The sequence below is a fragment of the Roseovarius aestuarii genome, from assembly GCF_019966515.1.
Classification (GTDB): domain Bacteria; phylum Pseudomonadota; class Alphaproteobacteria; order Rhodobacterales; family Rhodobacteraceae; genus Roseovarius; species Roseovarius aestuarii.
The window spans coordinates 1-57671 of record NZ_JAIMIB010000018.1; the positions used below are offsets into that span (position 1 = coordinate 1).

General features: G+C 57.3%; 52 protein-coding genes and 1 pseudogene (1 of these 53 running past the window's edge). 15 read left to right on the forward strand and 38 right to left on the reverse strand.

All coding sequences use genetic code 11. The features are described 5' to 3' along the window. Positions 1 to 254: 254 nt before the first annotated feature. The 7 genes from LC334_RS18155 to acs form a co-directional block, all read right to left on the reverse strand. Positions 255 to 1667: a 3'-5' exonuclease gene (locus LC334_RS18155; RefSeq protein ID WP_085801811.1), complete on the reverse strand. Its 1413-nt coding sequence runs from the start codon at positions 1665 to 1667 to the stop codon at positions 255 to 257. Position 1668: 1 nt separating this feature from the next. Continuing rightward, on the reverse strand, positions 1669 to 2187 hold the full coding sequence (locus LC334_RS18160) for a hypothetical protein (RefSeq protein ID WP_085801812.1): 519 nt from the start codon (positions 2185 to 2187) through the stop codon (positions 1669 to 1671). Between the two features lie 4 nt (positions 2188 to 2191). After that, positions 2192 to 4012, reverse strand: a complete 1821-nt coding sequence (locus LC334_RS18165; protein ID WP_085801813.1) for a DUF294 nucleotidyltransferase-like domain-containing protein — start codon at positions 4010 to 4012, stop codon at positions 2192 to 2194. Positions 4013 to 4110: 98 nt separating this feature from the next. After that, on the reverse strand, positions 4111 to 5898 hold the full coding sequence (locus LC334_RS18170) for a sodium:solute symporter family protein (RefSeq protein WP_085801814.1): 1788 nt from the start codon (positions 5896 to 5898) through the stop codon (positions 4111 to 4113). Positions 5899 to 5901: 3 nt separating this feature from the next. Beyond that, the gene (locus LC334_RS18175; RefSeq protein WP_085801815.1) at positions 5902 to 6162 is read right to left on the reverse strand and encodes a DUF4212 domain-containing protein; all 261 of its coding nucleotides are present in this window, start codon (positions 6160 to 6162) and stop codon (positions 5902 to 5904) included. 63 nt (positions 6163 to 6225) lie between these two features. Further along, the gene (locus LC334_RS18180; RefSeq protein ID WP_085801816.1) at positions 6226 to 6912 is read right to left on the reverse strand and encodes an adenylate kinase; all 687 of its coding nucleotides are present in this window, start codon (positions 6910 to 6912) and stop codon (positions 6226 to 6228) included. Continuing rightward, positions 6912 to 8858 carry an acetate--CoA ligase gene (acs, locus tag LC334_RS18185; RefSeq protein WP_085801896.1) on the reverse strand — a complete coding sequence of 649 codons (1947 nt, stop codon included), beginning with the start codon at positions 8856 to 8858 and terminating at the stop codon, positions 6912 to 6914. The genes LC334_RS18180 and acs overlap by 1 nt, the downstream gene beginning before the upstream one ends. 1020 nt (positions 8859 to 9878) lie before the next feature. On the opposite strand from acs, the gene LC334_RS18190 reads away from it, so the two are divergent. After that, on the forward strand, positions 9879 to 11027 hold the full coding sequence (locus tag LC334_RS18190) for a hypothetical protein (RefSeq protein ID WP_085801817.1): 1149 nt from the start codon (positions 9879 to 9881) through the stop codon (positions 11025 to 11027). Positions 11028 to 11287: 260 nt separating this feature from the next. Here the strand turns inward: LC334_RS18190 and LC334_RS18195 are convergent, their stop codons facing one another. The 3 genes from LC334_RS18195 to LC334_RS18205 form a co-directional block, all read right to left on the reverse strand. Beyond that, positions 11288 to 12022, reverse strand: a complete 735-nt coding sequence (locus LC334_RS18195; protein WP_085801818.1) for a DUF3726 domain-containing protein — start codon at positions 12020 to 12022, stop codon at positions 11288 to 11290. Further along, positions 12019 to 13719, reverse strand: a complete 1701-nt coding sequence (locus tag LC334_RS18200; RefSeq protein ID WP_085801819.1) for a hypothetical protein — start codon at positions 13717 to 13719, stop codon at positions 12019 to 12021. Before LC334_RS18200 ends, LC334_RS18195 begins: the two co-directional genes overlap by 4 nt. Positions 13720 to 13823: 104 nt before the next feature. Continuing rightward, positions 13824 to 14786, reverse strand: coding sequence for a LysR family transcriptional regulator (locus LC334_RS18205; protein WP_085801820.1), 963 nt, complete (start codon positions 14784 to 14786; stop codon positions 13824 to 13826). A 365-nt stretch (positions 14787 to 15151) separates the two neighbouring features. Here LC334_RS18205 and LC334_RS18210 point away from each other — a divergent pair, with 365 nt between their 5' ends. Beyond that, positions 15152 to 16033: an AEC family transporter gene (locus LC334_RS18210; protein ID WP_085801821.1), complete on the forward strand. Its 882-nt coding sequence runs from the start codon at positions 15152 to 15154 to the stop codon at positions 16031 to 16033. Between the two features lie 159 nt (positions 16034 to 16192). Here LC334_RS18210 and LC334_RS18215 read toward each other — a convergent pair whose 3' ends face one another. Then, positions 16193 to 17107: an NAD(P)-dependent oxidoreductase gene (locus tag LC334_RS18215; protein WP_085801822.1), complete on the reverse strand. Its 915-nt coding sequence runs from the start codon at positions 17105 to 17107 to the stop codon at positions 16193 to 16195. A 51-nt stretch (positions 17108 to 17158) separates the two neighbouring features. Here LC334_RS18215 and LC334_RS18220 point away from each other — a divergent pair, with 51 nt between their 5' ends. The 3 genes from LC334_RS18220 to LC334_RS18230 all read left to right on the forward strand — a co-directional run bounded on the left by LC334_RS18220 (position 17159) and on the right by LC334_RS18230 (position 20397). Then, positions 17159 to 18076 (forward strand): LysR substrate-binding domain-containing protein, encoded by a 918-nt coding sequence (locus tag LC334_RS18220; protein ID WP_085801823.1) that lies wholly within the window; start codon positions 17159 to 17161, stop codon positions 18074 to 18076. Positions 18077 to 18429: 353 nt separating this feature from the next. Then, positions 18430 to 19509, forward strand: a complete 1080-nt coding sequence (locus tag LC334_RS18225; protein ID WP_085801824.1) for a tartrate dehydrogenase — start codon at positions 18430 to 18432, stop codon at positions 19507 to 19509. After that, entirely contained in the window at positions 19510 to 20397 is an 888-nt protein-coding gene (locus tag LC334_RS18230) for an alpha/beta fold hydrolase (RefSeq protein WP_085801825.1), read from the forward strand. It abuts the gene before it with no gap. A gap of 279 nt (positions 20398 to 20676) precedes the next feature. Here the strand turns inward: LC334_RS18230 and LC334_RS18235 are convergent, their stop codons facing one another. Beyond that, entirely contained in the window at positions 20677 to 21171 is a 495-nt protein-coding gene (locus LC334_RS18235; RefSeq protein WP_085801826.1) for a hypothetical protein, read from the reverse strand. Positions 21172 to 21197: 26 nt separating this feature from the next. Further along, entirely contained in the window at positions 21198 to 21386 is a 189-nt protein-coding gene (locus tag LC334_RS18240) for a hypothetical protein (RefSeq protein ID WP_176237749.1), read from the reverse strand. Positions 21387 to 22131: 745 nt separating this feature from the next. Between LC334_RS18240 and LC334_RS18245 the strand changes: the two genes are divergently transcribed. Continuing rightward, a complete protein-coding gene (locus tag LC334_RS18245; protein WP_085801897.1) occupies positions 22132 to 25410 on the forward strand; it encodes a calcium-binding protein in 3279 nt (1092 codons plus the stop codon). Between the two features lie 575 nt (positions 25411 to 25985). Here LC334_RS18245 and LC334_RS18250 read toward each other — a convergent pair. From LC334_RS18250 to LC334_RS18285, 9 genes and pseudogenes are all read right to left on the reverse strand, one after another. Beyond that, positions 25986 to 27185, reverse strand: coding sequence for a catalase family protein (locus LC334_RS18250; protein ID WP_085801827.1), 1200 nt, complete (start codon positions 27183 to 27185; stop codon positions 25986 to 25988). 9 nt (positions 27186 to 27194) lie between these two features. Beyond that, on the reverse strand, positions 27195 to 28700 hold the full coding sequence (locus tag LC334_RS18255; protein WP_085801828.1) for a Dyp-type peroxidase: 1506 nt from the start codon (positions 28698 to 28700) through the stop codon (positions 27195 to 27197). Continuing rightward, a complete protein-coding gene (locus tag LC334_RS18260; protein WP_085801829.1) occupies positions 28697 to 29998 on the reverse strand; it encodes a hypothetical protein in 1302 nt (433 codons plus the stop codon). The genes LC334_RS18255 and LC334_RS18260 overlap by 4 nt, the downstream gene beginning before the upstream one ends. A gap of 8 nt (positions 29999 to 30006) precedes the next feature. After that, entirely contained in the window at positions 30007 to 30450 is a 444-nt protein-coding gene (locus LC334_RS18265) for a hypothetical protein (protein ID WP_085801830.1), read from the reverse strand. Continuing rightward, positions 30440 to 32323: a GMC family oxidoreductase gene (locus LC334_RS18270; protein ID WP_085801831.1), complete on the reverse strand. Its 1884-nt coding sequence runs from the start codon at positions 32321 to 32323 to the stop codon at positions 30440 to 30442. Before LC334_RS18270 ends, LC334_RS18265 begins: the two co-directional genes overlap by 11 nt. Before the next feature lie 11 nt (positions 32324 to 32334). Next, on the reverse strand, positions 32335 to 34746 hold the full coding sequence (locus tag LC334_RS18275) for a hypothetical protein (protein ID WP_085801832.1): 2412 nt from the start codon (positions 34744 to 34746) through the stop codon (positions 32335 to 32337). A gap of 798 nt (positions 34747 to 35544) precedes the next feature. Further along, a pseudogene (locus tag LC334_RS23350) lies at positions 35545 to 35742 on the reverse strand (IS110 family transposase); the annotation flags it as partial. Between the two features lie 23 nt (positions 35743 to 35765). Next, positions 35766 to 36365, reverse strand: coding sequence for an HD domain-containing protein (locus tag LC334_RS18280; protein ID WP_085801834.1), 600 nt, complete (start codon positions 36363 to 36365; stop codon positions 35766 to 35768). Between the two features lie 59 nt (positions 36366 to 36424). Beyond that, positions 36425 to 37393, reverse strand: a complete 969-nt coding sequence (locus LC334_RS18285) for an NAD(P)-dependent oxidoreductase (RefSeq protein ID WP_085801835.1) — start codon at positions 37391 to 37393, stop codon at positions 36425 to 36427. A gap of 106 nt (positions 37394 to 37499) precedes the next feature. Here LC334_RS18285 and LC334_RS18290 point away from each other — a divergent pair, with 106 nt between their 5' ends. From LC334_RS18290 to LC334_RS18300, 3 genes are all read left to right on the forward strand, one after another. Then, positions 37500 to 38441 (forward strand): LysR family transcriptional regulator, encoded by a 942-nt coding sequence (locus LC334_RS18290; protein WP_085801836.1) that lies wholly within the window; start codon positions 37500 to 37502, stop codon positions 38439 to 38441. Between the two features lie 329 nt (positions 38442 to 38770). Beyond that, positions 38771 to 39403: a tyrosine-type recombinase/integrase gene (locus tag LC334_RS18295; protein WP_085801837.1), complete on the forward strand. Its 633-nt coding sequence runs from the start codon at positions 38771 to 38773 to the stop codon at positions 39401 to 39403. A gap of 199 nt (positions 39404 to 39602) precedes the next feature. Beyond that, on the forward strand, positions 39603 to 40097 hold the full coding sequence (locus tag LC334_RS18300) for a GNAT family N-acetyltransferase (RefSeq protein WP_085801838.1): 495 nt from the start codon (positions 39603 to 39605) through the stop codon (positions 40095 to 40097). A gap of 432 nt (positions 40098 to 40529) precedes the next feature. Here the strand turns inward: LC334_RS18300 and LC334_RS18305 are convergent, their stop codons facing one another. The 8 genes from LC334_RS18305 to LC334_RS18340 all read right to left on the reverse strand — a co-directional run bounded on the left by LC334_RS18305 (position 40530) and on the right by LC334_RS18340 (position 47052). After that, a complete protein-coding gene (locus LC334_RS18305) occupies positions 40530 to 41324 on the reverse strand; it encodes an ABC transporter permease (RefSeq protein WP_085801839.1) in 795 nt (264 codons plus the stop codon). Continuing rightward, the gene (locus LC334_RS18310) at positions 41321 to 42052 is read right to left on the reverse strand and encodes an ABC transporter ATP-binding protein (RefSeq protein WP_085801840.1); all 732 of its coding nucleotides are present in this window, start codon (positions 42050 to 42052) and stop codon (positions 41321 to 41323) included. The genes LC334_RS18305 and LC334_RS18310 overlap by 4 nt, the downstream gene beginning before the upstream one ends. 4 nt (positions 42053 to 42056) lie before the next feature. Then, the gene (locus tag LC334_RS18315; RefSeq protein WP_085801841.1) at positions 42057 to 42485 is read right to left on the reverse strand and encodes a cupredoxin domain-containing protein; all 429 of its coding nucleotides are present in this window, start codon (positions 42483 to 42485) and stop codon (positions 42057 to 42059) included. Position 42486: 1 nt separating this feature from the next. Further along, the gene (locus tag LC334_RS18320) at positions 42487 to 43098 is read right to left on the reverse strand and encodes an ABC transporter ATP-binding protein (protein ID WP_085801898.1); all 612 of its coding nucleotides are present in this window, start codon (positions 43096 to 43098) and stop codon (positions 42487 to 42489) included. Further along, on the reverse strand, positions 43095 to 43838 hold the full coding sequence (locus LC334_RS18325) for an ABC transporter permease (RefSeq protein WP_217809126.1): 744 nt from the start codon (positions 43836 to 43838) through the stop codon (positions 43095 to 43097). Before LC334_RS18325 ends, LC334_RS18320 begins: the two co-directional genes overlap by 4 nt. Before the next feature lie 10 nt (positions 43839 to 43848). Beyond that, positions 43849 to 44820, reverse strand: coding sequence for an ABC transporter substrate-binding protein (locus LC334_RS18330; RefSeq protein ID WP_085801843.1), 972 nt, complete (start codon positions 44818 to 44820; stop codon positions 43849 to 43851). 23 nt (positions 44821 to 44843) lie between these two features. Continuing rightward, entirely contained in the window at positions 44844 to 45782 is a 939-nt protein-coding gene (locus LC334_RS18335) for a YVTN family beta-propeller repeat protein (protein WP_139836489.1), read from the reverse strand. Positions 45783 to 45864: 82 nt separating this feature from the next. Beyond that, positions 45865 to 47052, reverse strand: coding sequence for an ABC transporter substrate-binding protein (locus tag LC334_RS18340; RefSeq protein ID WP_085801899.1), 1188 nt, complete (start codon positions 47050 to 47052; stop codon positions 45865 to 45867). 146 nt (positions 47053 to 47198) lie between these two features. On the opposite strand from LC334_RS18340, the gene LC334_RS18345 reads away from it, so the two are divergent. Genes LC334_RS18345 through LC334_RS18355 form a run of 3 tightly spaced genes read left to right on the forward strand, consistent with a single transcriptional unit; the run spans position 47199 to position 49516 of the window. Continuing rightward, positions 47199 to 47747 (forward strand): SRPBCC family protein, encoded by a 549-nt coding sequence (locus LC334_RS18345; RefSeq protein ID WP_085801845.1) that lies wholly within the window; start codon positions 47199 to 47201, stop codon positions 47745 to 47747. After that, on the forward strand, positions 47716 to 48684 hold the full coding sequence (locus LC334_RS18350) for a YncE family protein (protein ID WP_085801846.1): 969 nt from the start codon (positions 47716 to 47718) through the stop codon (positions 48682 to 48684). Before LC334_RS18345 ends, LC334_RS18350 begins: the two co-directional genes overlap by 32 nt. A 1-nt stretch (position 48685) precedes the next feature. Next, positions 48686 to 49516 carry a quinoprotein dehydrogenase-associated SoxYZ-like carrier gene (locus LC334_RS18355; protein WP_085801900.1) on the forward strand — a complete coding sequence of 277 codons (831 nt, stop codon included), beginning with the start codon at positions 48686 to 48688 and terminating at the stop codon, positions 49514 to 49516. A gap of 24 nt (positions 49517 to 49540) precedes the next feature. Here the strand turns inward: LC334_RS18355 and LC334_RS18360 are convergent, their stop codons facing one another. The 7 genes from LC334_RS18360 to LC334_RS18390 all read right to left on the reverse strand — a co-directional run bounded on the left by LC334_RS18360 (position 49541) and on the right by LC334_RS18390 (position 55915). Then, entirely contained in the window at positions 49541 to 50077 is a 537-nt protein-coding gene (locus LC334_RS18360) for a PQQ-dependent catabolism-associated CXXCW motif protein (RefSeq protein ID WP_085801847.1), read from the reverse strand. Then, the gene (locus tag LC334_RS18365) at positions 50074 to 50904 is read right to left on the reverse strand and encodes a substrate-binding domain-containing protein (protein ID WP_085801848.1); all 831 of its coding nucleotides are present in this window, start codon (positions 50902 to 50904) and stop codon (positions 50074 to 50076) included. The genes LC334_RS18360 and LC334_RS18365 overlap by 4 nt, the downstream gene beginning before the upstream one ends. Next, on the reverse strand, positions 50888 to 51427 hold the full coding sequence (locus LC334_RS18370; RefSeq protein WP_217809127.1) for a c-type cytochrome, methanol metabolism-related: 540 nt from the start codon (positions 51425 to 51427) through the stop codon (positions 50888 to 50890). Before LC334_RS18370 ends, LC334_RS18365 begins: the two co-directional genes overlap by 17 nt. Positions 51428 to 51576: 149 nt before the next feature. Continuing rightward, positions 51577 to 53379: a lanthanide-dependent methanol dehydrogenase XoxF5 gene (xoxF5, locus tag LC334_RS18375; protein ID WP_085801850.1), complete on the reverse strand. Its 1803-nt coding sequence runs from the start codon at positions 53377 to 53379 to the stop codon at positions 51577 to 51579. A gap of 124 nt (positions 53380 to 53503) precedes the next feature. Continuing rightward, positions 53504 to 53944 (reverse strand): c-type cytochrome, encoded by a 441-nt coding sequence (locus tag LC334_RS18380; protein WP_085801851.1) that lies wholly within the window; start codon positions 53942 to 53944, stop codon positions 53504 to 53506. Between the two features lie 19 nt (positions 53945 to 53963). After that, a complete protein-coding gene (gene fghA / locus LC334_RS18385) occupies positions 53964 to 54797 on the reverse strand; it encodes an S-formylglutathione hydrolase (RefSeq protein WP_085801852.1) in 834 nt (277 codons plus the stop codon). 5 nt (positions 54798 to 54802) lie between these two features. Continuing rightward, complete coding sequence (locus LC334_RS18390) at positions 54803 to 55915, reverse strand: S-(hydroxymethyl)glutathione dehydrogenase/class III alcohol dehydrogenase (RefSeq protein WP_085801853.1); 1113 nt, start codon at positions 55913 to 55915, stop codon at positions 54803 to 54805. Between the two features lie 166 nt (positions 55916 to 56081). Here LC334_RS18390 and LC334_RS18395 point away from each other — a divergent pair, with 166 nt between their 5' ends. From LC334_RS18395 to LC334_RS18405, 3 genes are read left to right on the forward strand one after another with little or no spacing between them, the layout of a single operon-like run. Then, positions 56082 to 56699 carry a hypothetical protein gene (locus LC334_RS18395; protein WP_085801854.1) on the forward strand — a complete coding sequence of 206 codons (618 nt, stop codon included), beginning with the start codon at positions 56082 to 56084 and terminating at the stop codon, positions 56697 to 56699. A 48-nt stretch (positions 56700 to 56747) separates the two neighbouring features. Next, the gene (locus tag LC334_RS18400) at positions 56748 to 56978 is read left to right on the forward strand and encodes a type II toxin-antitoxin system ParD family antitoxin (RefSeq protein WP_306372164.1); all 231 of its coding nucleotides are present in this window, start codon (positions 56748 to 56750) and stop codon (positions 56976 to 56978) included. A gap of 42 nt (positions 56979 to 57020) precedes the next feature. Continuing rightward, the gene (locus LC334_RS18405; RefSeq protein ID WP_280522445.1) at positions 57021 to 57269 is read left to right on the forward strand and encodes a type II toxin-antitoxin system RelE/ParE family toxin; all 249 of its coding nucleotides are present in this window, start codon (positions 57021 to 57023) and stop codon (positions 57267 to 57269) included. 146 nt (positions 57270 to 57415) lie between these two features. Here the strand turns inward: LC334_RS18405 and LC334_RS18410 are convergent, their stop codons facing one another. Then, positions 57416 to 57671, reverse strand: partial view of a cupin domain-containing protein gene (locus tag LC334_RS18410; RefSeq protein WP_085801857.1) — the 3' portion only. The gene runs 113 nt beyond the window's last position; 256 of the gene's 369 nt are visible here — the last part of the coding sequence; the start codon falls outside the window, past its right edge — the gene reads right to left on this strand; it ends in the stop codon at positions 57416 to 57418.

A 57671-nucleotide genomic window follows, 5' to 3' on the forward strand; every position in this document is an offset into this window, starting at 1 on the left:
CAAGCCTGATCAGAAAGGCGTTCGCGCTCTGTTCAGCTAACTACTTTCTGCGCTCGCAACACGTTGTTTTTCCACAGAATCGGCGGAATGCGGAAGGACGCTGTGAACGCACAATCAGCTCAATAAATCACGAAAGTGGGCGTTCAAACCCAGGTCACGCAACAATAGAAATCAAGTGACGGCACTAAGCCGAATTTTGTAAATTGCTTCAATTCCAGAAAAGCCGGTCGAGAACCCGGCAAAGCAGACACCTCTTATTCATTCAGATCGCGGAGCAAACGACCATGCTTCTTGGTTTCGTGAATCAACTCGCTGAATGTAACGATTCCCTTGCCTTCAAGGAGCGGGAGAAGTTTGACCAAGGCGTCAGCGGTCGCCTTCGCATCTCCAAGGGCGGTGTGGCGGAGGTGCGCGGGGATTTTGATTGACAAACGTTCACAAAGGGCATCCAGCGAATGCTCCTCGGTAGTGCCGAAAACGACAGCAGACAAAAGCACAGTATCAAGAACGGGGTGGGCCCAGTCGACCCCCATTTGCGCCTCGGATTTCCGTAGGAAACCGATATCGAACGGCGCATTATGGGCAACCAGGACGGCATCCTTGGCGAAGTGATGAAAAACACGTCCCACCACGCCGATATCTGCCGCGTCGGCAACGTCAGCATCCGTCACGTGATGTATTTTGGTAGACGATGGCGGGATCGGCCGACCGGGATTCACATAGGTGTCCATCACTTCACCATCTACGATTCGGCCGTTCAGAACCCGCACCGCCGCAAGCTGCACGATGGCATCCTTTTCAACAGACAATCCGGTCGTCTCCGTGTCGAAGGGAACAAAGCACAGCTCTGACACAGGTGTGTCGTTGATATGCCTGGTCTCCGCGGCACTCATCAGATCAAAGTCAAAGATCAGAGGGCGCGGTTCGACCTGCTGGCAATCTTTCGCCTCAACATCGATGAAAATCATGTGACCGTCATCTTTGAGTGCTTTCAACCTGGCTCGGAAACTTTTCTTACGCGCGATATCATGGAGTTTGAACGGCACTTCGGTGTTGGTGTCCGACAAGCGTTCCATGGCCTTAGATACATCGTTCGCGTCCAGATAGTCCGCCAAAGGCGCTTTCAGGCGGGGTGGTGCGATCTGCATCAAGACGTCGGCTGCCTGTGTGTCATAAAGGACAATTTCCTGCGCGGAGTTCAACAGGATCGTGGCGATGGGAATTTCAGACAAAATCGCAGTAAGATGTTCCCTTTCTGCCCTGAGACGTTGTGTTTCCCGGGCGACTTCGTCCGCTGTGCTCATCACAGATGAATTGAAAGTCCGGGTCAGAGTGTTTGCGGCTGAAGCGAGATCGCCAAGGTATCGCGCGCTGTCGGGCTTGACCTGGCTGTCGAGCCCCGAATGAGCGCCGAGGCGCATGCTTGCGGAAAGTTTGTTGATCGGCTTCGCGACTTGCTCATCGAACAGCAGCCAAACGGTGACGACAAGGCCGGTGTTCAGGAAGGCGAAGATGATGAAAGCCGTGACGAACGGAGTTATCGGCATCTCAACTTCCGCGCGGGACCAGCCAAATGCCAATGCCACCCCAACCAGCCCTGTTCCTGCGACTGCCAGAAAGCAGAAAAACAGAAATATGCGGAAGCGCAGGCTGAGGTCGGTGAGCATCTCAGGTCTCGCATACGAGTTTCAGAATCGGATCTCCGTCGGGCATGCGTTGCCAGTCGGCGTTGGCTACGGCGCCGTCATCTGCGAACTCGGCCCCGTCAATCAGCAGTGCCGAGCGCGCGTCCTTGCAATCAAACAACATTGGGGCCTTGTTGACCGGCGACCAACGCCCAAAGAAGTAAAGATCGGCCAGCCTCTGATCCGGCAGGCTTTCATTCATGCGCGCGGTTCCGGTGTCGACGGCGACGAAACGTTTGGTATAGGGCCAGATTTGCGTCCAGGGCCTGAGCCAGCTTTGCTCGTCCACGGTCATGGCTATTTCCACGTCTTCGGGCAGGCGTTCGGCGGTGCGGTCAAACCAAGTGTATTCGTTGGAAATTGTCATGCCGATCATACCCAGGCCCGCAACAACCGGCATGATCCATTTCGGCAAGCGCCGCCCAGTGATCCTGTTCAATAGCATGGCGATACCGGCGCATGCGATGCCGGCAAACACTGTGGCGATTAATTCTACAAACATGATCTCACCCTAACGTACCTTTCCCTGATCCCACAGCCGATTGCATTGTCTTGATCACAACAAATGCATCCCGCAGGTGGCTGCGCTCGAAATCGGACAAAACGGACGGATCGAGATAATTGCCGGGTTTTTCACCCATTTTGATCTGGATCGTCTGATGCTCGAGCCGCGTGATGGCGATCATGTCATAGGCATCCAGAAGATCGGCCCCGCCGGGTTTCGACAGGACACCCGCCTCCATCGCTGCTTCAAGACGGGCACGGGTGTTTACCGGGCGCAACTGGCCCTGCAACGTATAAATCCGACCCAGATCAACAACCGGCACGACACCATTATGTTTGAGATCAAGCTGATTGCGATGATCACCTGAGCGGATGGTGGCAAGACCGCGCAAAAGCCCCAGCGGCGGCTGATGTTTGAGCGAGTTCGAAATCATATGCGCGGTGAAAATCGAGTTCTTGGAGGCCGCATTGAGAGTGTCCTTTTGGAGATTTTTAAACAGGTTTTCATCACCACCAATTGGTCGCAGGTCGAACATGACCGAAGACAGCATCTGTGCTTCCGGGTCGGGTCTGGCAATCCAGCCCTTGAAATAATCGCGCCAGACGCGCAGCGGCTGACACCAGCGCGGGTTGGTCGCCATCATATCGCCGGGGCAATAAAAATAACCGCAACGATCCAGCCCGTCGCTGACATATTTCGCAAGCTCTGCAAAATAGGGCATGTCGGCCTCGCGCACCTCGTCGGACAGAATCAGGCAATTGTCCTGATCCGACACGCCGGTTTGCTCCTGACGCCCCTGACTGCCGCAGGCAAGCCACAGGTAAGGCACCGGCGGCGCGCCAAGCGCGTCTTCTGCCAGTGCCAGAAGGCGGCGTGTGGCCGTGTCTGCAATGTCCGTGATCAAACGGGTTACAACCTCGTGCCGGTTGCCGGTTTCCACCAGTTGCCCCAATAGCTGCGGTATCTCAGCAGTGGCCCGGGCCATCTCGGCGGCATCGGCGGCCTTGGCGACACGACCGACCAAATCAGCAGAAGACATGGCCTGAACGCGGGTGAGGTCGGTTTGGGTGACAATACCAACAAGCTTGGGTCCCTTCACAATCGGCACATGGCCGATCCCGCGTTCGACCATCATATGCAGAACGTCTGTCACCAGCGCTTTTGGTCCCAGCGTCAGCGGGTCTGCAGACATGATCGAAGAGACCGGCGCATTCGGATCATTACCCTGGACGACTACCTGACCATTTATGTCGCGCAGGGTGACGATCCCGCGAAAGTGCTCTGGATCGCTGATGCAAACTGAAGAGATGCGGCGCCCGTGCATTTGCGCGGCCGCCTCTCGTATGGATGTCTCCGGGGTGCAGGTCACCGGATCGCGGGTCATCAATTGCTTGACCGGCATTGTGGTCAGGTCCTTGCCGTCAGATCGGCCCGGATGGCGGCGGTCGAAGAATTTAGCCGCCGGTGCGTGGGTTTCGATCAATCCGAACAAAACATCGGACGGCACCACAATCATTGTGGTTTCCCTTGTTGTAACGGCCGTGCGGCTGGCAGTTCCGCCTCGCAACAATGCGCGCTCGCCAAAGGAATTTCGGGGGCCGAGGATGGAGAGTTGGACATCCGCCTCGTCTGTAATTTCAACCTCACCACCGGCGATGACGTAGAGGCTGGAAATCTCGTCTCCGACCGTGAAAATCGTCTCGCCCACTGCAAATCTCTGCGCATCGCACGCCTCAGCCATAGATGCGAGCATCGCGTCCGGGAGGCTGTCATAGGGATGAACTGAGGCGAGGAATTGCGTCAAATTTGCCGGTAGGGGCATATCGGAACTTTCTAATGATGTGTCCCGCCCGCTTTGAGGCGGGCAGGACAAATAGAGAATGACGGGCGCTGCCTCAGTGACAGCGCCCGGCGTCCTGTTTAATGACCGTCAACCGCAGTGCCAGCCCCACGCGGGATGCGTACACTTTGTACAAGGTCTTTGATCTCCTGCGGGGTCTCCTTGGTAATGCCGGAGACGACGTACGCCACAATGAAGTTGACCAGCGCACCGACCGCACCAAAGGAGGTCGACTTGACCGGACCCAGGAGAGGATCAGCATCCGTGAACATGTTGGTGTCCGGGATAAAGAACCAGCCTTTGTGCAGGAAGATGTAGACCAGCGTGACGACAAGCCCTGCAAGCATGCCCGCGACCGCGCCCACGTTGTTGATGCGTGTTGAGAAGATACCCATCATCAGCGCCGGGAAGATCGAAGCCGCTGCAAGACCAAAGGCCAGTGCTACGGTTTGCGCCGCAAATCCCGGCGGATTGAGACCGAGAATAACCGCGACCACAATCGCTGCCGCCATCGAGATACGCGCGGCCAGCAGCTCGCTCTTTTCAGACATGTTCGGCGTCAATTGACCCTTCAGCAAGTCATGGCTGACCGCCGACGAGATCGCCAGGAGCAATCCCGCAGCCGTTGACAGAGCCGCCGCCAGGCCGCCTGCCGCCACCAGACCGATCACCCAGCCGGGCAAGCTTGCGATCTCGGGGTTGGCAAGTACGAGGATGTCACGGTTGAAGTTGGTCAGTTCGTTACCTTCCCATCCATTGGCTTCTGCCTTGGCTTGCAGATCAGCATTCTGGTCGTTGTAATACTGAATGTGGCCATCACCGTTCTTGTCTTCCCAGCCCAAAAGACCGGTTTTCTGCCACGTTGCCATCCACGCGTATTCCGGATCGTTTTCGATCTGTTCAACGCTGACCGCTACGGCGTCCGTCCCATTTGGCCACATCAGCTCTGAGATGTTCAGCCGCGCCATGGCACCTACAGCCGGAGCTGTCAGGTAAAGCAACGCGATGAATACCAGTGTCCAACCTGCCGACCAACGGGCATCGGAGACTTTTGGCACCGTGAAGAAACGCATGATGACATGCGGCAAACCAGCGGTACCGATCATCAGCGACAAGGTGAAGAGCACCATGTTGATGGTTGACCCGTGCGCGGCGGTATACTCCTTGAAACCAAGGTCTGTCACGATCGCATCCAGCTTGGCCAGAAGTGGCTCGCCCGAGGCGGTGTGCTCTCCGAAGAGGCCCAAAGCCGGGATCGGGTTACCTGTCAGCTGCAGCGAAATGAAGACCGCCGGAATTGTGTAAGCGGTGATCAGAACACAGTACTGAGCGACTTGAGTATAAGTCACACCCTTCATGCCGCCGAAAACGGCATAGGCAAACACCACACAGGACCCGATAAGAAGACCCCAAAAGGCGTCGATCTCAAGGAAGCGGCCAAAGGCAATGCCCACCCCCTGCATCTGACCGATCACATAGGTGATGGAGGCCACCAGCAGGCAGATCACGGCAACCATGCGCGCGGTTTTGGAATAGAACCGATCGCCGATAAACTCGGACACGGTAAACTTGCCAAACTTGCGCAGGTAAGGTGCCAGCAGCAGCGCCAGAAGTACGTAGCCACCCGTCCAACCCATCAGGAAGGATGAGTTGTCATAGCCTGTGAACGCAATCAGGCCCGCCATTGAAATGAAGGACGCCGCAGACATCCAGTCAGCAGCCGTCGCCATTCCGTTGGTGACAGGGTGCACGCCGCGACCAGCTGCGTAGAATTCAGAGGTCGAGCCCGCCCGGGCCCAAACCGCGATGCCGATGTAGAGCGCAAAGGATGCTCCCACGAACAGCAGGTTAAGTGTAAACTGATCCATTGTTTATTCCTCGTCCACGCCGTGTTGCTGATCGAGCTTGTTCATGCGCCAGGCATAGAAGAAGATCAGGATCAGGAAGATGATGATCGAACCTTGCTGGGCAAACCAGAAACCAAGATCAGTGCCGCCAACGGGAATACCCGACAGCATTGGGCGCAGGATGATCCCAAATCCGAATGAGACCACCGCCCAGACGACCAGGCTGATCAGGATAAGACGCACGTTGGCATCCCAATAGGCGTTATTTCCATCGTTTTGAGACATGGGTTTCCTCCCTAAATATCTGTCCCTCTATCCCCCTAAAAGGGGGCCGAGCGTTGATGTGCCCTATGCCGTAGCCTTGGACACAACAGCGCTTAAATCGGATGCGATCTTGCCAATCGGACCCATAGCGTCGATGCGATTAAGCGCACCGGCGTTCTCGTAGTAGGTAATCAGCGGGGCGGTCTGGTCGTGGTAAGCTTGCAGACGAAGTTCCACAGTTTCCGCGTTGTCATCCGAACGCCGTTTCATCTCGGTCGACCCGCATTTGTCGCAGGTGTTCGGTTTGGCCGTGGGTTTGAAGCGGTCATGATACCCTTCGCCGCAACCACCACAGGTGAAACGCCCGGAAATACGATCGACCATGGCGGCATCCTCGACTTCAAGGCTGATCGCGGCATTGATCTGCTGGCCGGTGGTCTGCAACAACGCATCAAGTGCTTCGGCCTGCACCGTGGTGCGTGGGAAGCCATCAAGGATAACGCCCTTGGCACAATCTGGTTCGCGCAGGCGGTCATGCAGGATCGCGATGACGATCTCGTCGCTGACCAGGTCTCCGGCCTCCATCACGGCCTTGGCGCGTTGACCGGCTTCTGTCCCGGTTGCAACTGCGGCGCGTAGAAGGTCGCCGGTTGAAAGCTGGATCAGAGCATATTTTTCCTCAAGCATGCGGGCCTGAGTGCCCTTGCCCGCCCCGGGAGGGCCGAGCAGGATCAAAACCGGCGCGGCGGTTTTGGTCATTACGCTGTCCATCACGCGTCCCTCCGGTTCATGCGATTGGCAATCAGGTCGTCAACGACCAAAGGATCAGCGAGCGTCGATGTATCGCCCAAGGAGTCGTAGTCATCTTCAGCGATCTTGCGCAGAATGCGCCGCATGATCTTGCCTGAACGGGTTTTCGGCAAGCCCGGCGCCCACTGAATAAGGTCAGGTTTGGCAATCGGGCCAATCTCGGTCCGAACCCAGACTTCCAACTCCTTGCGAAGCTCGTCCGAAGGCTCTTGTCCGTTCATAAGGGTGACATAAGCATAGATGCCCTGACCCTTCACATCGTGGGGGTAACCGACGACAGCACTTTCGGCCACTTTGGCATGCGCAACGAGGGCGCTTTCGACCTCGGCAGTGCCCATACGGTGGCCGGAAACGTTGATCACATCATCAACGCGACCGGTGATCCAATAGTCGCCATCTTCATCGCGGCGACACCCGTCGCCCGAAAAGTAGTAGCCTTTATAGTCGCCGAAATAGGTCTTTTCGAAGCGTTCATGATCACCCCAGACCGTGCGCATCTGGCCGGGCCAGCTATCTTTGATACAAAGCACACCTTCGACGCCATTGCCTTCGACGACATCACCGCTTGTCGGCTCAAGCACGACGGGTTGCACACCAAAGAAAGGTTGCTGTGCAGCGCCGGGTTTCAGGGTGGTGGCACCGGGCAGCGGGGTCAGCATGTGGCCACCGGTTTCCGTTTGCCAGAACGTGTCGACGATAGGGCAGTTCCCTTTGCCGACGACATCGTTGTACCAGTTCCAGGCTTCCGGGTTGATCGGCTCTCCAACGGATCCCAACACCCGGAGACTGGACAGATCGTGCTTCTCCACCCAATCATTTCCTGCACCCATGAGGGCACGAATGGCGGTCGGAGCCGTGTAAAACTGGTTCACCTTGTGTTCGGCGCACACCTCCCAAAAGCGACCCGCATCCGGGTAGGTCGGCACACCCTCGAACATGACCGTGGTCGCCCCGTTGGCCAGCGGGCCATACACGATATAGCTGTGGCCCGTGACCCAGCCGACATCCGCCGTGCACCAGAAAATGTCTCCGTCGTGGTAATCGAAAACGATCTGGTGCGTCATGGCGGCGTACAGAAGATAGCCCCCCGTCGTATGCACCACACCCTTTGGTTGACCGGTGGAACCGGAGGTGTACAGGATGAACAGCGGGTCTTCCGCGGCCATTTCGACAGGTGCGCACTCCGCCGAGGCTTCGTCCATCATCGCATTGCAGTCATGGTCGCGATTGGTCCAGGTGGTCTGTCCGCCGGTCCGCTTGACCACCAGGCATTTCACATGCTCCTTGCAATGTAAAAGCGCGGTGTCGGCGTTCGATTTCAAAGGCGTTTCTCGTCCGCCTCGGGGTGCAAAATCGGCGGTGATGACAACTTTTGCATCGCAGCCATTGATCCTTGCCCCCAAGGCGTCCGGGGAGAAACCTGCGAAAACGATAGAATGGATAGCCCCGATCCGCGTGCAGGCCAACATCGCAAAGGCGGCCTCTGGGATCATGGGCAGGTAGATGACAACCCGGTCGCCCTTGTCGACACCAAGTGACCGCAAAACATTGGCCATCTTGCAGACAGAATTGTGCAGTTGCCTGTAGGTGATATGCTGGGCTTTTTCTGTCCTGGAGTCGTCGGGCTCCCAAATGATCGCAGTCTGATCCCCGCGCTTCGCAAGGTGGCGATCAATGCAATTTGCCGAGACGTTTAGCGTGCCATCTTCGAACCAACGAATGTCGATATTTCCAGGCTCGAACGACGTGTTCTTTACTTTCGAAAAGGGTTTGATCCAATCCAGGCGCTTACCTTGCTCTGCCCAAAATGTGTTGGGGTCTCGCACAGATGCGGCATACATCTCCGCGTAATCCTTTGCGGTGACGTGCGGCTTAGGGTGGTCGACTGTAGCTCCAACATCACCCATTGGCTGTGTAATTTCCTTGGTTTTCATGTGCTCCTCCAAGCGTCGCGTCACGTTTTCTTCAGAAATGCGGATTTTTTATGCGTGCTGTCGAAACATACATCAATTTGTGTATTTCCTATCAACATACCGATATAAATATATTTTTTTGTAAAAAAGTTGGCTAACTCACCTTGTAAATTTGTCAATTATTTTTCATCAGAAAGGTTTCTCAATGTTTTCCGTGGAATGGCCCTGAAACTTTCTTCTGCAATCGCGAGTTTTGGTATGCAATTGCATGCAATATTGCTCGCAATGCGACACTCAAAGCATGCGGCAAATTGGCAGGGTCTCTGTTTCCTCGGTTCAGTGCGACGAATCACGACCAAATCGCTTTGGTTGATATGAGCCTATCAACCGATTTTAGAAGTGGCCGTTTCGCCCGGATCTACCATTCGAGTGGATAGGATGCGATTAAACCGAGCAATATTGCTCGGTACCAAAACACTTTGTCATAACAAATAAGGACAGAAAGTGTTTATCTGGCCGCAAGTCGCCTGTATCGCACCTTTGAGTTCAGTAACGCACAGCGGCTCCGTTTGTGCTGGAGTCGTTCAATAACCCAAATTGCTGCGCCGACCACCGGTGTCAATTTTCGGAAAGCCAATACGTGAATTCCGAAAGGTACTGAATGTCTGGTATGGGCCGATCAGCGAGTTGGGAGTTCTCTTGTGCGCAGGGACGCATCCTAAATCCGCATCGGATCCGAAGCTTCGACAACTGAGCGGCCCCATCCGCACGAAACGGACCTACAAGAAGGCCTTTCAAATCTCCGGTCAGCTCGGTTCGGCTCAGTTGCGCTGTAAACCTGCCGCACATTCGGGTAAGGTTGTATGTATTGCATAAGCGCTAAAGGTGGCATGACTTCGCAGCCTAGGATTCCCAAGAAGAGGTTAGAGAGAGCAAAAACGGATTGATGAGGCGATACTAGCCTAGGCGATTTCACGCACGCTCTCCTCGCAAGCCAAATGGGAGACTGTCCAGATGTTGATAAAAACAGTTCGTTTTTCGATTTTTGTTTTGCTTGCGGCGTCGATTACTGCCTGCTCCAAACCGTATCAGCAGCCGGAAATCGACAGCACCGGATACAAAGGCATACTCTCGACACTCAACGAGACTGAGGAAAAGCGTATTCGGGTTCTTATGACCCACGGAATGTGCTCGGCGGGAAAAGATAAGAAATGGGCGATGGAGCAGGCGACACTGCTTTCCGACCAATTTGGCGGAGGAAAACTCGTCGCGCGCGGCCAAAAGGATTTTGGAAGCGACAATGACAATTCAGTCGTGCAGCGGTTCGACTTCACGTTGTTTGGCACAGGCAAGACGATCGACCTGACCTTCCTCGCCTGGGGGAAAACAATCGATAAGCACCGCAAAAATCTCGATTTTGACAGTAAACGCAGGCGCGATGATCCCAACGCCCCGATCCGCGCCAGCTTGAATCACCACATCCGGGCGGGGCTGATGAATGACTGCCTGATCGACGCAATCGTCTACACCGGCCCGAACGGTGACAAGATCCGTGCCAGCATGCAGGAAGCCGTCTGCGACGTGCTTGGTGGCACGACGACTGGCAGACCTGTCTCAAAAAGAGTGGGGGAGCGCACCGGATGCCAGTTGGCGTCACGCGCATATGACCCGGCCCCACTCTCTTTCATATCTGTCAGTCTGGGATCAAAGATACTGTTCGATGCGATGCTCGCTCTTGACGACAGGCAAGGTGGTGATGCTTTGTCGACCCGGCTTCGGTCTGTCCGGGCGATCTACATGGTCTCCAACCAACTGCCCATGCTCGGTCAGGCCCATATCGATCCCTCGCGAAGCAACAAGACAGCGTCTACCGGAGACACGCTATCGCAATTCCTCGATTTGCTCGGATCTGATCGCAGTGCCAGGGCAAAACCGCAACGGATTGACGTAGTTGCCTTCTCTGACCCGAATGACATCCTAGGGTATCGGCTAGACAAAAAAAGGATGCTTACCAAGCGAAATTCGGTTGAATATGTGATCACCAATGTCCTCGTGTCCAAGGGCTGGACCTATTTCGGCGCGTTCGAAAATCCGATCGTTGCCCATGAGGGGCAAAAGAACGGTGAGCCGATCTATCCCCTGATCGTGCATGGGCTTCGATGACGGCGGCATCGCTTCGTTCGTATGGATTGTGAATTGAGCAGCTTCGTCTGCGGTGTTGTCAACGGATTTGAGTAGAGCCGAATGACCGTTTAGGACCACATCCGAAAGACATCGGATGTGGTTCACTCAATTGAGCAAATGGACACTTAGTTTGATTTGCCTGGAGAGTGCAGGCGACAAGCCGGTTAGCTCATCGCCCGCTCAGGCTACAAATTGATCCGCCTGTCAGGATTCAATCGGACCCTAGACTCCAGCAAGCTTCAGCCCGGGCCAGCACCTGCGCGCGATTGCTGGCCGGAAGGTACAAGGATAGGCCAGGCGGCAGCGTTTAACGCATCCCAATGGCCGGGCGGAACTGCGATTCCCATTTCCAGCGAACGATCATAACTGGCAGCCATTTGCGCTGCCGAAATCTCAAGCCGCTTCACCCCCGGTTGTTCCGCCTGACGGGTCACCGCGTCCGCCAGCAAGGTCGATTGCGTGGTGCAGATGATGGTGACGGTTGAACATTCCTTGGCCGTGTTGGTCTTTTCCACGCGCCAGTAATGAGGAAAGATCGCCCCACTCTCGAAGCTGGCACCGTGCGATCCGGCCTGATCCGTCCAGTAGGCAGATATGAAGACGCCTTGCTGCGCCACCAGCGACAGGCTGCGCAGGATCAGGTCGGGGTACCGGCAATTGGCTAGTTCGACAATGGCAAAGCCCGCCTTCTGCGCCTTGGAATGGGCCAGATGCGCCGCCAGTGAGCCATGTTCACAGACATCTGCCCCGCCGGCATCGATGACCGCGATATCGGCGTTTTCGAACACCAGTCTGGGGGTCGCGCCACCTTTCGGGCCGACCGGTGGCAGGGCGATGCGGTCGAAACCGCCCAGCCCGCACATATGTGACCAGGTGACCAGCTGGGCCGCGTCTTCGTAGTCACCGATATGGTGGCCCGCGCCCTCGTAGGCGCGCGACAGGGCCGCGACCATTTCATTGCGGGATACTCTCATGCCCGGGCCTCCTTCATTTCGGGTTTCAGTGGCAGGAACCAGCTGTCATAGGTCTGGCCGATATCGTCGATCAGCGGCGCGCCCTGATACATTGTGTTGCGCACCCAGAGCTTGGAGCGCGGATCGAACTTGCTCACGCCGAAGAAGGCGAGCTTGCAGCGCAGCAGGTCCATCGGGCGCACATTGCGGTCCGCCAGGTTAGCGCGGATTTCGGCGTATCTGTGCCGTGACATTGTCTGGATACGACGCACGATGCTTTTCATCGCAGGGCGGCGCAGGAGGAAGTGAACCACGTCCGAGCCGGCATGTTCTGCCAGATCCTCGATCAGCAGGTCATAACATTCGCGCACACGGCGGCCGATTGGCAGAGGCATCTGTTTTTCGATCCCCGGGTCGGCCCCGGCGAAACCCAGCCGCGGTTCGAGTTTCTCTTCGGAGCGATACCAGAAGGCGTCGGAATTGCTCGGGTCGGAAAAGTCGATCTCCAAGGCCCAGTCGTAACGAGTTTCGATCATTTGCCGCAGTTCGTCTGTGGTCATGGCAGGATCGATCACCGGGTTGGGGATGACGGTGAAATTGTCCTCCAGATCGTTGACCAGTTCGGGGTGAATTTCCAGGCAGATTGCATGGATCAATTCCTGCGTCTCCAGGCTCCATGCGTCGTGGGCATGATCCGACAGTACCGACCATGTCTCCAGCCTGTCGCCCTGATCCTTGACCCAGGCATCCACTTCGTCGAGTTCTGTGATCAGCACGCGGTTGCGTTCGATCTGCTCGGCATCGCTGGTCATGCTTTCCGCAAAATGCTGTTTGCCTTTGTTGACCAGATCGTGAAACAGGCTGATCCGCCATTCGGTCGGCGCGGCTTTGTGCAGTACCTGTGCGAGTGCGGTTTCGCGCATTTCGACCCATTGGCTGAACAACTCGCCATGGTTCACCAGATAGGGCGCCATGCCGAGGCCAGTGGAGTTACCGATCCCGAAAAAGCGTTTTAGTTCGTCATCCAGCGCCACCGCGGTTTCGGGCGCGCGCGATTTTGCAATATGGTCGACCTGATCAAGGCTGAACTGGCGCAGCATGTAACAGATGAACATCTCCGGCGCGAAGGGACGGTTGAAATCGGTAAACTTGCTGCGCACCTTGTTCCAGTCCGCCATGCCCAGCTTGCCGCTGCCATAGACCGCTGTTGTACGATAGAGATAGCCGACCTCGGCAATCCTGTCCGCATCCGGCTGACGACCGGCGCTCAACTCTTCCAGAACATAGCTGAACAGGCGCGAGCTGCGATTGGCGCGCGACAGGCTGAACACGCGGGCATCAACCCGTCCCGCTTCCTGCTTGGGCACGTTGCGGCGCAGATCTTCGAGCCAGACCTCGTCCACCTCGCCCTCGCACAGCGCCATGGTCAGGTCCCAGCTGGTCGCGATCACCCGGTCATTGCGGGCCTCATCGGACAGCGGCGTGGAAAACAGCACAAAGCTGAAAATGTCGTTCGGCGTCTCGATCCGGTAGATCGCGGTGCCAAAGCCGTCATTGTCGAGATCAAAACGCGAGCGTTCGATGGTCCACTCTTCCTTCATGATCCGCCGAACAAGCGTGCGCATGAAGCTGAGGGTAGAGGAATGCAGGGATCCGAGCCGGGCAAGGTCCATGGCCTCGGCTTCGGGTCGAATTCTATCTGATAGAGCTGCAAGCATGTTGTGCCCTCCTTGGCAATTGGCGCGTTCGGAATCTGCTTCGCGCAGAGGGCGGGCAAAGTAAAATTTGAAGAATCGAACAACTTATTTGGAAAACAAATAAGTTAGGTGGGTGTGGTAATCGCCGCCACCGTACGGTTTGGAAACATTGAAGAAATTGCATAAGATTGGTCGAGCAAAAACCCGATGAATTTTTCGGCAGCAGGGGAAGGCGGGCGACTTTTTGAGGTGATCAGCTGCAGTTCTCGATACACAACCGGCTCTGAGAGGCCCCGGTAGACGAGCGACGGATTCAGATAATCCGGGGCCGCCAACGCGGGCAGGGCTGAAACTGCGTCGCCATTTTCGATGATACCGACAAGCGCGGCGATGGTGAGAACCGTGAAATCAGGTGAGACAACGCACGCGGGCAACCCCTTCACGTCCTTGGTCAGGCGGCTGGTCCCGGTATCCACCGCCATACCGGCAAAGGACAGGTTTGCCAGGCTGGACCAAGTCAAAGGGTTTTTGCGGCGTGCCAGATCATGGTCGCCGCGACAAATCAGTCCCATCTGGTCCCGTATGAACGGGCGGTAGTTGAGTTCCGGATTGTCCGACCAGCTGTTGGAAATTCCGAAATCCGCGTCTCCATTCTGCACCTGCGATTCAACCCCACGCCCATTATCGTCCTGCATGTGGATTTTCACGTCGGGCGCCAGTTCTGCATAGCTGCGCATGGCTTGCGGCAGGACCCGAATGGCAACAGATGGCAATACCGCGACGTTGACTCGGTTTTTCTGTTTTTCAGCACTTTTGCGGGTGGAGAGAATGGCGGATTCAACGTCTGCCAGTATCTTTTCTGCTTTCGGTAGAAACTCCTGCCCATGCGATGTCAGAGAAACCGAACGGGTTGTCCGGGAAAGCAACGGAACGCCAACGATCTCTTCAAACTGCTGAATGCTCAGCGAAAGCGCAGGTTGCGAAACCGCGAGTTCCTGCGCGGCAGCACTAAAAGACCCGCATTTTGCAACTGCGACAAAGGCGCGAAACTGCTTCAGTGAAAGGTTGCGGGCGATCTTGTTATCCATGTTGCCAACATACCTGTCATAGGTTCCACGTTGAACAGGACAAAACGCGCATGCCTCAATTCCACTCGGATACTCAAATTCTCGAGAATACTCATTTGAGGTCTGTCGGGTGCTTTTCTGAACAGCCGATTTTTCCCGTGTTCGTTCGATTGACGTTCAAATTGCTGCACGTTGCACGAATGGCAGGTTTCGGGAAGCCGGTAGATGAATTTTGAGAGATGTCGAATGTCAGCAATGGGCCGCACTGTCCTCCAAAAAGGCTTGATGTCGAGTAGTTTGGTTTCATCCAAACATAATCAGATGCAGCCGGAGCATGGCTGTGACATAGATGTCGAAAATTCTTGGGAAGCAAATCAGAGCGCCACTTGATATTAGCACTGAAAATCCTTGAAATTACTGCTCCAGTGTTTTTCCTGGCCGGGATTGGTTTCTCGTGGGTGCGGCTGGGCTTTGAATACAGAGTAGAATTTGTAACGCGACTTGCCATGACGCTTGCCGTGCCCGCTTTGATATTTGTGGCTCTGATGGAAACGGAGATTCCTGCGCAATCGTTGTCGCTGATCAGCGCCGCATCCATTGTCAGTTACATAGCGGTGACGGGTGTAGCCTGGATATTAGTCAAGATCACCAACCTGGATTTGCGCACCTATCTGGCCCCCATAGCGATGGGAAATACCGGCAATATCGGACTACCCCTAGCTTTCTTCGCCTTTGGCGATGAGGGGCTGGGATATGCCGTTGTAATCTTCGCCATCTCAGCAATTTACACATTTACCTTTGGCATCTGGGTTGTTTCCCGCACCAGTTCTCCGCTGGCGATATTCAAGGAGCCTATCGTCACCGCAACCCTCTTGGGCGCCCTGTTTCTGTGGCAGGGATGGGAAACGCCGAAGGTCGTGACCAGCACCCTATCACTTCTTGGGCAGATGGCTATTCCGATGATGCTGATAACTTTGGGTGTAGCTGTTGCACGGTTAACACCCCAAAATCTTGGGCGTTCGGTATGGATTGCCCTGACCAAGACGGTTCTATGCGCCAGTGTCGCATGGACCGTCGCACTTTGGTTCAGCTTGCCCCACGTAGCCTTTGGTATTCTGGTTTTGCAGCTTTCTGCACCCGCCGCTGTTACAAGTTACCTCATAGCGGAAAAGTATAGTGCCGATGCGCAATCAGTGGCAGGTCTGGTCGTCGTATCCACATTGTTCGCAGTCGTGACATTCCCAATTCTTCTAATTTTGTTACTCTGAGGTTCTTGGCGCGAGCCAAAATGTTGATCATGCCCGACACTACTTTGTTTGTTCTTTGAGGGTGCTGCGATAACGATAGATGAACGCTTCTACGGGCCGCACCTCAGCATCTTGATTGTATGATCAACGGCGGCTCAGGGCCGTTAGATCCTTGTTGCATCATGTATCCGCCATGTGCTGAACTAGCGAGGTCAGTTGCTTGTCGCCATAACCTTCGTTCCAGGCTGCCCTTGTGCGGTCATGCATCAACCGGATGAACTCAGCCGGAGCATTTACAGACTGGAAGGTCTTAAGCGCATCCTCCTGCGCCAATGCGTAGACTTTCAACGAGGCTTCGGCATTGTCGTAATCTTCGGTCGGAACAGTTCTGGCAAAGAGATCATGGTAGTCATTGACCAGTTTGATCGTGGCAGGGAGTTGGTCGGCATAAACCTGCATCGGGATGCCCGCTTTCTGGCAGACAAGTGCACCGTATATCATTCCGAACATAAACCCTTGCCGAACAGTGAAGAGGCCGGCGAAGAGCGCGGCAAGTGCCGCTGGTTTCTCTCCAACACGGGCGGACTTTCCACCCAATTCTTTGATGATGCTGCCATAACGGTCCCAGGTTCCGGCACTGCCCACCGTGAGGATTGTGGTTTCGTCACCGCCAATGCCGGAAGGGTAGGCATTGATCATGCCCAGCATGTAGCCAGCCCCCTGTCTCTCCAGGATGGCGACCACTCTATCTGCATCCGAGGTATCGCCCGTGCTCATGTCGCAGATGGTCTTACCCTTTAGCGCAACACTCAGCCCGTTGACCAGTTCAACAGTTTCCTTGTGGCCTTTTATACAGATGATAACAAAATCAGACACGGCAACGGCATCATCCGGTGAGGAGCAGATCGTAGCGCCAGCCTCAGCGAAAACCTCTGCCTTTTCCGACGTGCGGTTCCAAACACTGACATCGTGGCCTGCCTTGAGCAGGCAATGCGCCAGCGCTGACCCCATGTTGCCCAGTCCCAATACAGCAAGTTTCATGATGTTAGCCTCCTGTGTCCGCCAATGAATTCCTGCACCAGCATGCGCCAGCATCGGGAGATCACATAGTTGTAAATTTTTCTATATTGTTAGATAATCTAACTTATGGATTGGCGCACGCTTCCCTCGTTGACATCACTCAAGGCCTTCGCCGCCGCTGCCGAGTTTCGAAATCTTACCCGGGCGGCAGAGGCACTGAACGTGACCCATTCCGCAGTCAGCCAGCAAATCCGCGGGCTCGAACAACATCTCGGCACCCGGCTTATCACTCGTACGCGGCACGGCATTTCTCTGACATCGCAAGGTGAATTCCTGTCGGCTGGGCTGCTTGAAGCCTTCGCTGAAGTGGCCTCCGTGACCGAAAGCGTGTCGAGCGCAGAGTCGGTTCGGCCGTTGGTGGTCAGCGCGACTCCAATGTTTTCAAGCGCGTTCCTCATGCCGCGTCTGTCGACGTTTATTGACGAATTCCCCAATACCGAATTGAGGATCGATTCAACGATCCAGGCTGTCGACCTCAAGCCGGGCGGAATTGATATGGCCATCCGATACGGAACAGGTCGCTGGCCAGGGCTTGTCTCGCAGATGCTGCTACCCGGCTGTCTGACGGTCGTCGCGTCCAGCGAACTGATCGGAAACCGGGTGCTCACGAATCCTGCAGAATTGCTTGATTTTACTCTTCTTCAGGAACAAGCGTCAATCGAGTTTGATCTGTGGTTGGAAAAGGTCGGAATCCCGCCCGAAGCGGATCGGAGAGTGGTCCGCATGCCGGGCAACATGCTGCTGGATGGCATCCGCCGAGGTGATGGTATCGGAGCGACGGTACCGGCCTTTATCTCTGACGAGTTGAAGTCAGGAAAGCTCGTGGCGCTGTTTGATGATCCGATACCGCAGATCGGCTATTACCTTGTCACGCTGCCTGGTCCGGTTCGGCCAGCGGCAAAGCTGTTCATGCAGTGGCTTTCGAAATCAATTTCCGAATATGAGAAAAGCCTTTTCCGATGGACGCCCGCTCACTTGCTGTAGACGGTAAAGAGCACCGGCTAGAGTTAAATGGGGTCTGATCTTTCAGGTTAACGAACCCACAATGCCGCGCAGTGAATGAAGGTCCGCTCTGGGGATACCGCACCGCGGCGTCAATGGCTGCTGTGAATGTCCGGAAAGGGCCGACAGAAATAATCGCTACTATTCGGTCACGGCGATGAAACGCAGGCAGCCACAGAATTGTGCTTAAGCCCAAGTAGCTTGATACTGCAGTTCAGTTGACTTTGTATAACCGTGGAACGGGTGAACCGCCAAAAAGGCAAACATGTCTTGCGTTCTGATCGGTGCGCTGTACGAGGTTCCGTGCGCAGCGCATTCATTGAGGGGGAACCAAAGTGCCACAAAATAGCTGGAAAATCGCAGTTATCCCAGGCGACGGCATTGGGAAGGAAACTGTTCCAGAAGGTCTCCGGGTTTTGCAGGCTGCGCAAAGGCGGTTTGATCTTGGGTTCGAATTCACCGAGTACGATTTCGCATCAGCCGACTACTATGTGAAGCACGGTAAGATGATGCCCTCTGACTGGAAAGACCAGTTGGCCGGAAGCGATGCTCTGTTTTTTGGCGCCGTTGGCTGGCCCGATCTGGTGCCCGACCACGTCTCGCTCTGGGGTTCGCTTATCCAGTTCCGCAGAGAATTCGACCAATATGTCAGCCTCCGCCCGGCCCGCGCCATGCCGGGAGTGCCACTGCCGCTGACAGGTCGCGCGCCCGGCGACATCGACATGATGATCGTGCGCGAGAACACCGAGGGGGAGTATTCCTCGATCGGCGGGCGCATTTTTCCGAACACGGAACGCGAAGTCGTCATTCAGGAAACGGTGATGAGCCGCATCGGCGTGGATCGGATTTTGAAGTATGCCTTTGATCTGGCGCAGCAGCGCAGCGGGCATTTGACATCAGCGACCAAATCCAACGGTATTTCGATCACAATGCCCTATTGGGACGAACGCGTGGCCGAGATGGCAACGCGGTACCCTGATGTGAAGGTGGACAAGTACCACATCGATATTCTGACCGCCCAGTTTGTGTTGCATCCGGATTGGTTCGACGTTGTCGTCGCCTCGAACCTTTTCGGCGACATCCTTTCGGACCTCGGTCCCGCCTGCACAGGCACGATCGGCATCGCTCCATCCGGCAATATCAACCCTGAGGGCAAATTTCCGTCGCTGTTCGAGCCGGTACACGGGTCCGCGCCCGACATCGCAGGCAAGGGTGTTGCAAACCCAGTGGGGCAGATCTGGGCCGCTGCAATGATGCTGGATCATCTGGACGCGAAAGAAGCCGGCCAAGGCATTGTAACGGCGATCGAGCAGGTCCTGTCCGAAGAGGCATTGCGGACGCCCGACCTCGGCGGGCATGCAGACACAAAGACGTGTGGGGCTGCGATTGCCGACGCGGTTTTGGATCTGTCTTAGATGCCCGCCTCTCGCTTCCTGGATGGGTTCACGGTTGAAAAGGTCGCGCTGCCCGGCATCGAGATCAACTGTGCCAGCGCAGGCGAAGGTCCACCGGTCCTCTTGCTGCACGGCCATCCGCAAACGCATATCGTGTGGCGCAAGATCGCGCCGCAATTGGCCGCCGCCGGATATCATGTGATCGCGCCAGATTTGCGCGGTTACGGAGACAGCGAGAAGCCGCAAAGCGACGACGCACATCTGACCTATTCGAAACGCGTGATGGCGCAGGACCAGATCGCTCTGATGGCATCACTAGGGCATGATCGGTTTTCGGTCATCGGCCACGATCGCGGTGCTAGGGTTGCGCACCGGCTGGCGCTGGATGCGCCGGAGGCCGTCGATCGGCTGGCGGTGCTGGATATCGCGCCAACGCTGACGATGTACAACAAGACCGATCAGGAGTTTGCCACCCGGTATTTCTGGTGGTTCTTCCTGATCCAACCCGACGGTCTTCCAGAAAAGATGATCGGCAGCGATCCGGAATACTTCCTGCGACGTCACATCTCCGGTCAAGTCAAAATCGAGGGCGCAGTTAGCGAAGAGGCCATTGCGGAATATCTGCGCACCTATCAGCATCCGGCCACCATTCACGCGATCTGCGAGGATTACAGGGCCTCTGCAAGCATAGACCTGGAACACGACCGGGCTGACCGGGACAGACGTATCTCGGCGCCCCTATTGGCAATCTGGGGCGAAAAGAGCGTAGTCGGTGCGCTCTATGATGTGGCGGCGACGTGGAGAGACAAGGCCGAGCAGGTCACCGGGTGCGCCTTGCCCTGTGGCCACGCGATTCCCGAAGAAGCTCCAGAGACGTTGCTCGAAAAACTTTCCGCGTTCCTTTCTTGAAACAATGACCGTTCCGTCTTCTTGCCACAAAATGCAGTGCGCCTATTGAACTCAATATTTGCACCTGCAGCGAATGGCGGCAAAGCGGACTGCATCTGCAGAATAACGAGACTTAATCGAGTCACCGCTTTGGGCCGCTTCGTGATTCCCAGGAGTTTCGGTCTCCCCGGTAGTCGCCTAGCGGGGCACGCGGCCCCGTCTGGGGCCGCGTTGAGGCAGCGTTCTGCGAGTGTTCGTGGGCTGGGGCGCAAAGGCAAGCCGACCTGCACCGCCTACCTGTCACAAGACGCCGACCGGCGGGGCCAGAGTGTCGCGGATGGCCACGAACTGGGTCGAGGTGTAGCGCCCGCGGCTGCTGTTTACGGGGATTTCCCGGACCTCGAAGCTGCCGATGGTGTCGAACACCTCGCCGCTGGGAAGGTTGTTGGCCACGTCGGCGCTGGCCGGGGTACTTTGTCCTTCGAACCCGCCGAAGACCCGCATGAAACCGGTCCGCTGGTTGCCGATCCCGTCGTTGAAGAACCCGCCGGACAGCACAAAGCTGGTGAACAGGTCGTCGTCTGTGCCAGGCAGGCCGGTCACGAAAACCGTCACCAGCTGGAACACCAGCCCTTTGAAGCGTGCCCGCAACTCCGGCGTAGTCAGCAGCGCACGGATCAGGGCGAACACCACGCCGGCAATGGGGGCGGCCCCATTCGCTACGCGTTGCAGCGCGTCGCCTAGTTCGCCGTCCAGCAGGTTCGCAAGCTCGTCGATGAAACCGCTAACAAGCATGTTGAACGCGCGGATTTCAGCATCGGTCAGGCGAGCAGGGTATCTATGCCGAGCGCCTGGGCGTTGCTCGCATGGATTGCAAGCCATTCCAAGGCCTCGGCAGCATCGAGAACAGTTGCCGTTTCTACGATTTCTGGCGCGTCCGAATTCAACCGAATTGCAGCGACGCCGTTCTTCGCTTTTCCGCCAGGGTCGTATCCAAGAAACAGTGTCAAGGGCACCTCCTATCGCTCGTTCCGAGTCACAGCTTTGTCTATCCAGCGGTCGTCTGATCAAGTTGGAACAAAGGACCGAGTAATGTCCGCTTGCGGAAGGCTGCATAGCAGCATCAACTGCTCCGGTGAACGGCAGGTATCGGCCGTCCTTTTTTGGCTTGGAAGCGAGATTTGCACGCGACGCTGCGATTGCTCCAAAGTAGCCAGCGAGCCCCATAGCGACCAATGCTGCGCAACTTACGAATGCCCGCAATACCAGGGCTGTCTTATGTTGCTTTGAGTTTGGCCATCTAAGTTTTGTTTGATGGTGCGTCACACGCTGGCGATAGGAAGCCGAATCTTGTCAGTTTTGGGCACAAAGGCGCGGCGATCTGTTCCACTGTTTATCCGGCAATCCGCAACAGTCCTTATCGTGGGAAAATGATTGTATCTGTGCGAGGTTGAGAGTGGAGGGAATATAGGAGAATTTCCGCCGAAGGTATAGTTGCGGCTGGGTATACCTAACCATTGATGAAGAGCACGTACCTGGAAAGTTATTTAGGCATATTAACCAACGCGCTAGTAAAGATTTTAAGGGTAGGAGCTGTGCCGAAACTGCTCTGTATTTTGCGCAAATGTGGTCAAAACCGGGCACAGCGACGCCCAATTTTTGCCATACCCGTTACCTGAACTTGCCGCCAACGCCGCGCTAGGACGCAACGTACGAGTTGCCGTCCGGTTAGTGGCCTGAACGGGAGACAAGATGATGAATGAACAAATTCGGGGTACCAAGCACTGGGATATTGTTGCGATTGGAAGCGGCGCTCAGAATGTGAATATGGGCGATGGGAATGACAGGATCATCTCCTTTGCGGATGGTGGCGAACCGGATCCGGCGCAGACGGACGGCTCGGAAGGCCGGGTTACGCCTCCTGTCCCGGACGGCAGCGCTAACGACACACTTACAGGCGGTCGCGGCGGAGACCGGTTCGAATTTCATGCGCTGATCGATGCCAAAGAGGAGGTGATCGCGGAACACACCAACTCTGCCGGGCGAACCAATTGGGCGAAGGTCGCGGGGGAAAATGACAATGTCCATGACCATTGGGTCAATGGTTTCGGTTTGGACACGATCACGGATTACTCGAAAGCCGAGGGCGATCAGATTGTCGTCAAAGGCCACACCGCAACCCTGTCTTCCATAACTTATGGTTCGGATGAAAACGGCGCGTTCTCGCTGATAACGATTATCAGCCAGCAGGGAAATGGTGGTGCAGGCGGTGCGAACACCGCCACGGGCGCGCATGACGAAGACCCTCTCGGCCAGATCATGGTCTATGGGGATAAGGTCGAGGTCGAAGATGTTGAAGTGATCAACACAAATGACGGAATCGACCGGCTTTATAATGTTGACGCCGCGCTGAGCGGCATTGACGGCAGGATCACACAGGAAGTCTACAGCAACACGGACGGGACCAATTATGATGGGTCACTCTATCGCCAGCGCGATATTGTGCATATCGGCGATGGTCGGCAAACCGTTGACACGGGCGGCGGGAACGACCGGATTTACAGTTACTCGGATGGCGGTGAGCCCGATCCGGCGCAGACCGACGGCGCGACCGGACGGGTAAACGCCCCTGTTCCGGACGGCGCGGCAGATGACGTTGTGGCGGGCGGTCAGGGCAAAGACGTTTTTGCCTATCGGTTATTTCTGAATGCAAAGGACGACATCCTCGCGAAACACACACGCAGCGACGGGTCCGTGAACTGGCGCAAAGTTGCGGGCGAGAACGACAATGTGCATGACCATTGGGTCGAAGGGATCGGAAATGACACGATCCTCGATTTCTCCAACCAGGATGGTGACAAGATCGACATTCGCGGTCACACCGTGGAAATCGCCTCGATCACCTATGCCAGCGACGATGGCGGCGATTATTCCCTGATCACGCTGCGCTCGCAGCAGGGCGACGGAGGCGGCGCGCATGACGAAGACCCTCTGGGGTCAATCAAGGTCTATGGCGACAAGGTCACCGAAGACGACATTGTTGTGAAAGCCAAGGTTTTTTACGGCGTCGATCAGATCGACGAGATCGCCGCCAAGGAAACTGAATCCCCGGCAAACACGCCGGAACGGATTGTCACCCAGCCGAAATGGGGTGCGGATAATCCCGAAACCATCAGCCTGACATTTGACGGCACGGACAAGGCCGATCAGATCGTGGCTGGCAGCGGATCACAAACCGTGAACGGCGGGGCCCGAAATGACCGGCTGATCTCATACGGTGATGCCGGAGAACCCAACCCGGCGCAAACTGATGGTGCGGGCGGGCGCCGGAATGTACCGATTCCAGACGGTGCAGCCAATGACGTGTTCACCGGCGGCAGCGGCGGGGATCGCTTCGAATTTCGGGCACTTCTCAACGCCTCGGCAGAGGTGATCGCCCAGCACACGAACGCCACGGGCCACATAAACTGGCGCGCGGTTGCCGGTGAAAACGACAATGTGCATGACCACTGGGTCGAAGGCTTTGGCGATGACATCATCACCGATTTTTCCAAGGAAGAAGGCGATCAGATCGTGGTGCGCGGTCACACCGTTGAAATCGCCGACATCACCTATGGCTCGGACGAGGATGGCGATTATTCGTTGATCCGAATGATCAGCCAGCAGGGTGATGGCGGTGCGGGCGGCGCCAACACGGCAACCGGTGCCCATGACGAAGACCCGTTGGGAACCATCAAGGTCTATGGCGACAAGATCACCAAAGAGGATATCGAGATCCAGGCCGCCGGTGTCTTTGATGGTGTGGATATGTTGGCCCAGGCCGACAAGCTTGCGGGCTATAATGGTGGCGTGCAGGAATTCGCATCGTCCACCCATGGCGACACCATCGTCACGGCTCCGCCGGGCATAAAAACCCGCGACCTGATCGAAATCGGGTCCGGCGCGCAGACGGTTGCCGCCGGTGCCGGTCGCGATGATATCCGGGTCTACGCCGACGCGGGTGAGCCCGACCCGGCTCAGACCCAAGGTGCAAACGGCCGCATTAACCCGCCGGTTGACCCCGCATTGACAACGGATGTGATCTCGGGTGGGCAGGGCAAGGATGTGTTCACCTTCAACATGCTCCTGAATGCAACAGAGGCTGTACTGGCGCGTCACACCCGCGACGACGGTTCCATCAACTGGCGCAAGGTCGCCGGTGAAAATGACGCCGTACATGATCATTGGGTTGAAGGGATTGGCGATGACATCCTGATGGATTTCTCCAGGCAGGACGGCGACCAGATCGTGTTGCGCGGGCATACGGTTGAAATTGCAGGCATCAGCTATGGCGACGACGATCTTGGCGATTTCTCTCTGATCTCGATCCGTTCGCAGCAGGGAGATGGCGGCGGCGCCCATGACGAGGACCCACTTGGGACCCTGAAAATCTATGGCGATAAAGTTACCGCCGACGACGTCAAGGTTCAGGCCGCCGGTGTTTTCGACGGGATCGACATATTCGAGCCGATAACAGGCGCGCCTGAGGTTCTGATTGGCACCGAGGCGTCAGAAACGCTTAACGGAACCTCGTCGCGCGACAATATCCACGGTCGCAACGGCAATGACGTGATACTTGGCGGTGACGGCGGCGACTTTGTCTTTGGCGAAGGTGGTCGTGACATCCTGTTGGGCGGTGCTGGCAATGACTGGCTGGAAGGCGGTTGGGGTAACGACACGATGAATGGCGGTGACGATGACGACATTCTGATTTCAGACTCCGGCCGTGATCTGATGATTGGTGGCGATGGAAGCGATGTTTTCGGCTTCTATGGCACGTCACGGGGCGGCACGATCGTCGATTGGGAAGGCGGCAGTGACTTGATCGACCTGTCTCGAGCCAACTACGTCAACGGGTTCAATGATATCGACATTGACCAGACTTCTGACATGACGGCCACCATCCGCTTCACGAACGACAAATGCGGAAGCGTCGAGATTGAAGTGTTGTCGGATACGAGCTTTACCCTTTCAGAGGAAAACTTCATTCTTTGAGCATCGCTTTACGATCGGTACACGGAAAGTTCGACAACCTACACCGCTTGATAAGAAAGAAAGGGCGGCGGTCATTGCCGCCGCCCGAATACTTCGTTGCTGTATGAGTAGTGCCGTTACTCCAACATCGAATTTCTGCGCAGAAAAACCAACGTTCTTGATTGGCTATGCCTTGGCTACCCTGTCTGACATCAGCACCCATGGAACTGAATAGGTTGATTGCGTAGAGGAGGATTTCAGACTCATCGTAACCATCAGAGAGTGGAGATGAGAATGAAATCCGGGAAACACAAAGCGACGGCAGAGAGGGTCGATAAAGATATCCGCGGAAGATGAGGTATTCCTGGTCCGGTCAATACTTCAACTTGCCGTAACTTAGCGACAATCTCTTCCGGCTTTAATCGCGTGTTTGCCATTCTGTATCCTCCGTTTCCTAATCTTAACGGTGGACCCATTCAAATACGGAGGCTCAATTTACCTTGAAATCGCTCGAGAGACTTTGACTTGGCCTTAAGCCACCCACTTAGCCAGTTCCGTTGGAAAATATCAGAATTGTTTTTGAAACTTACATTTACTCACTCAAACTGCTCATCTCCGGTCGGCTCGATATGCGTCGCCTTGTTCATGTGCTGCCGAAACTGCGCCAATTCTTGATACATACGCCTGCGTGCGCGGCTTTGATTGCCCAGAGGCCTGTGCTCGGGCAAGGAATGCCAGGGGTTGATCCGCATGTTTCGAGCGAAGGCCATTTGAGCAGGCCGTTCAAAATCCTGCATGGGAATGTGAATGCGTGCGACGGGAACCCAAGGCGAAAGTTTCTCGGGCCAGAGTACGGACGCATCCTCCAGAGGCATCAGGTGGGGATCGGTCTGGATCTGCACGACCATGTCGAATTCGACCGGCTTTTCGCGCAGTGTTCGGGCCATGTTGTCGCGTAGGTAGTTAGGGGGCACGCGGCCGAAGGGCACGCCGGGGATATCCATCGGCACTTCGGTGCGCGGCGCGTAGGAATAGAGCATCGCCTGGCCTTCGCCCATCAGATAGGGCACGCAGCTATAGTAGCGATGGCCCAGCGGATTATATTGTGTCTCGTTCCAAAGACCCTGCATCAGCATATCGAGCACATGGCTGTCGAACGGGTTGAGAAAATACCAGAGCGGTTCGTCAACCGTGCTCCAGTATTGCAGCTTGGCGTTTTCGCGGGCGTCCGGCGTGACGAAAGTGGGGGTTACGACGGCGGGCCAGTCCTGGGTGAATTTTTCCTCGTCCATCAGTTTCGGCCCCGGCACGTTCATGAGCTTGACCGACATCGAGCCGAACCCGACGTCGCGGATATCCTCGGGGACGTCGGGGCCGGGACCGGCATAGCGGACATAGGCGGGGTAGTCGCGTTCGGTGGCAAAAACCCCGTGCCGCAGGTGATCCGGCAGGCCGGGCAGCACCGTGAAAGTGGCCTTGAGCAACCCGTGGGTCTTGGTGTTGCCGCCGCGTTCATAGGCGCCGGGCTGGAAATGCAGGTTCATCTGCTCGCGCATCTCGTCGATGATGGTCTGCAGCGCCTCTTCCTCCCAGTCGAAGATCTTTTCTTCCGCAAGCGCCAGCCCCAGATCCTCGCGCTTGCGGTTCTTGAGCCGCTGGATCAGCCGTGCCAGCGGTGCGCGGACCAGCGCGTTGAGGCGGCGGCGAAAGAACGGCTCCAGCCGGCGTTCGATATGTAGCCCAACCTGGGTTGCGCGGTGGATCAGGCGGCGGATCGGGATGAGGATCGAACGCATGCGGGGCTCCTAGCTGCCGTGACGGGCGATGAATTGCAAAGCGCGCAAGCCGGGCAGGAAGAAATACCCGCCGCCCTTCACGGTCACGAATTGCGGCAGGTTCGGGTGACGCTCCTCGATGCCGTCGGCTTTCTGGATCGAGAAGCCGTCGCTTGCCACGCCGCTCATCTGGGCGCGTCCGCCGATCAGCGGATCAGCCTCGCCGGTCAGCCCGTTGAACTTGGGCGATGCCATCCAGGCGTTCTGGACGAATTCAAACTGGCGCACCAGATCGACGCAGAGGCAGATGAACAAGAGCCCGCGCTCGCCGGGTTTGCCACCCTTCTTCAGCGCATCCTCCGGCGTCATCTTGGGGCCATAGACGCGCCCGCGCCGGACCAGCCGGTGAAACCGTGTCGAGGCTACAAGGTCATGCCGCCCCGGCAGCTTGTCACGCCGTCTCCGGAACCCCAATGTGCTTAGCAGCCAGCCGATCCGGCCTTCGAGCTGATGCGGATGATCACCCGTGCGGGGATTGGCGCGGCGGATATGCGCTCCGAGCGGGCAGGACACGCCGTTGATGTCATCTTCGTAGGTGAAGTCGTTCTGGCGAGGCGATCCCTCGATATCGCGGCGATTGTGGATCAGGGGCGTGCCATCCATCTCGCGGCCGACCATGCTGGCGGCAAGCGCCTCGCGGCTCGCGGGATCGCCGCCGGTGGCGCTGTCCATGTAGCGCCAGAAGCCGGGCACGTCCTGGGCAAGCTGGCGGAACACCAGGTAACTGCCGTTGCGCCCAAGATCGCGGAGGCCCGGCTTGTCCGGCGCGTCGGCCAGAACATCGCTGTTTGGCGTGGTCGCATCCAGTTTGGGCGAGGCAGAGCGTGCGTTGTATTCGTTGCGATGACCGAGGATGACTTCGCCGGGCGAGATCAGGTTGCTGTAATCCTCGCGCCCGTGCTTTGACGGCGGATGCGCGTTTTTCCAGTCAATCTTCGGTTCTGAGATGCCGTCTCTGAAGCCGAAGGGTTCGAACCCTTCGTTCGGGCGGGTGGGAAAGCTCTGAACCTCGGTGAAGGCGGCGTTGAAGGCTGCGTTCAGGACCGCGTCCTTCCACGCTTTTAAGCCGCCCTTGCGGGCATAGAGCATGATGAGAACATGTGCGTTTGCCGCGTCCCAGCCCCAGTTTTCCGGCGCGTTTGCCCCGGTATCGCCGAGCCTGCGGGAGCGGCTGTCCTCGCCCGTCATCCCCGAGAGGAACGGTTGTGCGAACCCTGACATTGCCTCTTCCGGCAAGCCACATGCCGCCAGGCCCTGTGACGTGAAGGCCACCTGCAGGGCGGTGTCCGGCGGGCTGTCCTGCGTCGCCGCAGAGGTCACTGGCGCGTCCTTCAGCCAGTCGCCCGCGGCGCTGGCATCCTTGACCAGACACAGAAGAAATTCCGCCTCTGTCAAGGCGCCGTGGCCGAAGCGGATCAGCCCCTGCATGTCTTCGAAGCTGACCTGATCGGTTGGTATGGCGGGGGTGGTGCTCATATTTTCGATAACCAGTTGCGCAGGGCCTTGGCGCCGCCCGGGCGGCTTTCCAATCCCTTGCGGATTTCGCTGTGGCGCGCCAGATCGCGCGCGGTCAGGCCGGGATAGGCCTTGTACCAGACCTGCGTGGGCAGTTGGCGATTGCGCAGGTAGCGCTTGAACTTAGCCTCCTGCTCGGCGCCGCCTTTGATCAGAAAGCGGGTCGAGGGGTAGCCGACTCCGTTCGAGAAAACGAGGTTGAGGCCCCAGGCGACCTTGTTCACAAAATCATCCATGTAGCTTTCAAGCGCGCCGTCGTAATTGCTGCAGAACATCACCCGGCGCTTGCCGTCGACAAAGACCCAGCGGGCGAAATGGATCGTCTGCACGCGGGTCAGGTAGCCGCGCCCGTAGATATGCCGGGCGGAATAGTTCAGCAGATAGAGCGCGACCGTGGTGACAAACCGCCGGAACAGGCCCGGCTTTACGTCGCCGAAGGCAGAGAACGGATTGGTCACGTCGTGGTCTTCGTAACGGCCCAGTTCGGCAATATGGGCGTCGCCCGGACGCGGGAGGATTTCCGGGTCGGTGCGTTCCAGCAGGCGCAGGCGCAGCAGAAAGAACGGCAGGGCCAGAAGGACGAGAGGGGAGATCAGCAACAGGACCAGCGGCACGGAGATGAGATCAAACCAGTTGGCAAGCCGTTGCAGCAGGCCGGGACGTTCGGGCGCAGTAAGATGAAGTGACCCTTCGGCCCTTTGGCGGTCTACGAATTCGACCAGCCGTTCGTGGATCTTGAAGGGGTCGGCTGAGCCGTGCGCCTTCACCACGTTCGCCAGTTCGGTCTGCAATGCCGACGCAAGTGCGGCTTCTTCATGGATCTGCCGCACGGTGCGCCCGCGGGTGTTTACGTAATTGGCGGCTTCCTCGACATTATGCGCCTCCATCCATCGCAGAAGATCGCCACCCTCGGCCCCGCCGTCGCAATGGCTGAATATACTGGTCAGCTCGTCGCCGCATCTTGCCACCAGCTCTTTCAGAAACGACTGCCGGTCGCCATCGACATCGCCCAGAAACGCAAGGTGCAGCGGATATGGTTCGGGGTCGTTGCCATAGGCTTCGATGTCCTGCCATGTATTCGCCTTGACCAGGAAAAACCGTGCCACGTGCAACTGGTCAAACCGGCCAAAGGGTACCAGTTCGTTTTGCGGATCGGCCAGACCGGGTTCCAGCGTCATGCTGGCGAGCAGAGACAGCAGGTCTTCGGCGCGGTCTTCAGTGACCGGCGCGAGAATGAAGAATGTGTCCTGCTGTGTCATCTGGTAGCTCAGGTTTCTGCGTTGAAATCCAGGGCGAAGTCAATCAGCCTTGTGTCGTCCCAGTAAACCTTGCCCAGATACATGCCGGGGCCGATCTGGCGGATTTCATCGCGGATCCACTGTGCGACGATCGAGGTATCGGAATAATCGAGCACGATGCATTCCTTGCCATCGAGCCAGCTTTTGTCCTTGTAGACCTTGGCGAGAATGGCGTTTAGGCCAAAGGGCAGGATGCGGTTTTTCAGCACACCCTTGTCGCTGTCGAAGACCTTCCCTTGCCAGGCAAAGGCGTTGATGAAGCGCGAAATCAGCGGAGTGAAAGAGGTACCCGGTGCGATGATCGCCGTGCCTTCAGCCTCGCCATCGGGGATCGGCCCGGCCTCGACACTGGAGAAAAGCTCGTCCAGTGCGTCCTGCTCCATGTCCATCAGGGATTCAATACTATGTGCCATATAACTTGCCCTCACTTTGCGGTTGAGAATGTGCATCCTGAAGCACCATGTCGGCGGCTTTTTCGCCGATCATGTAGACGGCGGACGCGATGAAAAATCCGGGAATTTTCGGGAAGACTGAGGCGTCGGCGATGCGCAGGCCGGTGGTGCCGTGCACCCGCAGGCGGCTGTCGAGAACGCCGCCCTGATCCGGGGGACCGATGGGGCACGAACAGGACGCATGGTGGCCCCAGCAATTGTCGCGCACGAAATCGGCGATCTGCGCGTCGGTCCGGACTTGCGGTCCGGGGATCTCCTCGGCGGCGATGCGTCCGCGTTCGTGCAGCGGTTCGCAGAGCTTTCGAACGAATTTGACGCCTTCGACAACGGCGGACAGATCCTCGTCGCCGCCTTCGGCAAAATAGTTGAACTCGATGACGGGCCTGTCGCGCGGATCGGCCGAGGCCAGCCGGACCCGTCCCGCCCGGTTCAGCGTATGGGCCTTGAGGATAGCCCAGCTCAGATGGTTCCGGCTACTGGCGAGATCGGCGGCATAGCCGGGGTAATAGCCCCTGAACTTGCCCAGAAGCGCCATGCAGAAGAGATCGGGCAGGGGCTGCGCGGCGGATGAGCGCCGGATCACCGCAAGCGCCGCACCGTTGGTGGCATAAAGCCCGTCGCCGGTTTTCTTCCATGTCTGCCACAACGGGTCGTCCACCTGGTAGCGGCACTCGGCCATGCTTTCCCAGCTATCGAAATTCATCCGGTTGACCACGGTGACCTCGTAGCGGTCCTGAAGATTGCGGCCGACGCCGGGCAGGGACACCTTGGGCGTGAGCCCGTGGGGGGTGAGCGCCTCGGGATCGCCGATGCCCGAGAGCATCAGCAGTTGCGGCGTGTTGAAGGCGCCGCCCGCCAGAATGACCTCTTGCGCGGCATCGGCCTGTCGGGGCTCGCCGGGCGCGGCGCCGGGGTCGGCATGGGCGCGATAGAGACGCGCGCCCTTCAGGTATTCGACGCCGGTGGCGCGGTTGTCGCTGTCCAGAATTACCCTGGTGGCCAATGCGTCCAGCTCGATTGTCAGCCGGTCCGGGTATCGCCGCGCCACATCCAGCACCCGTTCGCGTGACCCGGTGCGCACGCCATCCCGCGTGGTCAGTGGCGTGTAGACCATCCCGTCCGCGTCATCGTCGATCCGGTCGCGGTCGTTGGGGTCGGCGGCGCTGTTGGCGAACCATCGCAACCGCCGAAGCACATCGCCGCCTGAGCTTAGCATCTCGCGTAGGGATTTGCGCACCACCTCCATGATCTCGTCATCCCGGAGTGCCGCGCGCGGGATGGCCTTTTCGGTCGAAAGCCAGCCGTCATACCCGTGGCCGGTCCGGTCAATGCCGACCATATTCAAGGTCCGCTGCATGGGCCGGTGATGGCAGTTTTCGAGTTTTTGAAATACCTCGTGCATGGCCTTGGGGGACCAGCCATCGTCGCCTGTAAGCTCCGCTATATGCTGCCAGTCTGAGTGATGCGGATAGACGAAAATCATCGCATTGTGGGCGGTGCAGCCGCCCAGCGTGCCCGCGCGCGGATAAAGAACACCCTCGGGGCCAGCCTTGGGGTTGCGCGCCTGCGTGTCGGCATCTTTGTAGTGCCGCACAAAATAGTCCCAACGCAGCGCCGCGTTCTCGGTCGCGAACGGGTGGAAGGCCGGGACGTCATAATCGGCTGGCAGGCGGTTTTGCGCGTCGCCCATGTCGCGCACGCTGCCTTTGAGGGTGCGCGGATCCCCCCCGGCCTCCAGCAGCAGCACCCGCATGCCTTCCTCGGCCAGGCGCGCGGCCAGCGTCCCGCCGCCGGCCCCGGAGCCGACGACAATATAGTCATAGGTGGGCGTCACCGTCCCGCTCCTCAGAAGCGTTTGAGAAAGGCGATCAGCGCACGCTTGTCAGCGTCCTCGAGTTTGGTGCCGAAATAATGCCCGCGATTGACGACGTAGTCGGGGCATTTGCTGAGTTCCAGAAGCGGCTCCACCAGATCGGCGAAGATCGCGCGCGCCTGTTCGTCGCTGGCATTATCGGGAAGTGCGTTGAGGTCCCGTTTGATCTTGATCACCAGTTTGGCGAGCTCAAAATCATGTTCGATGCGCTCAAGCAGATCCGCCTGGTCCAGCCGGAGGTTGAGGTTTGCCAGCAATCCGATCGCGGTGCCCGCCGGGATCGGGCCAAGTTCGATATCGCCATCCGGCGTGAACAGCCACGGCAGGTCGTCGCGCAGGGGCGAAAGAAGCTTCACCAGGACATCTGGCTGGAAGCCTTTCGGGATGATCAGGTAGCTCTGCTCGGTCGTCCGGTCGATGACGCCCGGCACCTTATCGCCCAAAACTGAATCCTTCAGACGCTTTTCGGGCCAGAGCATTTTCTCGATACCATCCTCGAACGCGGCCATGCGACCTTCGACCGAGGGGTCCTGATTGTAATACCCGACCGTGTTGTTCAGCAGGTAGGGCGCGGTGGACCAAAGGCTGATGAGGGAGGGCACGCGGGTATAGCCGCGACCGCCTGCGGGCATCTCGTAATCATATTCCTCGCCGGTTTTCGGGTGATGCACCTTGATCTTTCCGACTGATGGCAGGGCCTTGTAGGTGGCGGAGGAGAAATCGTCCCAGATGTTGCCCTGGATCGCATTGGTCGCCAGGGGGCTGCAGGCATTGGTCTCAAGCAGGGTCACCGGAATGCGAAACTCGTTCGACAGGTAGTTGCCATCAAGGAAATCATCCGCCTTCACGATATCAAGCATTTCAGCTTTGAATGTGTCTGTCTTTACCAGCTCGCGATACCTCTGAAAGCACTCCAGGTAGCCCGCGCCAGAGCAGCCGCCGGGCATCGCCTCATAAGCGCTTTCCGGCAATTTCGATGAGTGGCACCCGGCGCAGTTTTCTGCAAAAACGGATTTGCCCTGATCTACCTGGGTCTCATCTTCGGTCAGATGCGCCTCGCCGCCCGGAGCGTCCTTCAGCAGATCGGGACGTCCGGCCTTGAGGAAATAGAGCGCCGTCAGGGGCGACTGATCTTCGGTTGCGCGCCAGTAGGCGGAGTTTTTCTGCGCAGTCTCGATCTTGATCGGCGTGATGTCCTTGCCGCCGACGATCGGGTTGAAATGCCGGGTCCACTCTTCACTGAAGAGACCAATATTCAGATAGACGCGGTTCAGCGCCCCGAGCGCACCAACGGAATCTGCCCCATCCTTCAGGACGCGTGGGCTGAAGCTGAGGTCTGGCTCCTCGAAAAACTCGGTCAGCGGGCCTTCACCGATGTAGTCCTGAAACTGCTTGTTGTCGCGTTCGCCGCCCTGCAGGCGTTCCTCGCCAAAGCGCCGGGCGACGGCCAGCCGTTCCTCAAGCAGGTAGATCGCGTTCATCGTACGCGGGTTGTTGATGTAGTCCGGCGATACCAGTGAGGTGTCGATGGTGCCGGGGCGGGCGGTGTGGATCAGCTGGACCATGTATTGGCGTTCATCGGGCTGCCATGCAAAGACCCGGTCAAACCAGAAATACTGCGCGCCCACCGTGGCGTTCAGATTGTTCATGGCGGGATTTTCGGGATCCTCCGGCGGGTCAATCGGACTTGGACCCACGTGGCAGAAAGCGCAAGACATACCAACACGATAGGGGCGTACAAGATCATCGTCGTTGTAGTAATCTGGATCGTTGTAATAGCGTTCGGGATCCCACCGACGTTCAGCGCGCCGGTCAAATTCGGGGTTGGGGAACAGGCGCAGCCCAAGTACTCCGGTAGGTTCGCCATAATAGGACCAGACCGGCATGTTGCGGCCCCGCGCACCGATTTCGACGCCGGGATATTTCTCGGCATTGGCGAAGGGGTCGGGGGCGCAATCGGACTGGCGCACATCCAGCCAGAGCCCGTGGCGATCTTCGACAGGGCCGGTCGCTTCGTCAAAGCAGGGTTCGTTGATCAGGCCCAGCTGCTCGAACCGGTTGCTGCGCTGCGCGGGAAGACTGGGATGAGATGACAGGGTTTTGAGCAGATCGAACTGCCCGAACGTGTCGTTGGTCAGGGTATCCCAAAGCAGATCATTGCCGCCGGTCCAGACCATCCACATGTTCCGGCCCTTGATTTCATCCGGCGTCAGCGCAATGCCGTTATCCATCTCGGCAAAGTAGTCTTCGTCAGCCGGGGGGAAGGTTGTCTCGTCTCGCCCAACCAGAAGCGCCTCGTCGAGCGGCCCTCCAAAAAGCTGCGCAGATGCCGAAAGTGGAACCGAAATTGCGACCAAAAAACAACAAATAATGCGAAACGACATAGGTAAACTCCTAAGTGCAAACTCCGAAAAAGAATCAACTAAAAGCATCAAACTATTGGGTCATTTTCAGTGGAGACCTCAATTATTGCAACTGTTCCGGAAATTTTGTGGGATTACTGAGCGGTTTCGAGCCACCGGTTTTGTTCGTATCGTGTCCAAAAAATTGCAACGCAAATAGGGATTTTCCATATTTCTCATCGCCAAAACCGTGCGCCAATTTCTGAAGTGGGTAGAGAGTTCGAAAGCGCCAAAGGCGCTGAATGTCTAAATCAATTTTTGCCGTCGGTTTTTTTGACGGTGACGGCATTAGTGATCAAGTTGTGGACTTCAGATATAGAAATTCCATTGCCACAGAAAATTCCACAGAGCTGTTGCAGGGGACATCGAGTCCAAAATTTCTGCTTGCTCTGGATTCGACTTAAGCATGTTGGCAGGAGCTCAGAGAATTGGAACGTTGAGGCTGAACTCGAGTTTCAAGAAAACTAGCATCATCCTCGCTACTTTTTTGATTTTTCAAATATGCCGCAATTAGACCCAATGTCTGTTTCTCCAATTGGGTGCTTGGGTCAAGCTCGTTTTCCTTGTTCTATCGGGTTCGTTGTCTCTCATCCGGGTCACGCTTCTCTTCGCAGTCTGATTGATGCCGTAGTGGCACCGCTGCACGCATGTGTCGGATTGGCAGTGGAGAGCCTTGCTTTGGGGCGAGCTTCTCGTTGCGCAGCAGACATATTCGGCTTCATCCACAGACCTCGTCCGGTGAGGACGACCCCGTTCGGATTTGGCGATGGGCGGTTCGGATCATGCTCTGCCCTCCACTTTTCCCGGACGGAACTCGGTGCCATCTGCCCACATGCGGTGTAGCAGAACAGCCAATTTTCGCGCGACGGCGACGACAGCGCGACGTCGGCCTTTGGTCCGCATCAGGCGCATCCCCCAGGATTTGATTTGCGACCCAGCCATCGTGCGCATCAGCAATGCGTTAACTGCGGCGTATATGCGTCTGGATTTGGCCATGCCTGTTAAATCGCAACCGGTTCATTCGCGGTCTCATTCAGCTCCATATGCCCTTCGCCCTTGGATAGAATACGGCGCAGCATTGGCTCGAAGAATTCCAGCGCTTTTGTTGGGTAATCCGGATCAAAGGCGCATTGGTCATATTCATGACAGAAATACCGGCAGTCTTCCCAATAGGGGCTTTCTTTGTACTTATCGCGCGCGTTCCGGTCCCCGCCCAGATGATGATTGTAATAATACCCCTGGAACACGCAGTGGTGTTTCAGGATCCAGTATGTCCGTTCGCTGACATAGGGTTTCATCATCGCTGCAGACAGTTCGCCGTGGTTGTAGGGTGACAGGATATCGCCGGTATCATGCACCAAGGCGGCTATCACGATTTCCTCGTCCGCGCCGTCATTATGGGCCCGTGTCGCGGCCTGTAGGCTGTGCTGATACCGATTGACAGGATAGGGTGTCCAGTCTTCGTTAAGCGACCGAATTGCTTCCAGAATGCGATCAGGAAGGGCAGCATTATAGGCCTCTTCATAATCCATCACCGCAAGGAAATCCTCCTTGGTCGCGTTTTCAAAGCTGGTCCAATTTGGTTTATGCGACATATCCATGACTTGGCCTTTCTTTGGGGCGTGGCGGCCAAAAACGTAAGTTTCGACCGCCAAATCGGTTATTCGTACGAGGCGCGGAAGGTGACCACGACCTCGGCGCCTTTTTCCTCCGGCTCGTGATCGGTCAGGTATTCGGGGAAACCGGGCGCGCGCAGATCCATGCCACAATCGTCCTCAAGGCGTTTGACCACCTGGCTGGACCAGACGCGCGGGCCATACCGTTTCAGCCCGTCTTCCATCGCCGAGACACAGACCGGAGACAGTTCGACCGGGACATCGTAGGATTTCGCCAGATCGTCAAACAGGGTCACATCCTTGACCTCATGATCCATGGTGAAGTTGATGTTGTAGCTGCCGTTAAGGATCAGCTGGCCTTCGGTCTCATGCACAAATGAATTGCCGGAACTGACCCGGATAGCCTCATAGGCCACTGCCAGATCTATGCCTGCCTTTTTGGCCACCATGAACGCCTCGCCTGTGGACAGCAGTTGTACGCCTGCCAGATAGTTTGTGATAACTTTCAGAACGGATGCCGAGCCCAGTTTGCCCGTATGAACGATTTCGCGTCCCATGGTCGACAGCAGCGGCAACACCTTTTCAAATGCTTCGCGTTTGCCGCCGGTGAAAATCGCGATATTGCCGGTGGAGGCGCGGTGACAGCCGCCCGAAACCGGGCTGTCCATCGCGATGCCGCCTTTGGCCTCGACTAATGCGCCCAGACGTTGCACGTCTTCCGCTTCGGTAGTGGACATTTCCAGCCAGATCTTGCCTTCGGAGATACCTTCCAACACGCCGTTTTCTTCTTCCAGCACTTTGGCGGAAACGACGGGTGACGGCAGGCAGGTGATAATCACGTCGCAGACCTCGGCCAGCGCGCGCCCGCTGTCGGCCCAAACTGCGCCCTGTTCCATCAGGGCTGCAGCAACATCTTTGTCCGTATCACGAACCATGACGTCAAACCCGTTGCGCAATAGGCTGCCAGACAGTTTTGCCCCCACGTTCCCGAGACCGATAAAGCCAACACGCATATTCACTTCCCTCTTGTGATTACGAATTTGCTTGACGATGGGTGACGCGGGCCGTTCTGTCAAAAGAACTCTTTATGGTCTAAGGCGTGCGAAAATTGGAGGCTAAATGTCAAAAAACAACACAACGCTACCACCTTTGCCCGCCTTACAGGCCTTTGAGGCCGCTGCCCGACATGAAAATTTCATGGCCGCGGCGGAAGAGCTGAATCTTTCACAATCAGCGGTCAGCCACAGGGTGCGTGGTTTGGAGAGACATCTGGGATATGCGCTGTTCATTCGCTTACCCCGTGGGCTGCAACTAACCGAGAATGGCAAGGCTTATTTACCGTCCATTCGGCGCGCCTTTGCGGAAATCATGGGATCGACGTCCAGCATTTTCGGCGTTAGACATGCAACGCGCATAATCATCAGTGCGCCACTCTCTTTTTCGGCCCTATGGTTATCCAAAGTTGTCAGCCGCTTTTCCGCCGATTATCCAGATGTTGAAATCCGAATGAATTCAACCGTCTGGACAGACCACCGCCATCAAGAAGAAGCTGATATCGAATTGCGCCTGGGCTATGGTAACTGGCCCGGGTACAATTCCGAATTGCTGTTCAGAGACCGGTTGGTGCCGCTATGCTCTCCTCTAACTTTTCAGACTCTTCCCAGCCAAGTCACGGCTGCAGAATTAGCAAAGCGACCCCTTGTCCATATTGTCGGTCTTGAGGACCAATGGGGTGATTTTCTTGCCCAGCATAGTATTTCAGCTCAGTTGTCCCGACGCACAGGGCGCATCTCGACCGACAGCAGTGTTTCAGCCGCGATGACAGCCGCATTTGGTCCGCATATTTGCCTGCTCGCCGAACGCTTCGCCGAGCACTTTGAACAACTGGGCGTATTGCGCCGTGCTTGTGAGCTGTCTTCACAGTCGAAACAAAGTTTGTTTCTGGTGACTCCAGACAATGACAAGCCCCTTGTTCCCGAAGTTGAACTTTTTCGTACGTATCTGAGAAAGCATGAGGTAAAAGGCCATACCGCAACAGACGCGGACGCAGCGGAGATCTGAATTTCTTGAGGTCAGAACCAATCCTTAAGTGCGTTTCGGTTGAGGAGTGTACTCAGATCCGCCGGAGAATAGCTGGTAAATTGGCGCTGGCGACCATCCGGTGGCCTCTTAGGGTCATCCTCGCGCACGTTTGCCTGCTATCCCTGTGAACACAGCCATTGGTGCGACACGCAGCATTCGGTATTTTGGGCTCTCACCGGCCGAATGCAGATGCGGCAACTTTACCGCTGAACTGACCTGTGAAGCCGACTTTCCCTAACCAGATAGAATTCCAGCGTCAGCACGGTGCTGATGTTTGGGTCAGGGAGGGATAGGATGGAGGGCAAATTATGCCAAGAGTCCAACTTCCCGCCGTCACCCCGAAACGCAATGCGTGGAACAAGGGCCGCCTTGTCGGACAAAAACGTCCACTCCTGCCGAAACAAGTCTGGGCAATCCGTGCGCGGCTTGAGCTCGCGGGAAATCTGCGCGATGTCGCGCTATTCAACGTAGCCATCGACAGTAAGTTGCGCGGTTGTGATCTGGTGAAACTCCAGGTCACTGACCTGGTCAAAGCCGAGCGCGTACGTGAACGCGTATCGGTGATCCAGAGTAAGACAAAACGCCCAGTGCAATTCGAGCTTACTGAAAACACCCGCGATTCCGTGGCCAATTGGGTGGTGTCGCCGGAAATGATCGGCTGTCGCTTCATGTTTCCCAGCCGGTTTCATGACCGCCCGCATATCTCTACCCGCCAATATGGTCGGTTGGTGCGCGATTGGGTGACAGCGATCGGCTTGGAGCCGAGCGGTTATGGCACGCACTCTCTGCGCCGGACCAAAGCGGCGGAGATCTACCGGAAGACCGGAAATCTCCGGGCAGTTCAGCTCCTGCTTGGACACACAAAGGTTGACAGCACTGTGCGGTACCTTGGCGTCGAACTGGAAGATGCGCTGAGTATCGCAGAAAAGATTGACATTTGAACTATGTTGGCGGGCGGCTCCTGCCGTTCGCCAATTTAATCCGGACCTACGTTCGCGCAGCGGCGGTGGTTCAGACCGAGCCCAAAGTGTCCAATGCTGCGGTCTGCACGAATGTCGGCTTTTGCAGGAAGCACTGAGTTAGAGTAGGCATATTAAAGGAGTATTTCTTTCAAAGAGTTACAATGTTACTATTTCTTCCATGATATTACGCGATGAAATTCCAGGCGATGAAGCAGCGATACATGAATTGACTGAAGCCGCTTTCGCACCTGTCGAAATGAGCGATGGCAGCGAGCCACGGATTGTGGATGGCCTGCGCGAGAGCGGCGACCTCACCCTCTCACTTGTTGTTTTGGACGATGACCAGATTGTTGGCCATGTCGCCTTTTCTCCGGTAAGAATTTCGGAATCCACGGGGCAATGGTTTGGTCTCGGGCCTGTCTCCGTGCACCCAGAACGTCAAAACGCAGGTATTGGTCGGCAACTGATTGAAGCCGGTTTGGAGCGGTTGCGTTTTCTTAGCGCAGCCGGTTGCGTCCTTCTAGGCGACCCTGCTTATTATGGACGTTTCGGTTTTTCATCTTCGTCTGACCTAACTTTTGGCGAAGTTCCCGTGGAGTACGTTCAGGCACTCGCTTTTGGTCCTGAACAAGCTAAGGGCGAAATCAAATACGCTTCAGCGTTCGGCGGCTAAGTTTTCGTTTTGGTGCTCCGAGAACGAGGGCTCAATGTATGAAGAGCGGACATTCAATACGCAGGGATTAAGGGCAGCTTCGTCCGCGACCCGGTCATTAAACCGATCTACAGTGAAGGATCGGTTTGGACATGTGTTGAAACGAAAACTAATAATATTCGGTAGAAGTTAGATCTTATCATGGGAGCTAGAACGGTCAATAATATATTAAAAGCAATGGATTAACAAAAATCTCGCAATCAAGGTTATGCTAAGCTAGTTGCTAATGTGAATGATCCATTTGTGGAGATAGGATTCTCAAGTTGTCAGAGCTATCGGCTGGCTTCAATCCACTTTGACATCATCGTAAGACCCCTGGAGCACTCGTTGGGTATTTCGCGGCGCTTAATCCGCGCAATCCGCACGGCAATGCCACCCCGCTATAGCGGGAGGTTAGCCCCGCTTGCGCTTCATCAGCCCACGCGCAGGATCATAGCCAATGATGCTGCACGCCATGAACACCGCAAAACAGGCCAGTACCCAGAGCAGTGCTGCGCCGTTGAACTGCTCATAAAGCGCAAAGCGGATCAATTCGACGGCGTGCGTAAACGGGTTGAGCGCACAGAGATCGCGCAGGAAAGGGGAGCTTTCCGCCATTTTCCACAAGGGATAGAGCGCCGTGGACATGAAGAACATCGGAAAGATCACGAAATTCATTACGCCCGCGAAATTTTCCAGCTGTTTGATGGTGGAGGAGATCAACAACCCTAGCGCCCCTAGCATCAGCCCTGTCAGGATGAGGGCCGGGAACAGATAGAGATACCCCATCGGCGGCAGGGTGATGCCAAATAAGGCAGCGATGGCGAGGAAGACATAGACCTGCAGGATCGACACTGCGACACCGGCCAGTAACTTGCAGAACAGCAACCAGCTGCGGGGCAGGCGGCTGGTCAGCAATAGCCGCATCGAGCCCATTTCCTGATCGTAAACCAGCGAGAGCGAGGATTGCATCCCGTTGAACAGCTGGATCATGCCGCATAGGCCCGGCACTATATAGACCTCGTAGGTGATATAGGTCTGGTAGGGCGGGATGATCGACAGACCAAGTGCGGCGCGAAACCCGGCGGCAAACACTACCAGCCAGACCAACGGTCGCACAAGCGCCGCCAGAAAGCGCGAGCGCTGGTTGAGAAAGCGCATCGCCTCGCGCAAGACGATGGCCCGCAGGGCGATGAGATACCCGTTCATGCGGTCACGCCTTCGGGGGCGGGGCCGGTCATGCGGATGAAGGCATCCAACAAGGAGCCGTCTCCGGCGAGGGTGGCAGCATCGTCATGCGCCAGCACCCGGCCTTCGTGCAGGACAACCACGTCATCGGTGGCCCGGATCTCATCCACCAGATGGGTGGCCCAGAATACCAGCAGGCCGTTGTCGGCCAGATCATGCACATGGGCGGTGATGGCCTGTCGCGCCGCGGTGTCCAAACCGACTGTGGCTTCGTCCAGCAACAGCACCTGCGGATCATGGATCAGCGCGCGGGCAATTTCCATTCGCCGCCGATGCCCGCCATTCAGGGCACGGGCTTTCTCACCGCTGCGGTCTCGCATCCCCAGCCGGTCAAGCGCGGCGTCAATGCTGCGTTGCGCATTGCGGCCCGAGAGGCCCTGAAGCGCCGCGAAATAGCGTAGATTCTGCATGACGGACAGGTCAAGTTCCAGCGTCTGCTGCTGAAACACAACGCCGATTTTGCCCAGGGCCGCGCGCGGCTCTCGGGCCAGGTCGTGTCCGGCTACGTGGATTGTGCCTTCGCGGGTGACCAACAGCCGTGTGAGCAGCGAAAACAGCGTCGACTTGCCTGCGCCGTTGAGGCCGAGTAGGGCGCAAAATCGACCTTGTTCCAGCACAAATGAAACGTTATCCAGCGCCGTCTTGGCGCCGTAGCGGTAGCTGATGTGTTCCAGTCTTAGGGTGCTCACCCGGCTATTGGATCACGATTTCAACGCGTTGGCCATCCCCCGTTGAACCGGGCTGGCGCAATTCGTAGCGCCCGGGTTTGATGGCGATAAACTCAATTTCCATTGTGCCGGCGTCGTCGAACTCCACGCTGTCCACGCCCAGGGGCCGGATTTCCAGCCCGTTGATGACAATCTCGTTGATCCAGATTGCGCGGAAAAACCCGGCGCCCTCAAGCGCCAGTTCGCCGGTGCCGTCCGAGACAATCTCGATCTCGTAGGCCGTACCTGATTTCAGCATCAGCGGTCCGTCGGCGATGGGTTGGCCCACCGACAGGGTCAGTTCGTCCAGCTCTTCCTTGTTGTTACTGGACAGAAGGCCAGCGAAACCCAGATCATGTGCCGAAGCAGGCAGGGCGAGGGCGAGTATCGTGAGGCCGGCGTAAAACGATTTCATGTCAGTCTCCTTTCTGTTGGTCAGATTGTATTGTGGCGGGGTGGCCTGCAAGGCTGATCACCCGTGTCGCCAGGCGCTTCGCTTCGCTCATGGCATGGGTGACGAAGATTGTTGTGGGCTGTACCTCTGCGATCAGGAGTTCTGTCAGGGTCAGCATATCCTCGGCGGTTTTATCATCAAGCGAGACGAAAGGCTCATCCATGATCAGCAGTTCCGGGGCGCCACCAAAGCCACGCGCCAGCGACAGTCGCCGCTGCTGGCCCAGCGAAAGCTGTCCGGGAAAATCCCCGGCCTTATCCGCCAATCCAACACTGTCCAGCGCGGCGAAGCACGCCGTACGGCCAAGGCCGGGATGCACCAGACGCAAATTGTCCAGGACCGATCGCCAGGGCAGCAACGTGGGTTCTTGAAACACGATGCCGATCCGGTCGGGCCGGTCGATGTTGCCGGTAAATTCCGTATCTATTCCCGCGATAAGACGCAAAAGCGTGGATTTGCCGACCCCTGAGGGGCCAACCAGTGCAAGGGTCTGATCAGTAGGTAAATCAAAGCGGATGTCGCGCAGAACCCGGACGCTGCCGAAGGATTTATCCTGCACATCAACGCGGATCATGCCGTTCTCCAGCGTCTTGTGCGGCGTTCCCAGGGTTGCAGCAGGCTCCATTCCACCGCCAGCATCACCGCGATGAAGGAAAAGGCATAGATCAACACATGGGTGACATCAAAGAGTTGAAAATACAGATGGATTTGGAAGCCGATCCCGTCGGAACGACCAAGGAACTCGACCACCAGTACAATCTTCCAGATGACCGCAAGACCAGAGCGCGCCGCCCCGGCGATGAACGGGGCCAGTTGCGGCAGCGTCACATGGCGCAACCGGGTACCGAACGGCATGGCGAAGACCCGTGCCATTGCCGACAGACCCGGATCAAGCGCGCGTGCGCCTTCGCGGATCACCGTCACGACATTGGGGATTTTGTTGAGCGTTACAGCGATGATAGCGGCGGTCTCGTTCAGACCGATCCAGAGATAGCAAAGTACGATCAACACCAACGCGGGCAGATTGAGAAACACCACCAGCCAGGGGTCGAGCCATTGATCCAGTTTTGGGTTCAGCCCCATCGCCAGCCCCAGTGCCAGGCCGATGCTCATCGCCAGGGCAAAGGCCCCGATCACCCGGAGCAGTGTGCGGCCAAGATGATATGGCAGATCGCCTGAGGTGATCGCCTGCCATGCGGGAGAGGCTAGGCTGTAAGGTGTGGGCAGAACCTGCGGATCGGCGGTGATCCATGCCGCCAGCGTCCAGATCGCCAGCAAGCCAAAGAGGGAGAGGGCGCGAACGCTCAGATCCATGATGGTGCCGTCATTCAAGCACCGGGAACAGGCCATCAGGCAGGGCGGTGGCCTTGCCAACCAGCTGTGCACCTCCCAACTCGGCCATCAGCGTCAGAAAGGTCCCGGCGCTGTCCGGATCAACATTGCCGCGCGCCGGGATACCTGCACGGAAATCAGCGCGTAATGTTTCAAACTGCGCGTCATCGGTGGCATTCATCATCGGCCTGAGCGCCTCCCAGGCCGTGTCGTCGCTGGCCAACAGGGTCTTGGCATCGCGTGAGGCGGTATAGAGCGCCTGCAAGATACCGGGGTTTTCAGCAACAAAGCTTTCTTTCATCACATAGCCGATCAGCGGAATATCCGGGTCGAGTCCAAGCGCGACAGAGGCATCCTGGACCGTCAGCAGGGACCGCATTCCGCCTGCTTTCATCTTGGCCAGAAAGTGCCAGAAGTTGACCGCTGCTGCCAGATCACCGTCCATTGCGGTTTTGAAGATCAGTGGCGGTGCGCCATAGACCTGCTCGGTTTCGGCGGCCAGATCGAAACCGTGTTTCTGCGTGGCATAGGCGCGCAGGATCAACCAGCTTTTGTCCAGCGGCCCGCCAGCGATGCCAATCTTTCGGCCCGCCAGCCGGGGCAGGGTGGTCACGTCGCTGTCCTGAGGCACGACAATCCCGCCCACAGCGCGGGAATAAGGGATAAAGACATAATCTCTGCCTGCCGCTCGCTGCCGGGCTGTCCAGATCCAGTCAGCGACCATCAAATCGGCTGTGCCGCCTTCCAGCGCGACGCGGGTCGCGCCGTTATCAGCATAGGGCTGGACCTTCAGGGCAAAACCGTGCCGGGTGTCAAAGCCGTTATCGGTGATCGTCTGAAGCTCCCAGTTGACGGTGCCGATCTTGAGCACGGCCGCGCGTATCACGGTGGTGTCGGCCGCAGCCAGCGCGGCGGAAAGGCCTAACGCTGCAAGCGCACCGGTGATACGGCTGAAAAAGCTCATGTGATCTCCTGTTCCGGGGCAGGTCAGTCGGGGGCGACGACAACACCCCAGGGCTGCTGGCCCACCTGAATGGACTTGAGCGCTTTTTGGGCGGCCACATCAATCACGGTGATATCGTTTGAATTGCCATTGGTGGTCAGAAGGTGGGCCTGATCGGGGGTAAAGGCCATCTGCCAGACCCGTTGGCCGACAAGGATGTAGTCCTGCACCTCGTAGCTTTGTGCGTCAACCACCGCAACGCGGTTGGCCGGCCCAAGCGCCACAAACAGCCAGTTGCCATCGGATGTCACCTTCATGCCCACCGGTTGCAACCATTCCGGCTGTACCCCAGGCACCTCGAAACCAATCTTGTGGATCAGTTCCGGCAGGTCGCCGGACGTGTCGATCACACTGACCGTACCGCCAATTTCCGAGCTGACAAACAGCTTCGTGCCATCATCGGTATAGGTGGCATAGCGCGGGCGCTGATCGACGAGGATGTTGTGCTTGATCTTGTAGTCCGACGTGTCGATGAAATGCGCCATGTTGGTGGTCTCGGACGTGTTGATCACCCATTTCGTATCAGGACTGATCGCCATGCCTTCGGGCTCTACGCCCACCGGAACCTCGGCCAGCACGGTGCGGCTTTCGGTATCGACGACGGTGACTAGGTTGTCATCCTCATTGGCAATATAAAGCGGGTTGCCCGAGGGGTGCATGGTGAAGAGTTCAGGGTCCGGGCCTGAGGGCAGGGTGTAGAGTTCCTGATAGGTTTCGGTGTCGAACACGCGCACCGTGTCGTCATCGGAGGCGCAGACATATAGCAGCGCGCCATCGGGGCTAACGCCGATACCGCGCGGGCGGTTGCCCGAGGGGAATTCAGTAATCACCTCCCAGGTTTCGCTGTCGATCACGGTGACGGTGTTGCCCTTTTCATTGCTAACATAGACCTTGTTGGCCCAGGCCGGAGCCGCACAGATCATGGCCAGAGCGCAGGCAGTCACACAGGCACGAGCGAGCAGGGTAGGACGGCAGGACATTTTATAACTCCCTGTTATTATTGTTTTATTCTGAAAACGCTGTGCAGGCGCTTTCCGGTTGATCCAGTCCGATCGTATCAAGAGTAGAGCGTTGATGCAGATAGCCGTCCTGCGGGGAGACGCTGACGGTCAGGCGCCCATCTGTCAGCAGGACGGGGGTGCGCAACTGGCCGTTCCACTTGCGGAAATTCACCTTTCGACCCATGAAGGCGGCCAGTTCAAACTCATCTTCCAGCATATAGCTGCGCAGGCTGGCGGCATCGGCGGTGTTGGTGCGGATCACGGCCTCTCCGATGGACCGGATGGCAAGCCAGACACCGTAATCCTCTTCTTGAACATAGCGGCCTGACAGGGCCTCGAACCGGCGTTGGAACTGGGTGGCCCCCCAGGCTTCGTGCGCGGGATGCAAGCTGACGGGGCGTAGCCCGCCCGACCCCATCACCGGGCGCGGTGTCCAGCTGTGATAAGCCAGGTACGGGCCGAACACATCCGACGCATCGGCGGCGATCACGACATCATGTTCCGGCGCACTCTGTGTGAAGACCGGAATTTGCCGCTGCACCAGCACATGGCCGGTATCTGTGCGCCGGGCGCCGCCGGTGTCTTCGAATTCACGCTGCTCGACCACCTCGCCGCCGAATTTGGTGATGGCACGCAGGTAAGCATCGCGCAGGGCCAGGTCAGCGGGGTTGGAACCGTGAACGAGGAAGATTTTGCGCCACTGTTTCCAGATGGTGAATTGCACCACCGCATCGGCCATCATCGAGATGCTGGGCGTAACATGCAGCAGGTTGGCACGGCATTGATCGTTGCGCAGGGTGGCGTCGCGTGCCCCTGCATTCATCACAAGCACATCCGGCCCCGCGGTATCGGCGATGCGCAACGTGTCTTCGGCATTGGCAATCACCACCAGCAGGGTGATCCCGTCCTCTAGGATCGTGTTCAGTGTCGCCTCAACCGTTTCGGGTGTGGCCGCATGGGTGCTGGTTTCAAATTTCATCCCAAGAAAACTGCCGGTGGTCTGGTTGTCCTCATCCGCAAGTGCCCCCCCGACAAACCCGAGATCTTCAGGTTTCAGTTCAAGCCGGGATATCGGCAAAAGCTCGGGATAGCTGACGCGCAGCACGGCGGTTCTGATCTCGAGCGCGGCAGCGCCTGCAGCGCCGAGAAGCGCAAAGACAAGCGACGCCAACATGATCTGCAGCCGTGGCAGCACGACAGATCCTCCCCTGCAGTATTCTCTGTTTTCCGTAGTGTGCACCAATTCGGTAGCGATGAAAAACCGATACCTTTGGCGCATTGCGGGAAAGTAGGACGCATCTAGACTGACAAGGACCGAGATCAAACAGGTGGACTGACATGCAAGTATTAAGACGCATCCTGATTGCGGCGTTGCCGGTGTTGTTGTTCTGCGTACCGATAATGGCAGAGGCGCATGGCCCGACGCGTCAAAAGGTAACCCTGACCGCCGATATCGCAGCGCCACCAGAAGAAGTCTGGGCTGTGATCGGCAATTTTCAGGACATGAGCTGGCACCCGGCGGTGCATTCCTCGATCGGCGAGAATGGCAACGAGATCGACGCCACCCGCATCCTGACCCTGGGCGCCGAGGGCGGGCCAACGATTGACGAGGTGCTGTACAAGTACTCGGACGAGAAGATGAGCTATTCCTACCGCATTACCGAGGTTGCCGTAGAGGTGTTGCCGGTGACGAACTATTCCTCGCATCTGACGGTGAAACCGGGGGCGGAAGGCGGCTCGGTCGTGGAATGGCGCGGCGCGTTCTATCGCGGCTATCCCAACAATGACCCACCGCCCGAGCTGAATGACGAGGCTGCGGTGGCCGCCGTGACCGGCGTTTATCAGGCGGGTCTGGATGCGCTGGCGGCGCGGTTTGCCGGCAATTAGGACACTTGCCGTTGCAATCTTTGGCTGTGCCGCCTGGCCCGTGGCGGCAGAGTTTGCCTTTGTCACCAATCAAAACAGCAGCGATCTGAGCGTACTGGACCTGGAGGTGCATGCAGAGGTGGCGCGGATCGCGGTGCCGGGTATGCCGGCTGGCATAGCCGTGGGGCGGGGGGCGTTCTACACCGTAAGCGCAGACAGCAAAGAGGTGCGTCGGTTCGCCTTGCGCGATGGCGCGCTACTGGCCGAGGTGACATTAGATGGCGGGCCGATTGGCATTGCTTATGGCGCCGTGCGCGACAGGGTTTACGTATCGGACTGGTACAATGCACGAATCTGGGTGCTGGATGCCGGTGATCTGAGCGTTACTGGCGAGCTGCGCACCGGCAGCGCCCCTGCGGGTCTTGTGGTGTCACCGGACGGGACGTGGCTGGCCAGCGCCGACCGCGATGCCGATCAGGTGTCGGTCTTTGACCTCGATTCAGGGGAGTTACGCTATGCGGTGACGGTTGGTGTGCGTCCTTTTGGCCTTTCGCTCGGGCCGCGTGGGCGGCTCTTTACCGCCGATGTCGGTTCGGACAGCGTGACGGTTGTCGATCCGCAGCAGGGCAGGGTGGTCACTACGATCAAAGTCGGTACGCGACCGTACGGTATTTCCTTTGCACAAGGGTCCGGTTTTGTTACAAACCAATACGCCGATACGGTCAGTGTTTTTGATCTTGAAACCCTGTCCGTCACGCACACGTTGCAGGTCGGGGAGTATCCCGAAGGTACCGATGTGACGGGCGATGGCCGATTTGTCCTGGTGGCAAACTGGTTTTCCAACACGGTCAGCGTCATCGACGCGCAAAGCAAAACCGTAGTGGGAGAGATCGAAACCGGTGACGGGCCGCGCGCTTTCGGGCGTTTCGTGGCCGACGGGTATGGAAAGGATGATTGAGATGAAACGCGCATTGATCAGCACAACTGCACTCTGCCTTCTGGCGGGTGGACCGGCGCTTGCGCTGGAACCCAGCTGGCCCGACTTGCAGGATGCGCTTTATGGTGATCTGGCGCTGACTTCGGGGGCGGGGCTGATTGAAATCGACGCGCCATACCGTTCGGAACTGGATGCGCGCACCAATATCGGTGCCACGGTAGAGGCCCCCGCGGGCCGACTTTTGGAAAGCGTCACGGTCATTCTGGATGAAAACCCGATGCCGGTCTCGGCGGTGTTTACGTTCAAGCAGCCGATGGGACGATTTGATTTCGACACAAAGATGCGCGTGAATGGCCCGACACCGCTGCATATCGTGGCGAAAACCACTGATGGGCAGCTGATCATGTCGGAAACTTTCGTGAAAACATCGGGGCAGGGGGCCTGTGCGGCGCCTCCGGGTACCGATCCCGAAGTTGCGCTGGCCACGCTGGGCAACATGGATATCAGCGTCACCGAATACGGCGCTGCCGAGAAGCTGAGCTCTCTGGTCAAAATCTCAATGGCGGATAATTTGAATTATGTTAAGCAAATGACGCTGAATATCGACCATCCCAGCCATTCGGGCATGCAAATGGATCAGATTTCGCTGCTGTACATTCCGATGCGCTATGTCGAGACGGTTTCGATCGGTGTCGATGGGCAGGACTATCTGGAGATGACGGGAAGCATTTCACTGAGCGAAAACCCCGAAATCAGCCTGTCGGTTCCGGCTGATGTGCAGGTTGTCGATGTCCTGATGAGCGACACGGACGGTACTGAGGCCAGGGAACAATACCGGGTGACCGGTTTCTGAGAGGCTTATCCGCGCGGCTTTGGACTAATATCCCGGTTCCGGCTCGATCTCTTCCAACGGATAGTCTTCGAACTGCCACATATCTGTGCCTTCGGGGTACCAGTAGACTTGGCTGTGCCCGTATTCCAGCGCGCGTTTCGCGGCGTTCCAGCTCATCCAGCATTCATCCAGGCAGAAGAACAGCACGGGCTTATCCTTATTGCCGCCCGTTGCCTTTTCCAGCCCGGCGCGAAAATAGGCATGGGTGACGTCGGCAATGTCGCCATAGCCAACATTCGGCAGCCAGATTGACCCCGGGATCGAGTGGCGTGGCTTTTCGCGCCAGATCGTGCCTTCGGGCAGGTTGTCCGGTTTGGGCGCGCGTGGAAGGACGTCGACAAAGGCGGTTTCGCCTTCCTGCCACAGCGCGTAAGCCTCTTTCGGGCCGACAACAGTGGCGCCCTGCAGCGTTGCAGGCACCAATGCGCGATAATGATCCGTCCTGTAATTTTCGGGTTCCGGCACGGTTTCGGCAATGGCGGCCAGAGGCAGACACAGTGCCAATGCCAGCGCCCGGATCATTGTGCGAGGTCCAGCATCTCGGACCCCATATCAGTCAGGAGCGGCACACCGGCTTCTACCAGAATGCCGTTGATTTCATCCTGATTGCGACGGATCAGCGAATTGAGCTTGCGCTGCCAGACCTTTTCGCCCTGACGTACGCCCATAGTGATGCGGAAAAACAGCCGCGGCGGCAATGTCTCTTTCAGCAGTGGCGTGACCTGCAGATCGGGGAAGTCTGATTTCACCAGTGGCCCGGCAATCGGCCCCCAGAGCAGGGCGGCATCAATCTCACCGGCGTTCAGGTCTCCCAGCATGTCGACAATGGGCGATTCATGGCGGCGATCCACCACCAGGTTATAGGGCCGTGCCTTGGCAATCAGCCCGTTGCGCGCCAGGTGGGTGGCGGGCGGAGATCCGGCTACGATGCCGATGCTTAGCCCTTTGAGCCGTTCATCCGAGAGCGCATCAACCGCGGCAATCTCATCTGCTTTTCGCGTCACGATCGTATAGGCGGAGGTAAAGTAATGATTGGTGTTCAGCACCATCTCATGCCCCTGGGCGTAGCCAATCACCAGGTCACATTTATTCGCCCGCAGGGTGTTGCGGATGAACCCGGTGGCCATTGGATACCATTCGTATTTCAGCGGCAGATCCAGTTTGGCGGCGACAAATTCGGCCAGCTTGTTTTCGAATCCGTTGCCAGCCTTGTCGGACATCGGCGCATTGGCGGGATCGGCGCAGACCCGTAGGCTGGATTGCGATACCAGATCCGAGGTTTGCGCCGCCAGAGGTGCCGCCGACAGCAGCGCCCCGATCAGCAGAAGGGTCCTAGCCCAGGCAGGCATTTTCATCTTCACGGATCACGTCCGATTTCGGTTCCTTTTTGCCGGGGCGGCCGCGGGCAACCGCATCTGTGCCCCGTGCCTTGAGATAAACATAGATGTCGTCAAGATAGCACATCACGTTCGGGTTATCGCCAAAGGCGGGCATGACCGAGTTTTCCGAACTGCTGACCACCTTGCGGCCGTTCACGACCACGTCGACGAAATCGTAGTAGTCCATTTCCATCGCGGAGATTTTCAGCGCGGGCGCATAGGTCGACCCTTCGCCTTCGGGGCCGTGGCAGACATGGCATTCCGAATGATAGCGGCGAAAACCCGAATAGGTCCGCCAGTCAATCGTGCCGTCTTCGGCTACGTTATAGGTGGGAATATCGTCTTCGGTGAAATACCGGCCGTCCTCTTCGTATGCGACAGCGATATTCGGATCGTCATCAGCCTCCTGCGCGCTTCCGGGGTATCCGGTGAGAATTAGGGCGGCGGAGGCCAGCAGCACAGCGGTCAGGCGCATGGGTGTCTTACCTTTCATCAAAAGCGTCCCGGTGAGTTTTGCGAGACGCTTGTTTTCTGGTGCGCGGGTCCTGCGCGCATACTAAGTATTTTCACTCGTCTTCAAGCGAGTGGTTGGCGCAGCATGATGCCGCGCCAACCCTTGGTTTACCAGTCTTTACCAGCCTATCAGTTCGGCAGGCTGAACACGGTTAGCTGACCACCCAATGCGGTATAGTCGCTGAGCGCGGCATAGCCGCCCACGGCACCCAGACCATCATTCGGGTTTGTCAGACCGGCCGCAAGGCCAATCCCGGCCCAGCCACCGATGCCCGACAGGATGGCGACATATTGTTTGCCGCCATGGCTGTAGGTCATCACGTTACCGATGATACCCGAGGGGGTTTTGAACTTATAAAGCTCGTCACCCGTTTCGGCATCGACGGCCTTCAGATAGCCTTCGAGCGTGCCATAGAACACGATGTCACCCGCCGTGGCCAGAGCACCGGACCAGACCGAGAACTGCTCGGGCAGGGACCACTTGATCGACCCATCAGTGTTGTCCCAGGCAATGAAGTTACCCATCCCGCCATGGCTGTCGGGGGCCGGGTACATGGCCAGGGTTGCACCCACATAGGGCTGACCAGCGGTATAGCTGACACGGAACGGTTCGTAATCCATGCAGACGTGGTTGGTCGGCACGTACATCAGCTCGGTTTTCGGCGAGTAGGCAGCGGGTTGCTGGTCTTTCGATCCCAGAGCCGCCGGACAGATGCCGGTGGAGTTGACGTCTTCGCCGTTCTGCTCGGTCGAGTACTGAGCCACGACTGCGGGACGCCCGTAGGTGTCCGAGTCCGGGTCCATGTCCACGCCCGTGGTCCAGTTGACAGCAGGGTCGAATTTTTCGGCGACCAGCAATTCGCCCGACACACGGTCCATGGTATAACCCAGGCCGTTCCGGTCAAAGTGCGTGAGAAGCTTGCGCATCTCGCCGTCGATTTCCTGCTCTGTCAGGATCATTTCGTTGATCCCGTCATAGTCCCACTCGTCATGCGGGGTCATCTGGTAGAACCATTTTGCCATGCCGGTATCGGCATCACGCGCCATGATGGTCATCGACCAGCGGTTGTCGCCGGGCCGTTGGGCCGGGTTCCAGGTCGAGGGGTTGCCGGTGCCGTAGTAGATCAGGTTTTCTTCGGCATCGTACGAGTACCAGCCCCAGGTGGTGCCGCCCCCGATTTTCCACTGATCACCTTCCCAGGTATTGGTGCCCGAGTTTTCGCCGACAGGCTCGCCAAGATGGGTGGTGGCGTTCGGATCAACGAGGATGTCGCTGTCTGGGCCCATCGAATAGGCGCGCCAGACCTGACTGCCATCTGCAATGGAATAGGCTGTGACCGACCCGCGAACACCAAATTCACCGCCGGAGATACCCACGATGATCTTGTCGTTCACCGGCAGCACGGTGGCGGTATTGGTTTCGCCAATCGCCGGATCGCCGTTTTTGACGCTCCATTCCACGGCACCTGTTTCCGCGTTCAGCGCAACTACTGTCGTGTCGGCCTGATGCAGGAAAATCTTGCCTTCGGCATAAGCCACGCCACGGTTGACGGTGTCACAGCACATCACCGGAATCACATCCGGATCCTGCTTGGGCTCATATTTCCAGAGGATCTTGCCGTCATTTGCCAGATCAAGCGCATAGACGATATTGGGGAACGGCGTGTGCACGTACATCACATCGCCAATCACCAGAGGCGAGCCTTCATGCCCGCGCAGAACACCCGTCGAAAACGTCCAGTCAACCCGCAGGTCACCGACATTGTCACGGTTGATCGTGTCCAGCTCAGAATAGCGCTGGTTCTTATAATCGCCGGTCTGGATGACCCACTGGTTCGGGTCCTCCATCATCGACGACAGCCCGTCATTGGCAACGGCCATACTGGTCGTTCCCAATAACAGGCCTGCTGTTAAGGTTAGAGTTTTTCTCATATTGTAACCTCCCTAAGGTAAGTTTGCAGACCGCATTTCAAGTTCGCTCCGCATGTGCTCCGTGTGAGCACTCCCGGCCGGGGCGTGGGGCCATCGGTCGGGAAAGGCCACCTCAACAGGCAGCTCATTCTATGGTCTCGCCTTCGAATTGTGCGAGATAGGCGATCACGTTGGCGCGATCGTCTTCCTTACGTAAACCGGCAAAAGTCATCTTTGTTCCCTTGATGAAATCTTTCGGTTTGGTCAGAAACTCAGCCAGCGTTTCAGGATTCCAGACCAGCGTTTCAGCGTCGGCCTTTTCCATCAATGCCTTGGAATACTTGAATTCGTCGGACGCTCCGGCAGCCTTGCCCAGAATGCCGTTCAGCACCGGGCCGGCCTTGTGTTCAGCGCCTTCGCCGACCGCATGGCAGGCCTTGCATTTGCGAAACACCTTTTCGCCCGCTGCGGCATCGCCGTTGATCTCAAACGCCACCTCCCCGGCGGTATCATCGCTGCCAAAACCCGCACTGCCGAAGGCAACAGCCATCAGGCAGGTGGTGATCAGCAGGGACGTGCGTTTCATGTCGGGTCTTCCTTTGTACCTAACTCATGCCGTGCAGCCGTTCGGCATGCCAGGCAACGTGATCTTCTCCGAAACTTGCGACGAAGAAGTAACTGTGGTCGTAATTTGCGTGTGTCCGCAGAACACAGGGCTGACGGCGGGCTGCGGCGGCTTCGGCAAAAGCCTGCGGTCGCAGAAGGTCGATGAACTGATCATCGGCGCCCTGGTCGATCAGGATATCACCGTGCCAGCCGTTTTCCGTGATCAGAACCGTGGCGTCATGCTGGGCCCAGGTGCATTCATCGTCACCCAGATAGCTGCTGAACTGCTTGCGCCCCCAGTCGGATTGCGTCGGGTTCAGGATCGGTGAAAAGGCAGAGACAGAGCCATAGCGCGTCGGGTTGCGCATGGCGATGGTCAGTGCTCCGTGCCCGCCCATCGAATGCCCTGTTATACCATGGGAGTCGTTGATCGGCAAAGCGCCTTGCAGCAATCCGCGCAATTCCTTGACCACATAATCATACATCTGGAAATGCGGCTTCCACGGCGCCTGCGTCGCATTGAGGTAGAAGCCTGCGCCCTGCCCCAGATCATAGGCTTCGTCATCGGCCACACTGTCACCCCTCGGCGAGGTATCGGGAAACACCAGCGCTAAGCCATATACGGCGGCATGCTGCTGTAACCCGGCTTTCGTCATAGCGTTTTCATGAGTGCAGGTCAGCCCGGACAGATACCAGAGAACTGGCACTGACCGGGAGGACGCTTGCGGTGGGAGATATACCGCAAAGGTCATATCGACGCCGCACACATCGGAGGCATGCGTGTAAACCGCCTGCTCTCCCCCAAAACATGAATTGCGCGACTGAAGCTCCATCGGGATCAGAACTCCACCACCGCGCGAATGGATTTTCCTTCGTGCATCAGATCAAACCCATGGTTGATCTCTTCCAGTTTCAGGTTGTGGGTGATCATCGGATCAATCTCGATCTTGCCCTGCATGTACCAGTCGACGATCTTAGGTACATCCGTGCGCCCTGACGCCCCGCCAAATGCAGTGCCGCGCCAGACCCGGCCGGTGACAAGCTGGAAGGGGCGCGTGGCAATTTCCTGCCCGGCCCCCGCAACGCCAATGATGATGCTTTCGCCCCAGCCCTTATGGGCGCTTTCCAGCGCTTGGCGCATGACGTTCACATTGCCCGTGGCGTCAAAGGTGTAATCACCGCCACCACCGGTCAGTTCGACGAGATGGGCAACGATATCGCCATCAACTTTGGTGGGGTTAACGAAATCGGTCATGCCGAAGTGGCGGGCCATCTCGGCCTTGCCGTCATTTACATCCACACCGACAATTTGATCGGCTCCCGCCAATCGCAGGCCTTGGATGACATTCAGGCCGATGCCGCCCAGGCCAAACACGATCCCGGTCGAGCCAATTTCGACCTTGGCGGTATTGATTACGGCACCAATGCCCGTGGTCACGCCACAGCCGATATAGCAAATCTTGTCGAACGGTGCGTCCTTGCGCACTTTGGCCAGTGCAATCTCGGGCACAACCGTGTGATTGGCGAAGGTCGAGCACCCCATGTAATGATGTATCGGCGTGCCATCGAGCATCGAAAACCGCGTTGTGCCGTCTGGCAGTAGCCCTTGCCCCTGGGTCGCCCGTACCTTCTGGCACAGGTTGGTCTTGGGGTTCAGACAGTATTCGCATTCGCGGCATTCGGCCGTATAAAGCGGGATCACATGGTCGCCCACTTCAAGCGAGGTCACGCCCTCGCCCAACTCAACCACCACACCGGCGCCCTCATGACCCAAAATGGCGGGGAAAATGCCCTCTGGGTCGTCGCCCGAACGGGTAAACTCATCCGTATGACACAGGCCCGTCGCCTTGATCTCCACCAGGACCTCACCAGCCTTCGGGCCGTCCAGTAGAACGTCCATAATCTCAAGCGGTTTGCCGGCCTCAAGGGCTACGGCGGCGCGTGTGCGCATGGGGAATACTCCGTTCAAAATGATTCAGTGCCGGTCCCCCGGCTGACCTAAATAGCGTATAGGCGCGCGCTCGTGTCCGGCAATTAAGACATTGGTTGGTATTGGTCCCCGTAGACATCGGCACCGACCCCGCTACACTTCTGTTTCAATCGGAAGGAGACCTGACATGCGTATCGCTTTTTGCATTCTTGCCGGCATTGTGGCGGCCATTTCGGTTGGTCCGGCACCGGCGGCGGATTTTTCCGATCCCGAATGGCCCTGCATCCAGCGCAAGGTGGAACGTTTGTCGCTGGGTATCATGTGGGCCCAACCGGTACCCGACGGTCCCTTGCCCGACGATCTGCGTGAGGTCGCACAGGATCTTGTAGGTACGCTGGTCCTGCGCCGTGTTCCGATCGAGGATGCGGAAACGCTGATCGATCAGTTCGTTGCGGAAACACCCAGGGCAGATAACGGCGTGCTCGGGCAAATCTTCCGCGATGTCTTCACACGGATCGACAATGAACGCGCACGGCTGATCGGTGGCATCTCGCGTTATTCCCTGGCGCAGATTGACGCCGCCAGGCGGATTGACGACCTGCGGGTCAAGATGGACTTGTTGATGGCGCAGGACGAACCCGATTTCGACCAGGTCGACGAGATCGAAGAGCAGCTTGACTGGGATCAGCGGATTTACCGTGACCGCCAGCAATCACTGACCTATGTCTGCGAAACACCGGTACTGATGGAAAAGCGCGCCTATTCAATCGCACAAGCGCTGGCGAAGCATCTGGACGCACCGTGAAATCTTGACGAACTTTGCCAAAACACCCAATTTTCCCTTATGGCTACGATGAACGTCTGCCTCCCGCACCCGATGAAAGACTGGGTGGAGTCGCGCACCAAAAATGGCCGCTACAGTAATGTCAGCGACTGTGTCCGTGACCTCATTCGTCGGGATCAGTTTCGCCAGCAGGCAATCGAAGAGATGCAAGGTGTGATCGAGGACGGTCTGAACAGCGGCGAGGCGCGGAGCTTTGATATGTCTGCCTATCTTCTGGACAAGACCGCCGGAGCAGGCTGAGTAAACCCTGAGATCAGGCTGCGCCCGCAAGCCATTGCCGATATCTGGATCTACACCGAAACCAACTTAGGATCCGCCCAGGCGGTCACCCATCTGACTGCGCTGGACGCAGCGTTCAGCCTGTTGGCAGAGTTTCCCGAAATCACCCGCAAACGCGACGGGTTCACGCCGCCCGTACATATCCATCCCCACCGCGAACATCCGGTGATCTATCGGCGCGCTGAATGGGGCATCGACATCCTGCGTATCATGCATAAACGCACCAACTGGTCAGAATTGTTGACCGAGTAGGTTTGGGTGAATCAATGGCCCATCGTGGTTGAACAATAGGCTGATCATTTTTGAGGCCGACAATCCGATATCTCGGTCTTGATCGACTGCTATGCTGCACACATCTAAGGTGTTCGTTGTAACGACTGCTTTGAATTTACCGTCCGTTAAGCCTTGGAATAGTCGCGTATAACGTAGTGCTTGGTTGTAGTTTCAATCACATTCCAAAAACCAGAAAACCCGTTTGGGATAAGAAAAGCATCTCCGCCGCGGAAAGTTTGGATGTCGCCGTCGTCAGATATCAGTTCTACGTGACCAGAAATGATGTAGCAGAATTCGTCACGGTCCGAGAATGCAATCCATTTACCTGGTGTGCTGGTCCAGGTCCCTGACAGAAGGCTGCCATCAGGGCTGACAAACAAC

Excerpts from the sequence above, each read along its gene's own strand:
- LC334_RS18155 (WP_085801811.1), bottom strand. The coding sequence starts at position 1,667 with ATGCTCACCGACCTCAGCCTGCGCTTCCGCATATTTCTGTTTTTCTGC.
- LC334_RS18160 (WP_085801812.1), bottom strand. The coding sequence starts at position 2,187 with ATGTTTGTAGAATTAATCGCCACAGTGTTTGCCGGCATCGCATGCGCC.
- LC334_RS18165 (WP_085801813.1), bottom strand. The coding sequence starts at position 4,012 with ATGCCCCTACCGGCAAATTTGACGCAATTCCTCGCCTCAGTTCATCCC.
- LC334_RS18170 (WP_085801814.1), bottom strand. The coding sequence starts at position 5,898 with ATGGATCAGTTTACACTTAACCTGCTGTTCGTGGGAGCATCCTTTGCG.
- LC334_RS18175 (WP_085801815.1), bottom strand. The coding sequence starts at position 6,162 with ATGTCTCAAAACGATGGAAATAACGCCTATTGGGATGCCAACGTGCGT.
- LC334_RS18180 (WP_085801816.1), bottom strand. The coding sequence starts at position 6,912 with ATGGACAGCGTAATGACCAAAACCGCCGCGCCGGTTTTGATCCTGCTC.
- acs (WP_085801896.1), bottom strand. The coding sequence starts at position 8,858 with ATGGGTGATGTTGGAGCTACAGTCGACCACCCTAAGCCGCACGTCACC.
- LC334_RS18190 (WP_085801817.1), top strand. The coding sequence starts at position 9,879 with ATGTTGATAAAAACAGTTCGTTTTTCGATTTTTGTTTTGCTTGCGGCG.
- LC334_RS18195 (WP_085801818.1), bottom strand. The coding sequence starts at position 12,022 with ATGAGAGTATCCCGCAATGAAATGGTCGCGGCCCTGTCGCGCGCCTAC.
- LC334_RS18200 (WP_085801819.1), bottom strand. The coding sequence starts at position 13,719 with ATGCTTGCAGCTCTATCAGATAGAATTCGACCCGAAGCCGAGGCCATG.
- LC334_RS18205 (WP_085801820.1), bottom strand. The coding sequence starts at position 14,786 with ATGGATAACAAGATCGCCCGCAACCTTTCACTGAAGCAGTTTCGCGCC.
- LC334_RS18215 (WP_085801822.1), bottom strand. The coding sequence starts at position 17,107 with ATGCTGGCGCATGCTGGTGCAGGAATTCATTGGCGGACACAGGAGGCT.
- LC334_RS18220 (WP_085801823.1), top strand. The coding sequence starts at position 17,159 with ATGGATTGGCGCACGCTTCCCTCGTTGACATCACTCAAGGCCTTCGCC.
- LC334_RS18230 (WP_085801825.1), top strand. The coding sequence starts at position 19,510 with ATGCCCGCCTCTCGCTTCCTGGATGGGTTCACGGTTGAAAAGGTCGCG.
- LC334_RS18235 (WP_085801826.1), bottom strand. The coding sequence starts at position 21,171 with ATGCTTGTTAGCGGTTTCATCGACGAGCTTGCGAACCTGCTGGACGGC.
- LC334_RS18245 (WP_085801897.1), top strand. The coding sequence starts at position 22,132 with ATGAATGAACAAATTCGGGGTACCAAGCACTGGGATATTGTTGCGATT.
- LC334_RS18250 (WP_085801827.1), bottom strand. The coding sequence starts at position 27,185 with ATGCGTTCGATCCTCATCCCGATCCGCCGCCTGATCCACCGCGCAACC.
- LC334_RS18255 (WP_085801828.1), bottom strand. The coding sequence starts at position 28,700 with ATGAGCACCACCCCCGCCATACCAACCGATCAGGTCAGCTTCGAAGAC.
- LC334_RS18260 (WP_085801829.1), bottom strand. The coding sequence starts at position 29,998 with ATGACACAGCAGGACACATTCTTCATTCTCGCGCCGGTCACTGAAGAC.
- LC334_RS18265 (WP_085801830.1), bottom strand. The coding sequence starts at position 30,450 with ATGGCACATAGTATTGAATCCCTGATGGACATGGAGCAGGACGCACTG.
- LC334_RS18275 (WP_085801832.1), bottom strand. The coding sequence starts at position 34,746 with ATGTCGTTTCGCATTATTTGTTGTTTTTTGGTCGCAATTTCGGTTCCA.
- LC334_RS18280 (WP_085801834.1), bottom strand. The coding sequence starts at position 36,365 with ATGGATATGTCGCATAAACCAAATTGGACCAGCTTTGAAAACGCGACC.
- LC334_RS18285 (WP_085801835.1), bottom strand. The coding sequence starts at position 37,393 with ATGCGTGTTGGCTTTATCGGTCTCGGGAACGTGGGGGCAAAACTGTCT.
- LC334_RS18290 (WP_085801836.1), top strand. The coding sequence starts at position 37,500 with ATGTCAAAAAACAACACAACGCTACCACCTTTGCCCGCCTTACAGGCC.
- LC334_RS18295 (WP_085801837.1), top strand. The coding sequence starts at position 38,771 with ATGCCAAGAGTCCAACTTCCCGCCGTCACCCCGAAACGCAATGCGTGG.
- LC334_RS18300 (WP_085801838.1), top strand. The coding sequence starts at position 39,603 with ATGATATTACGCGATGAAATTCCAGGCGATGAAGCAGCGATACATGAA.
- LC334_RS18305 (WP_085801839.1), bottom strand. The coding sequence starts at position 41,324 with ATGAACGGGTATCTCATCGCCCTGCGGGCCATCGTCTTGCGCGAGGCG.
- LC334_RS18315 (WP_085801841.1), bottom strand. The coding sequence starts at position 42,485 with ATGAAATCGTTTTACGCCGGCCTCACGATACTCGCCCTCGCCCTGCCT.
- LC334_RS18320 (WP_085801898.1), bottom strand. The coding sequence starts at position 43,098 with ATGATCCGCGTTGATGTGCAGGATAAATCCTTCGGCAGCGTCCGGGTT.
- LC334_RS18325 (WP_217809126.1), bottom strand. The coding sequence starts at position 43,838 with ATGGATCTGAGCGTTCGCGCCCTCTCCCTCTTTGGCTTGCTGGCGATC.
- LC334_RS18330 (WP_085801843.1), bottom strand. The coding sequence starts at position 44,820 with ATGAGCTTTTTCAGCCGTATCACCGGTGCGCTTGCAGCGTTAGGCCTT.
- LC334_RS18335 (WP_139836489.1), bottom strand. The coding sequence starts at position 45,782 with ATGATCTGTGCGGCTCCGGCCTGGGCCAACAAGGTCTATGTTAGCAAT.
- LC334_RS18345 (WP_085801845.1), top strand. The coding sequence starts at position 47,199 with ATGCAAGTATTAAGACGCATCCTGATTGCGGCGTTGCCGGTGTTGTTG.
- LC334_RS18350 (WP_085801846.1), top strand. The coding sequence starts at position 47,716 with ATGCGCTGGCGGCGCGGTTTGCCGGCAATTAGGACACTTGCCGTTGCA.
- LC334_RS18355 (WP_085801900.1), top strand. The coding sequence starts at position 48,686 with ATGAAACGCGCATTGATCAGCACAACTGCACTCTGCCTTCTGGCGGGT.
- LC334_RS18360 (WP_085801847.1), bottom strand. The coding sequence starts at position 50,077 with ATGATCCGGGCGCTGGCATTGGCACTGTGTCTGCCTCTGGCCGCCATT.
- LC334_RS18365 (WP_085801848.1), bottom strand. The coding sequence starts at position 50,904 with ATGCCTGCCTGGGCTAGGACCCTTCTGCTGATCGGGGCGCTGCTGTCG.
- LC334_RS18370 (WP_217809127.1), bottom strand. The coding sequence starts at position 51,427 with ATGAAAGGTAAGACACCCATGCGCCTGACCGCTGTGCTGCTGGCCTCC.
- xoxF5 (WP_085801850.1), bottom strand. The coding sequence starts at position 53,379 with ATGAGAAAAACTCTAACCTTAACAGCAGGCCTGTTATTGGGAACGACC.
- LC334_RS18380 (WP_085801851.1), bottom strand. The coding sequence starts at position 53,944 with ATGAAACGCACGTCCCTGCTGATCACCACCTGCCTGATGGCTGTTGCC.
- fghA (WP_085801852.1), bottom strand. The coding sequence starts at position 54,797 with ATGGAGCTTCAGTCGCGCAATTCATGTTTTGGGGGAGAGCAGGCGGTT.
- LC334_RS18390 (WP_085801853.1), bottom strand. The coding sequence starts at position 55,915 with ATGCGCACACGCGCCGCCGTAGCCCTTGAGGCCGGCAAACCGCTTGAG.
- LC334_RS18395 (WP_085801854.1), top strand. The coding sequence starts at position 56,082 with ATGCGTATCGCTTTTTGCATTCTTGCCGGCATTGTGGCGGCCATTTCG.
- LC334_RS18400 (WP_306372164.1), top strand. The coding sequence starts at position 56,748 with ATGAACGTCTGCCTCCCGCACCCGATGAAAGACTGGGTGGAGTCGCGC.